Below are 57,671 nucleotides of genomic sequence, written 5' to 3'. Positions count from 1 at the left end.
CCGCAGACGTTCGGAATCCCAAGTGTTGGTTCGGAATTACATATCCGAACCACAAAGGGTAATTCGGAACTTTTAAGCAGATCGACCTCCCCAGATTTGCAGTCGAATTAAAAAAACAACTGCATCAAACCCTTAAAAATCAAACCATGAAACGTCTAACCTATTTATTCATTCTTGCCAGTAGCACAGTCTTCGCACAAACCGAAACCATTCGCGGGACCATTACGGATGTTGAAAGCAAAGTCCCATTGATCGGTGCTACCGTCATCCTCCTCGATTCAGACCCGATAGTCGGTGCTTCCACAGATCTTGATGGCAAGTTCAAACTTGAAAATGTGGCGGTTGGCCGCTGCGATATTAAAGTGACCTATCTCGGTTACAACCCAGCTGTTCTTTCTGGACTTGTCCTCACCAGCGGAAAAGAACTGGTGCTGAATATTGAACTGGAAGAACAGGTAATGCAGAAAGGCGAAGTGGTGGTGAGTGCCAGTCGCGAAAAGGAAAAACCGATGAATACAATGACCACCGTTTCGGCCCGTGTGTTCTCTACCGAAGAGGCCGACCGCTTTGCAGGTGCGCGTCAGGATGTGTCGCGAATGGCCAGCAATTTTGCAGGTATCCGAAGCGCGAATGACGCGCAGAACGATATTGTCATCCGAGGAAATTCCCCGTTGGGATTGCTGTGGCGATTAGACGGAGTGGATGTTCCCAACCCCAATCATTTTGGAAACATGGGAGCAACAGGTGGGCCTGTGAGTATGCTCAACGGCAATGTATTGGCCAATTCCGATTTCATGACCTCGGCCTTTCCTTCTGAATATGGCAACGCGGTTTCGGGTGTCTTTGACCTGAAACTCCGTTCGGGAAACAATGAAAAACATCAGTTTTTGGGGCAATTGGGATTTAACGGTCTGGAACTCGGTGCCGAAGGCCCATTCTCCAAAAAGCAGGGCTCTTCCTACCTCATCAACTACCGTTATTCAACCCTTGGTCTCTTAGGACTGATGGGAGTTGATTTCGGAACGGGTTCTGCTATTCCAGAGTATCAGGATTTGAGTTTTAAGGTGCGTTTCCCGACCAAGAAAGCGGGCATCTTTGAGTTGTTCGGAATGGGCGGCATCAGCAGCATCAACCTCTTGGCAAGCGAGGAAAAAGACACATCCAACTACAACCTTTACGGAAGAGGCGATAGCGATGTGCGCAACCGAAACATGCTGGGCGTGGTCGGCTTGACGCATACCTACATTCTCCCCAAAAACGCCTACACCAAGTTCACCTTGGCTGCCAGCTCCATCGTTAACCGAAACGTGGTCGATAGTTTGGATGCAGAGCGCGGTATCCACGATTGGTACCGAAGCGATTTCCAAAACCATCGCTTTCAGGGCGCCTTCTTCTACAAGAAGAAATTCAACGCCAAACACAGCGTGAAAGTGGGTGTGCGCGGAAGTGCTTTCTACACCATCATGAAGGATAGCGCCTACAACAATCAATGGGATAGGTACGTCACGCTCACCGATTTTGAAGGAGTAACGGGCCTCATCGAACCGTACATGCAATGGCAGTGGAAATGGAACGACAAATGGACGATGAATACGGGATTGCACGGACAATACCTCACCATCAATAATTCGTATGCGGTTGAGCCACGCTGGGGATTGGCCTGGAAAGTGGCCGAGAAGCACAGCCTCTCTATGGGTTACGGTCTGCACAGCCAGATGGCACCGATGGCTGTGTATTTCAACGTGGATGAAGATGCGCTCGGAAACAAGACAACACCAAACAAGAACGTGGATTTCGTCCGAAGTCAACACTTCGTTTTGGGCTACGATTGGTCGTTGCCGAACAACATGCGTTTTAAAGCCGAAACCTACTATCAGCATATCTACAACGCCATTGTGGATGCAGACAGCAGCTCCTATTCTGCCCTCAATTTTGGCGGGTTCAATACGGATGAACCCGAAAAGATGACCAACAAGGGAACAGGAAATAACTACGGACTGGAACTCACATTCGAGAAGTTTCTGACCAAAGGCTACTACTGGTTGCTGACTGGTTCGCTCTATGACTCGAAGTACAGAGCAAGCGATGGCATTACCCGCAACACGGCTTTCAACGGCAATTATGTGCTCAACGCGCTGGGCGGATACGAACTCCAACTATTTAAGAACAGAGAACACAAAACCAGCAATTACCTGCTGTTTGATGTCAAGTTTACCCTTGCTGGCGGTTCGCGCTACACTCCAATAGATGAGGATGCATCAGCTTTGGAGGGCAAAGCGGTTTATCGCAACGATCTTGCATTCTCTGAACAATTCAAGCCGTATTACAGATTGGATATCCGTGTTGGATACAAGCGCATTGGAAGGAAGGTCACGCAGGAATTGGCCTTTGATATTCAGAACGTGACGAACAAGAAAAACCCGTTGAATAAGGCCTACGATGCCAAGAAAAACACGCTGGTGGATGTGAACCAATTGGGGCTGTTTCCGATGCTGCTGTATCGCATCAATTTTTAGGATGGAAGACCATCAAGGTTCTCGAAACCTTGATGGTCTTTCCTAATTTACCCTCTAAGAAACTCCTTAGGTGTAAGACCTGTTTCCTTCTTGAAATACGTGTTGAACACCGTTTTGGAATTGAAACCACTATCATACGCCAGCGCCATCACGGTGAGATTGCTGTTCACAGGATCCGATGCCAATTTCTTGAATGCTTCAATACGATAATGATTGATGAATTCGTTGAAGTTCTTACCAACATGCTCATTGAGCAACCACGAAAGCTGGTTCGGATTGATGTCCACTTGAGTGGCCAAGGAGCGCAACGAAAGGTCTGGGTTGAGATACGGTTCTTCCTTCTCGATGAGTGCTAGCAACCGCGTCTTGCTCGAAGTCACCGCTCCTTCATCAAGCGGTGCTTTCTTTTTCGCAACCGTTTCATTACTCAGGTCAGACAAAAGATCAGAACCAGTTGGCTGTTCGTTTTTGGTCCCTTTGGTTTTAAATATCGTATCGAAGATCGGATATCTAGGATCTTCCGATAAAAGCTTGAACGCAGGGTTCTCTTTATAGAAATTCAGATAGTACTTGTTTGCCTTGATGTCTTTCTCAATTTCATTAAACGCAAGGTCAAAATTCCCTAAGTATATATTGATGATGACCACCGCATTCTCCTCGGATGCCAAATGAAAATTCTGAGGTTCATTTTCCACCTTCTCCAAGTACTCCCTGGCTTTTGAGAATTCTCCTTTGGTGGCATGGGCGATGCCAATTCCAGCGTTGTAGACTTCAGTTGTATCGGTGGCTACTGGCACGGCTTTATAATGCTCAATGGCCTCATCGTATTTCCCCAGACGGGTGAGGATGGTACCCTTCAAACAATAGCCGTTCGTATGATGAGGAATTGCTTCCAGCATGCCATTCGCCACCACCAACGCCTCTTTATATCTCCCAATCCGAAGCAACGCAGCGGCATGATAATATATGTTAGCGGGCGAAAGCGGGTCCAGTTCGATGGCTTTTTTTACTCGCGCAAGAGCCCTTTCTGGATTGTCGGTCAGAACATCAATGACCGAACGTCCCAATAGCGCATTGACGTAATTCGGACGATACTTTAATGCCAGATCACCATAGATCTGAGCGATGTCCAGATCTTTCTCGAAAAAATAACCGACCATTCCAATGGAGTAATTGGCCTCAGGGTCGGTTGGATCAAGTTGGATTGCCTTTTCCGCAGCAGCCTTCGAGACAGTAAAAGCCTCCTCGCTGGGAATGGCGTTTATCAGTCCTAAATACCCGTAATAGATGGCTTTAGATGCATGATAAAAAGGGCAGGAAGCGTCCTTTTCTATGGCCTCCTCAATTTGACCGATCGCCAAAAGGATGTCATCCTTCTGAAACTTGTAAAAGTTGAATTTGCTTTTCAGATACAACTCGTATGCGCTGACATTACCGCTTTTTACGTCTCGAATTTCTTCTATTTCAAAGTGTCCGAAGTGCTCGCGCAAGCGATCAGCGATCAACAGACTTATCTCGTCCTGCACCTCAAAGATGTTGTCCAGCTTCCTGTCCCAGGTCTCCGACCAGAAGTGGAAGTCTTCTTCAGCGTCAATCAACTGCGCGGTAATGCGCATGGCATTGCCCGACAGGCGAACGCTGCCTTCTAGGATTGTGGATACATTCAGTTGCTTCCCGATCTCTCGAACAGGAATATTCTTGCCTTTGAAGTGAAACGCAGACGTTCGGGAAGTGACCTTGAGCTCAGCGATCTTGGCCAAGGCATTGATGATCTCTTCCGTGATTCCATCGCTGAAGTATTCGTTCTCCTCACTCGCGCTCATATTCACAAACGGGAGAACGGCAATTGATTTTCGGGCGATATGTGAAAGGCTTTCCACGCGCTATCCTTTCAGAAACTCCTTCGGAGTGATACCCGTTTCCTTCTTAAAATAGGTATTGAACACCGTCTTCGAATTGAAACCACTGTCGTATGCAAGTGCCATCACCGTTATGTTCTCATTGGCAGGATCAAGCGCAAAACGTTTGAATGCCAACACGCGATACTGATTGATGAACTCATTGAAGTTCTTTCCAAAACCATCATTCAATAACCACGAAAGCTGGTTCGGATGAATGTCCACTTGCTTCGCCAAGGAGCGCAAGGAAAGGTCGGGATCAAGGTGCGGTTGTTTCGTTTCGATTAGCTCCAGCAATCGCGCTTTGTACATGGCCGCAGCTTCTGCATCAAGCAAGGCTTTCTTTTTCGTCACCGTTTCTGGCGCTTCTACAAACAGCTCCTCTGGGAACAATTGCTTGTGAAAGTGCTCGTAGCGCGGGTCGTCTTTTATCGGATTGATCAGCGGATCGGAATAGCGCAAAAGCAAAAGCGGAGAACCGCTCTTGATGGCTGTTGCAACCCAATCGAATGCCTTATCGGACTGATGGCTTGCGGCATAAAACTGAAAGAGGTAGGCGTCTGCCGTAAAGCCGTTCTCTCCTTTCGCCTGTTCGCTCAGCATATCAAAATACTCAGCCGCTTTCGCCTCATCTCCTTTCATGGCATACGCCAAGGCCATCGAACCTGTCTTCTCCGCCAAGATCACAATCGCGGAAGGCAGTGCATCGAAGTAGTTCAACACCTCATCGTATCTCCCCAATTTGAGCAAGCACTGGGTTTTAACCGCGTGAACGGGAATGTTCATCGGATTGACCTCCAAACACGCATCCAACTGCTTCAGCGAACTGGAATAATCCTCCAACATATAATCGATGTAGCCGCTGTAGAACTGCGTTTCCTGAGAGAGCGGATCGATGGTCAGCGCCATTTTCAGGTGCTTGACCGCTAGTTCTTTCTTCCCTGCCAAAATGTAGAGAAAGGCCATAAACTGCTGCGATTCCACATGGTTCGGGTTCAGTTCTATCGCCTTAGAAGCATGTTCAAATGCTTCGCGAAAGTTGCATCTCGCGAAAAACGCCAGATTGGCGAGTTGGTAATAGGCCGCTGGAAGCTCGCTATTGATGGCAAGCGCCTGATGCGTCAGCTGCGCGCATTTCCCCCAACCTTCTTCGTAAGAGATGACCGCAATGGTGGCCAAGAAGCTATACGCATCGGCCAAACCGACCATCGCTTCTGTGTGATTGGGATCTATGGCCAAAGCCTGCTCATAGAACGCCATCGATTGCTTTACATCCTCTGGATTCCACTTGTTGAAATGATGGCGTCCCTTCAGAAAGAGCGTGTACGCATCCAAACTTTCGGTCTTCTTTTCCACCAGATGTTCCTGAATTTCGAAGTGCCCGAAATGCTCGCGCAAGCGATCAGCGATCAGCAGACTTATCTCATCCTGAACCTCAAAGATGTTGTCAAGTTTCCTGTCCCAGGTCTCCGACCAAAAGTGGAAATCCTCGGCCGCATCAATCAACTGCGCGGTAATGCGCATGGAATTCCCCGCCAACCGAACGCTCCCCTCCAAAACCGTAGAAACATTCAGTTGCTTTCCTATTTCCGTAATGGGAATATTCTTGCCTTTGAAATAGAACGCAGACGTTCGAGATGTGACCTTGAGCCCACCGATCTTGGCCAAAGCATTGATAATTTCTTCCGTGATCCCATCGCTGAAGTACTCATTCTCCGCATCCGAACTCATGTTCACGAATGGGAGAACGGCAATGGTGTTCTCAGTAGTATGGGGTTTAACGGCCAAAGCAGGGACTGCTAAGGTTGGAATTAATGCCGTGATATAAATCAAAAACCGGATTATCGAAAATGGTTCGATAATCCGGTTGGCTTTGAACTTCGTGGAGCCAACCGGACAAATGTCGAACCATTTTGACGCGTTTTTAGCACTCGTTAGCACACTAAATACATAATTACCTAGTAGAGCCGACAGTAGAGATGTCAAACTTCCGGAGAGACTTCTCTGACTTAATAAGTGGCATTTATGAGTTCGACTAACGGTTGTTTAACGGCCGCTGGAGCCAAACAGAAGGAGTATTGATATTGACACGACACCTAAGAACTGAATGAATAGAGCTTTCAAGGGCAGCATCTCATCGACCACAAAAGTAGTATTCGGGTTTTTGTGTGCGTACGTTGAAATGCGTAAACGCTAAAGTGGAGGAGTTGTTTGTCGATTAGCTTGAAACTGGTAGTGTCAAACATACACGAGTAATCCAACGGGACATGCTCACAAGTACAGTGAGCAGTTGGCCTAACTATAATTTTGCGGCTTCTTCCTCTACTAACTTCGTAAACGGTTCTGTCCGTATGTTGTCGTTATGCAAATTCCCGTTTGCAACCCGGTATATGAGAGTTGCCGCTTCAAGAAATTTGGCTCGAACAGCCGCATCGTCCCACAGCACATCAGTCAAAGAACTACAGTAACGTGTCATTTCATTCGAATTTGGCCTAGGCGGTGTCGTACTGTTGGTGAGCAACCTGAATAAATATAGCAAATGATAACGCGCAGGCTTCAAGTCAGAATTAATTACACCACTTCGAAAGAAATATTCCAACTTGTAATGAGCGTATGCAGAGACATAATACATTTCAAGTTTATGGTCTTTGTGAAAAATGTCTGTATTTATTGACTTTAGCAGGGCTTTGTAGTTACGGGTTGTACGGTGAGGAAAGCCTAGAAACAGGGAAGCAAATGCCCTAACAAGAGTTGTCATGTTAACAACTCTAACCTTTTCGACTTCTTCTTCTGAGTTGTATTGTCGGGAACGCCTTTCGTAATACAGCTTTTTACTTCCTTCAAATGTTGGAAAATAAGTTTCCAACTTTTTTGGAAAGTCTGCGAGCGCAAACAATTGTTCTTCAGTCACCTCGGTTTGCCTGTTTGTCGCTTTAATTATGGAGTTTTTTATTTCAGAATTGTCGGTCGCTATAAGGCGAACCGGTATCAGGATTTCTTCATTAAGGTGTTGCCTGCTTTCGTACAGCACAAAACTCGTTTGACAGCCATTAACAATTTGATAATCCTCTATAACAAATTTATTTCCTGTAGGAATTATTCGCTTTGCAATTAGTGTAACGCCATTATTCAGCAGTGGGAAATAAAGCTTCGCGGACTCATTCTCAAGAGTCTCTTTTATTTCCCTATTCACGGAGTTCCATTCTTGCCAATGTCTCACATTGTCATAGAAAATTGAAGTTATTACCTCTTCATTGGTATTCTGAATAAGCTTTAAATATTCAGTTGAACTTAATAAGCCTAAGTATGCTTGTTCAATTCCAGCCAATTCCGGAAGCGTTATTCGTTCAGTGAAACTGATTTCGGTCGATATGGCGTTCTTTGTTTCCCTAAACAAAGATTGAATTTTCTCAGCGTCTATAAATTCAAATTCTACCTTTCGGAACAAGGAAAGGTCTTGCAAATCTTTGATAACTGCATTTTTTCTGACTACCAGATTTGCGTCTTCGGTCCATTTGCCCGTGGTGGTATAATAAATAAAACATTGAGGATTACCTTTTTTGAACCTGCTACTCCGATTAAAAATTTCATTGACAATTAGTGCCTTCTTCTTTATATGTTGATTTTGCGGTAAGGCTGAAGTAGTGGCAAAAAAATCATTGATTCCAAAACTGAACTGACCAACTTTGGCTGTCTCGAAACTACTTGACCTTTCTGCTTGATTAAAAATAAATGTGACATCTAGGTAACCATTTGTGTCGGCCAAATCTTCTATTTCCACAGGCTCCGTTACCAAACAACCGTTGACAATAATGGAAATGCTATCAATTCCGCAATCGTTGCCTGCTCCAACATGAATATCTTCCGAAGAAAAACTCTCTGTGAAATGTTTGGAGGTTACTATGTAACCCGTGAAATGTTCAAAAGCTTGGTCTTCTGCGATGTTCTCAAGACCGTTTTGCTTTACGAACTCTTCAAGTAAAGATTTGGTTATTCTGTCCATGTCAATTAATTCAATGCTTATTGTTTATAGTATGGAACAATACTTAGTTTACCGATTTTTCAACGTACAGAGGTTGACCTCCTCCGCCCCCTAAAGTAAGCCGTAATTGCTTATGTGAGCCGTTACTTGTTAGTTATCAGGTTCAGTCGATCTTCGGAAAGTCCCGTCCATCTGGGGCTTCCATCAGTCCAAAATTCACTCTTGGATGCTCATGCTTGTATAATAGCCGAAAACCCACCCTGTAATGGGTTTCTTTTTTTCAAGCACTTGGATTTTATACCAGTAGTCCGTCACCACCTTATCTCCAAAATCGTCCAAAGTGATTGCTTGCTTTGAGGCGCTTACATCAATGATGTCGTATTCCTTTCCATTGGTGGAAATCGTAGTTAACTTTTTACTGTTTTTGTTTGAGTCTTCTCTAAGCAAAATAGATTTTTCATCCTTTAAATCAATCCTTAAGACTGATGGCGAGTGTTTCTCAATGACGGAGGGGGTGATGACCTCACTTTTGGTGGGCTCGCTGACAGGGATGGGCGGCTCTTTGGGAAACTTATCTTGACCCGCATTTTCGGTCGCATTGCTGGGTGTGGTGGGGTTTACAGGGTTTCTAATGAGAGGTTCGGGTGTCGAGGGAGCCACATACGGCTTGGATTCGACTACTGCTTTTTTCACGCTGTCCAGATCTTTCTTGGCTTTATTGAGCTTAGAGTTGTCTGAAGCAAGTAGCTTGATTTCAAGAAACTTTGACCATTCCTTGGAAAGGCTGCGATGCTGCTGTTCATTGAACCTTCCTACGCTTTTATATTGAGATATACCGTCTAGCAAGGCTTCTATATCGTTAGCATACTTTGAAGAGTTGGATTGTCTTTCTTTGACGTCAGAATCTGTAATAGACGAAATGTTGATTCGGTGATTGGCAGTCGTTTCTTCTGGTTGCTTTTCCGATTCTTGCTTTTGTCTTTGCAAATCCAAAATCGCTCGTTCTAGCTCTCGAATCCGTAATGCATTGGTATCGATTGTTTGTCTGGACTTGCCATCGTCTCCTTCGGCAAGTATGCGTTCTTGAGGAATCATGCTCACCAATACCTTGAGGCTTACAACCGCAACTATACCGATGCCCGTGGTAAATATGAAGACCTTGACGACCATAGGTATCCCTGTCCGTGATTTGGATTTGGTTGGGGGCTGTTCACCCTCCTGCAAAAGAATTCGATCCCTTTCTGGATTACTACCATTTGAATTCTGTTCCATATGATATAAATCAGCTAAAAATTGTCAATATGAGTTTCACATCTTCCCATTCAATGCCTATGGCCTTTGTAAAGTAGAAAACTGCCACAACGCTTAAACCAATTGCGAGAGAATTCCCAATTCCGGAAAGAGTCGATCCAAAGAGCTTTTCTTTAACCCAAGAAAGGCCGAGCGGTGAAGAAGTGCCAGAGCTTGCGTTACCGCGATTTCGATATTCACGGTTGTCACGCACATCAATATCATATTCAAGCAGCAGCGAAACTTCATTTGTTAATTCGCGGAATGGCTTCTTAAGCTGATTCCAAGTTGCATTCCATTCCGTGATTAACTGTTGAACGAATGCCAATCTTAACGGGGTTGTAATCGAGTAGAATTGATGAACGATGGATTCGTGTTCGTCCGTTTGTCGTTCATACTCAAAGGTGTATCGTTTCACCCTTTCCTCTTCGAATTTTTCAAGTTGGTTAACAAAGGTTTTAAGGTAATGGGCTTCAATCAACTCATACTCTCCTTTCGAACTCAATACCTTGGAAAGAATAGGTGCAATTTCGACAATCAGAAAAATGAGAATCAAAAGCAAATAGCCATAGCTACTTCTTTTCCTCGTTTCGTATTCAGGATGGTCCGAACTTACATGGAGGTATTTATACAAGGCTTCAAGTTGGGTTATGATGTTTTCACTAAAAGCAATCCGGTGAATTGAGTCAGAAATCGCCTTTTGGCGATTCAGATCCTCTAGTGCAATTTCCTTTGAAATTGAATCCATTGAAAGTATGGGAGTAAAACCCGACTGAGTTGTTTTCGTGGCCTCCACTCTCTTAGTGGTTGCGGCAAGGAGTTTCGTGACAACTCCTTCACATGTCGTGCATGTTGAACTGACTATTTGATTTAGTCTACTATGTTCTGTTCGATTACTCTTCAATCGAGCGTTCACCGTACTTAATTCTCTCTGAAGATTTGGGTCATCGACATCCAGGTTGCTGATACGAGATTCAAGCCGCATGGCGGATTCTCGGTCATCCGCCATCCTTTTAGAAAGACTGGTCAGTTCTTGTTTGTGTAATTCCCGTAGATATTGGCATTGAGTATTACAGGCCCGCAACTGTGCTTCAAGTTCTTTCTCAAGACTGCTTTGTGTTGCACCATGCTTTAACGCGTCTTTTAGAACCGTCTGGTTTACTTGTAACTGATGGTCAGCCGAATCCACGGCATCCTTTTGCTGCTTTAGCACTCTGTCGGTGGCTTCGTCCGCAGATATCCCCATTTGCTCAGTTATCCGAGTGCTGAAAAAGAGCACTTCTAACGGTTGAGATACCGTAATGGAAATGAGACATGCTAAAGCCAACCTTATTGTCAAAGAAAGTAACTGTGAGTACCATGGCGAGTTCTTGCTAATAGTGGAAACGAGGAATCTGTCAAGAAGAAAAATGAACATGCCCCACACCATTCCTAAACCGACAGAAGCGGAAAACACCGATAGGGAAAACACTCTTTTGCCAGTCTCCATATCAACGGAAAGGAGGCTGTACATGGAGTATGTACCAGTGAGAAATGCAAATAGGCCAGTCATGAAGACGAGGCTGCCTATGGCCGAATGCTTGTTCACCTCCTTTTTTGGGCAGCGTTCAAGCCAATCAGTATCTGAGCCGGAACATAAAATGAAAAATGTCCTCATTCGGTCGTTTTAAGGCGTTGATGGTGTTCTTGCCTACTCTATCCAAGCTTTTCGGCTTCCGCTTGTAATCATCTTATACATTCCAACATAATTTCGTGTGCAACGGCAACCTCGGATCCGCGATCAGGGAACACCCGAGCGGCCTTTGCTACATTTCTTTAATCGCCAGGCTCGTGCTTATGTGGTTTCAATCCTGGATGTTTTGGTTTGGTTTCTGGATTTACCCGTCTTCTTTTGTCAGGTGTTCCGTCCTCTTTTTTTGGCTTTGGGCCTGGTTTTATACCTTGTGTCTTTTCCATGTTTCTCCTTTTTTCAGATTCATTTCTTTGATGGATCTACCTTCTTCTGCTCTGCGATCTGTCGGCTACGGTGGTCGCGGTCAATTTTGTGATCCTCATTGTTCGGGTTCTTCACCGTGCTGTGTTGGTCGTTGGGGCTCGGTTTCTTGGCTGTCATATTTCTGTTTTTCTGATTTTATTCTTCAATCTCAGGACAATGGACGAAGGCATGCCCCATGTGTAATCCGTGAGAATCGTCTTGATTACATCATCATTTATTACGCCTTTAGTTTTGAGCAATCTGCGGATTTCATCCACGTTATGGTAAGTAGGAGAAAGCTCGTAGGCCTCATCAAATGCCCTCACCGCCTCAGCGTGATTATCGGTAATGATGGCTTCAAACCCAGCCATTTCATAGGATTGAACCGAGTGCTTGACATCAACGGCCTTGTTCACCTCAGCTGCGCTGGCCGTGGCCTTGGCCTCAACCTCCTCCTTCGATAATTCGAATTGACTGAGCGCAGTGGTTATGAAAGTTTTGAGTTCCTCTTGACTTGCGCTATCGCCATGTTGTACTAAGAAACGCTTCCATTCCAATTCAAAGTCTGAGATGGCCTCGTAGGTACCTTGGGTCAGCTTGAAATCACCATACTCGATGTTACTATAACGCAGTCGGAAGCGTATCTCCTCATCGTAGAGCAACATGAATAGGGCAATGAGCAGTGGCCATGCCCAGGTGGTTGCCCGGTCTTTTAGGGTTGTAAGTAGGTTGCTTACGGTTTCTGTGAGTTTTTCCTTTTCGGCCATGGTTCAAGGTTTGTAAGCAATGACACGGTAAAACTGACGGGCATAGGCAGCAATGTCTTCGGCCCTATCGGTGCCGTTGATGATCCTTCGGGCGTTCTTCCAATCCTCTTTGGCGGCACTGAAATAATCGCTCAGTTTTTTTCCAGTGAATGTGCCTCGGAACATTCCTAAGAACAGGATGCGGGTGCTGATGGCAAGGTCCAAGGCCAGCTCGGGATTGTTCACCAGATCTACACCCAGCAGTTGGCTCATAGACGCGTAGTTGTACTTGTGTGTCAGTTGCACAAATCCGCGTCCGTAATAGGTTTTTCCCGTAACGGCATCGGGCACGCCATACGGTCTATTGCGGCCCTTTCCATATTCCTCTATGGGCTGCATTTTGCGGTCGGTTTCGTGATAGGTGGTGGCCAACATGTAGGCCAGGTGGCGGTCGTCTCCATTGGCATGTTCGGCCTGCCAAGTGTTCAGAATGGCATCCAGCCCTTGGCGCTGCCCGGCCGAAAGCGACCCACGGTATAGGCTCGCTTTCACCTCTTCCATGAAAAACGTGCGGTTGATGATCTGTGTGGCCGCCATCTGGCTGACTGCTGCGCCTGCCTGCTGTGTCAGTTGCTCAAAGGCAGCCAAGCTGCGCTGCCCCCAAATGCCGTCAAAAGGGCCTGGGTCCAGTCCGGCCTTCACGGCCTGAATCTGTATGAACCCGACCAGCTTCTTCTCCAACGACCAAGAGGCGGGCAGGCCGGCAATCATTTTCAAGGCGCCTTTGGTGCCGCTGCCTGCATCACCGTCAATGGGCCCGAGATAATGGCCGAGTCGCTTCAGCTCGGTCTGTACGTATTTTACGTGGGTTGATGTGATGGTCATGGCTGTGGAGGTGTTTCATCCAAAAGAGTTTCAATGATTCCCTTGATTACATCAGGATTGTCGGAAACGAATTTGATGCCTGCTTCCTTTAGTGCGGCAAGGTTTTCGGGCGATGCATCATCCATCTCCGATTTGGCATTGTGCAATTCGGGCTCTATGCGGATGTATCCGCTCGGATTGCCACCTGCATCAAATAGTTTCTCTAATTGATACGAAACGGTTTCAGAGTTGCCGCTCATCATGATGTCGATGACCGGTTGTACCCATTTCAACTTGCCGTAATCCTTTGCTTCAGCGTAGGGATACTCTCTCTTCACCGATCCTGTGCCGATACTAAGCATGAACATGTCCTTGGCCGTAGGTTTTTCAATGTCTGCCAAGGTCATTCCTCTGGCTTCGGCATAGGCGCACATGGCGGGGTTGTTGGCAAACACGCCTCCATCTATCAATGCGTGGTGCACCCCTGCTATGGAAGGCACATTTGCTGCTTCAAAATAGGTGGGAGCGGCCGATGTGCCACGTGCCACATGCCGCACCAGAAAATCGCGACCTGTGTTTCGGCCCTCATCGGTCTTGTGGCTGCCCAAGAAAACCGTCTTACGATATTGGATGTCGTATGCCGTCACGATGCACGGACGCAGCAGCTCGCTCAGTAGGGTGTTGCCGAATTTCTCAAGCAATGCCTTTTCCAGACCAGTGGCCTCGTATTTTTCATCGAATAAACCGTCAACGGTTAGAAACTTATGTAGAGCAGAACGGTCAAAAATATCTTTACCTCTTTCCATGTATATGTCGAGTACCTCGGCCATAGTATAACGTGGGCGCAGGTTGTCCACCTCATCCGGTATCAGCATACCACAAGCAATGATGCCGCCTGTGCTAGTGCCTGCCACAAGATGAACGTGGTCGGCCAAGCGGGCCTGCTCTCCCTTTCGGGCCCTTATTCCATCTTCGATGGCGCTGAGGATGACCGCAGGGATGATGCCGCGGATGCCGCCACCGTCTATCGAAAGTATCTTGACTTTGTTCATGGGGGTTGAGTTTGGGGTTTAGGTAATTATGTTAGGCGTCAATGGCTCAGCTATAAACAAGTGTGACATCTCCAGTAAAATCTATCTTTCTGTCAATCTCATAATTTCACTTTCAAGTTTCCGCCAAACTGGTCTCCAGTATTGAAGTTGGGAGCGCCAGAACCTTTTTCATATCCGAATTCGAAGGCGATATTCTTAAGGACCTGAATTCCCAATTTAGCTTCTACCCTATAGTAATGGGCTGAGTTGATTAGGTCGTACCAATAAATGGCTTGAAGCCTCAAATGAATATTGAAGTCTCCTTGGATCGGTTTTAAGAGAACGGGGTTAAGGTTTGCCATAAGCTTTAGCCGTGCAATTCCATTGCCAATGGATTCAGCTGTCTGAGATGCATCACCGGCCGTCTGGTTCGCAAGAGTATCGGCCGTTCCTAAGCCCCCCACCTTGTTTCCTCCTTGAAAGTAGATTCCGAAATTGGTCTGGTTACTGAGCTTAAGCAAAGTTTTATTAGTAACGCCTCTCGAACCCGCTATAGCCTTATAAAAGGGTATCAAACCAATTTCACCTATGAGGTTGTAGTTTCTAAAATCCTTATTGGTTTCCAGGCCAACCGAATAGGGAATGACCCACTGCATCTTAGTAGGATCTAAAGCACCGTTAACACCAAAGACCGTGGTGGTATCGAAAAACAAGAACATTCCTGTTGCTTTAGCAACAAAGCCATTAAACATATCATCATTACCATATCGAATCTCAGCCTGTGGCTTTACATACATATACCACTTATGGCCAGCAGCTATTTGGGGCTTGTTCAGTACTGATTCATAAGACTCAAATAACTTTAAACCCAAATCAATTGCCCCTTGTCTTGTGCTTGTGCTAACCCCACCAACGCTAAGCGAAATACTTTCTTGAGCAAAGATGCTCAAAGGCAAGAACATCAACCAGCTGAAGACTAATCTCCTCATGACGCAAGAAGTTTATCAGCTAAGTCGGCCACACTCAATTCCATCCAGTTGTCAGGCCATGATTTTTGTGGTTCACCTCCTTTGTGCAGGTACAGCTTGATGCTATGGAAGTACATGGTTTTGGAATTGATATTGCCGATGCCATCATTCTCACTTAGCACCGTATTGTGAACCGTACTGTCTGAAAGAACAACGCCTTCATCGTTGTAGCCTTTCAAGTAGTATTTCATGGCACCTTTCAATTGATTTACTGTCATAGCCCCGAATTTTAAATACTGCCTACTCTATATTCCGTTTTCGGCTTCCCGGCTTAATGATTAAGTTGGTTTTGTATTTCTGAAAGTTCATTTCTTCTTCACAGGAGCATTGCCTCTATCAGGCCCTGATGGCTGACCAGGTTTTTTGCTTGGCCAATTGGGGTTGGGAGGGGTTGAAGGTTTCTGTGGTTTTGGTTGTGTCGGTTTGTTTTTCATGATGTTTTACTTGGTTAATTTCTATACTGAGTCCCATACGCTCATAAAACTCATTGCCTCACCCTCCAGTAGACACAGGTAGTCATTGGGCGATTGTTTCAAGCTCATAAAACTCATTGCCTCACCCTCCAGTAGACCTATATGTTCCTTCCCTAGTTTAGTTTTGGCAAATAGCTTATTATTCGGCACATCCAAAACCGCAAATTGAACATCCTTATAGTCCCGTTTCTTCAATTGTTCGTTCATAAGCAGAAGAATCAGGTCGACTTTTGTCTGAGACATCTTTTCTGCTTTGAAATAGAGTTTGATGGCGTATGGTTGGTCATTTATGAATAGGCCGATCTCTGGATTAATTTTAACCTCCAGACCATTCGACTTCCATATTTTTGAAGGAGGCTCAAACCATTCAATTTTCTTGCGCCCTAAGAACTTTTGGTATTGCTTAATGAGCCCAGGATAGAGATTGAGTTTCTTTAAATCTGTGAGTGAGTTTGAGATTTTGCTCAATTCTTTCTTCTCGGCATCAGCCATGTGAAACTCGATAATACCTTCTCTTAAGGGTTTCCAAAAGTCTTTGGCAGGGTGATAGTCTTCACGACTTTTTATCTGCTTGACCTTGGTGAATTTGGTGCCCCCCACTTTGGTTACATACTCAATAAAATCAGTTAGGGAAATGTTGGCCATTTGTTCCTTCTTTAGAGCTTATTGTTACTCGGCCAACTCAACCGAGCTGGGTAAGAATACTCCCAATTCGAGCTTGTTTCCCGTAAACCACTGACATACCAGATCGCCATCTGAATATCCAGCCCGCTTATGCGCCACGTTTTCAATTTTACTAGTGTCTACTCCAATTACCTTATTAATGGTCATTGTCAGGGCCTCCTGACTTCAAAACAACCACTTCACCTTGCTTAAAACTCATTGCTTTTCGTTCTAAATTATTTATCATAGGATTCATACAGATGACTGACACATGTTCCACATACCTGACGGCCAATTTCAGCACAATTCTTCCGAGCAGCCGATTCTGTGTAACAGGCGAACTTGTTTTCTGCACTGTCTGACGTGTCCGTTTTTTGGCATATGGATAGCTTTTTCGGAGTACAGGTTTTGTTAGTGTTCAGCGTGGCCTCGAACAGATGAAGTTCTTCCGTGTCCTTCATTTTTTTCAATGTGTATACAATTGTCATCTCTTCTTTTTTCTGTTAGTATCATTTAGGGAATCCCTACCAAGAGCGCTCTAACCAAGCTGTGCCTTGACGGCATCAATCTTGACTTTCGAGATTCTTGCCAGTGATACATTTGTATTTCCGTCAAGCTCCATATCTTCCGAGTTTGATGTGTCCAAATTGGATTCTATTTGTTGAAAAACACTTTTATTCGGGTATGATCCTTTGACAAGGATTATTACCCGTGATGACAATCATTACAACATTTAATACATCCATCAGCGTTCGCATACCCCCTTCTTTTTGCTTCGGTAACAGCGCCATGACAAGTGCTGTGCATTCCTAATGACTCATAGGAAATCAGCTGACTGTAGTGAACACAGCTTTCAGAGTGAACCTCATTATTATTGTTCGGATTGGAGTAGGTGCTTTTATTGATTCTGTATGATTTCATTTATCATTCGGTTGAGTTACTATTTCTGGAGTTAATCATGACTTGCATTGAGCTTGGTATAGAGACCGCGGTTTTTACTAAATATTGAGTTCGATGAGGACATCACCCAACCCTGACACTCTCGGTTGGGTGTGTCATAGGAATTGCATAGCGTATTCAGTGAGAATCACAGGTTTCATTGAGTCGGATTATCCGTATGTGTAACAATTATTTCCGCAAGGGCCTGAGCTACTCTCACAAGGACACTCGATCTTTACCGTATTTCCGCTGCCATCAACAAGTCGTACAGGACATTTATTGATATTATACGTATTCTGTACCCCTGGATCTGTTTCATTATCAGACCCAACAAATCGATTGGAGTCCGTTTTCTTAATTAGCTTCAACACTGGGTCGACCCCATCAAAATCAATGACTTTTGTGAAAACGCCATTGTCAGATAATGTTCCGATACAGAAATTATCTTTCTGACACATAAACGCTACCCCAGTACCATAAGTCTTCGTGAAAACAGTCGTACCGGTAGATGAAAGTTTAACGGTTATCGTAGAATTTGTGAACGACACCGAATGGGTATTAAGAGCGTAGCTGGAGGATTTGGTGAATGTATAATTTGACATGTTCTTTTTTTGTCAAAGAAATTCTAATCGTTGCTGTAACACCAAACAACATTTTTTCATTTCTTGCAGTGAAACTCCAGGACCGTAACATGAGAATTGACACGCTATACCAGTTTATACATGCCCTCGACAAAGGAGAACTTAGATATTGTAAAGAGCATCTCTCGCGAGAAACCGGAGGGTCTGCACAAATACGACTAAAGCTTTTTGAAATAATTAGTCGAATGAAACGATTCGATAACGACCTGTTGAATCGTGAAATGGCTTCAATGACAGTTGTTAGCCAACTATCTGTGCACAAATCAAGGCTTTATAACGCTCTTGTAAATCACGTGCGCCTACTGCGCGAAACTCGGGAACCAGGAGGTAATCTTTGGAGTATATATCACGAAGGGAAGTTACTCGTATCGTTAGGGTTGATTGATGAAGCTTTCAATGTTGTAAAAGCAGGAATAGCATCTGCTGTGAACCTTGAGGAGCTTGACCTTGAGGTGCTTTTAAGGGAATTGCTCAGGGAAATCCTTAAAAATTCGGACGATGCCTTAAAGGGTGAACAAATTACAGAGAACGAGTATCTTTTGGAGACGGCAGCCAATAAGCTATTGACCTCAATCAAATACACGCTTATCAACGATCGGATGTTTGCACTGAATCAAAAATTCCGACACTCAAATGATCCGTCAATAATCCGTGGAAAAGAAGAGTTAATAAATTCGGAACATCTTCGGAACATACATCTGGCAGACTCTTTACCATCTCAGCTGCGTTTTTATCGAACGTTGGCTGGTTATTATAGCAGCGGCAACGACACACTTAGATCCCTAGAGAACTATCATAAGTGCTTGGAACTGTGGGAGGCTAACCCAGGACGAATCCAAATGTATCCTCACATGTATCTCAGCATTTTGACCAATGTACTTGGAAAATTGATCATGTTAGGTCGCGTGAATGAGTGCCCGAAATATCTTGAGAGACTCGCAAATGTTGTCGTCTCAACACGAAAAGACAAAGTGCTCAAGTTTATTTACCTAGAGACTCAATATCATTTATATCACTTGAACACTGGAGGGTTTCAGGAAGCGGTCGAACGAGAGGAACGAATAGAAGAGGGATTACGAAATTTTGGACTTCAAGTATCTGAAAGCTTTCGCATATCTATACGTTACAACATTGGAATAGTGGCTCTGCTTTCCGGTAATTCTAGAAAGGCGCTATCTTGGTTTAACCAAATAAGAGGGTTGGGAACGCTGGAATCTAGACAAGACCTCCAAGGGATGGCCCGTTTGTTTAGGCTTTTACTGCTTTGTGAGGATGATTCAGTGATGAATTTCAGCCATTTTCTGAGAAACAGCAAACGTTTTTTTGGTAAAAAACATCCATCTTATACTCTTGAGACCATCGTATATTCATGGCTAAAAAAGAATCACGATAAACTATTTGGTCTGGAGCGAAAACGGTTGTATCAGGATTTGGCCAGTGAAGTTCAGGGCTTGGCGAATTCAAAAGTTGTTGGGGCAGAAGAGGTGGTTTACTTGGCCCAATCAAGAGCCACAGGTTCGAGTATCTCCGATCTATATCGAGAAAGTCTGGCGAGGCGGACCAATGTTACCTGATTTCAACGGCACCTGAGTTTCGGTGCAAGAAATGGAAATATGTTGTTTGACAGTGTGTTGTGGTTGGGATTCCTTTGAAGGATTCTAACCTCAAAACAGGAGCACCATGAAAATGATAATTAACAACAAATTTATGACTCAATGTAAACAAGCATTCATACTATCACTGATTCCACTTCTTACCAGTATTTCGGAGTTGCCTGTGCCTCTGCCTGCACCATCAGGCAGTCACTCCATCGCCATTTGTACCTCCGGTAGCCTGATTGGATTCGGAAACAACAATTCCTGCCAGATGGGAAATGGTTCCACTAGTTTTAGCGTTGACCCGCCTGTGGCGGTTTCTTCTCTAACAAATGTGGTTGCAACTTCTACTGGGGCCGGGCACACTTTGGCTCTCAAAGATGATGGAAGTGTTTGGGTGTGGGGATTCAACAATCAGGGGCAGTCTGCACAATCAGGTACAGCAGATGTCTGCTCTCCAACTCAGGTCAGTTCCTTAGGCTGTGCAGTAGCCGTTTCGGCAGGAGGAGCGTTCTCCATGGCACTTATGGCAGATGGGACCATTTATACCTGGGGGAGCAATTCCAACGGCCAGTTGGGTTCAGGTAGCATGTCGCCAAGTACGCGTTACACGCCTGCACAAGTAACCGGTATAACTAACGCCATAGCCATATCTGCAGGCTATCAGCATGCCATGGCCTTGCTAGACGATGGAACCGTAAAGGTCTGGGGCTATGGCTATGATGGCCAGATGGGGAATGGTACCAGTGGACCTACAGCTTCAAACAACCCTACACCGATCAGCCCAACCCTTGCAGGGGTTGTTCGTATCGAGGCAGGAGGCAATCATAATCTGGCACTTCAGAACGCAGGAAAACTATACGTGTGGGGCGACAACCTGAAGGGCCAGTTGGGTCTTGGTGACTACACGGACAGGACAGTGCCAACCAGTAGCAGTATCTCATCTGGTACCATCATCGATATGGCCGCTGGTATTGACCATACCATCATCCTCAACTCCAACGGCACGCTTAGGGTCTGCGGAAACAGTGTAAAACGTCAACTGGGCATCTGTTCAGGCGGCACATACAACACCGGGCAAAACGGTCCATCCATCAGTGGTATTGTAGATGTGCAGACCTCATCGTCTTTCGACCATAATCTGGCTATAACGAGCTCAGGTGCGCTTTATACCTGGGGGAATAATGATGCGGGTCAATTAGGCGTAGGCACCGGGCCGGGTTATGAATGCAACCCTCAGCATGTAAACTATTCCGGTAGTGGTGTATGTTCCGTAAAGCCTTCTGTTGATGTACAGCCGCAACCATGCTGCGTAGCGATACAGGATGAGGGCAGGACCACCTTGGAAGGAAGTTATGCTGCTGGCAGTATGTCTTACTACAGTCAAAATCTAGCGCTTACTGGCCCGATCACCCTAACAAGCGGTAACCATTACCTTGTGGACTGTGATGTGGTTTGCGAATCGGATGCTTCCATTACAATCAACAGCGGAGCAAAACTTTTCATCCAGTCAGGGTCACACCTATACGCCTGTGGCGATATGTGGCAGGGCATTGATGCCAAGACCGGAAGCCGTATTTCCGTGCAGTCCAGTTCTCTGATAGAAGATGCGGAAGTGGCAGTTGATGTGGAGTATGGAGCGCTCTATAATATCAACACCGCCATCTTCAATAAGAATTACACGCATTTCTATAAGCACATGCCATCGGGTTCGGTAGGTGGATTGACGGGCGATTATGTCATAGCCAAATCCAAATTCCTTTGCCAGACAACTGCCAGCATAGGTGGCACACCGGTGCATACCACGCTACTGGCACCCCATGCCGGGCAAAGAACAGATGTGGCCCTGTTAGCCGTAGGCGTGCCCAAGTTGCTGGTAGGCAATACCAATGCGGCCAATGCCAACACGGTTGACAATGCCAACTGGGGCATATTCGATTGGACAGTGGGCCGTGTGCAGGTAATGCACAACATACTGCGCGATATTGGCAATGGTGGTGTTTATGCCGTTTATGGCCCTGGCGCAGGTGGCGAGACCATCGACATCATTGACAATGACTTCCTTCGGATGCCGTACCCCGTTTTTTGTTACGATAACGACCATACGGTCCGTTCTCACATCAACTATAACTTCATTAACTTTGATGGAATGGGCACCCCACCCCCAACAGGCATGACAGGAATAACCTACGAGGAGATAACTCCAGCAAGCGGAGGCAATCTCAACTACGTGGACATTTCCGGGAACACTATTTACAAGGCACCGACAGGCATCCGCCTGGCAAACCTGCTTGGCGACAACAACAATCAGAAAGCCTCGATTTACGTTTTCGATAATAACATTACCCACCAGCAGGCTCAAGGCGAACAAGGTGCTGGTATTCGATTGGAGAACGTGGTGCAAAGTTCTGTGGTTGACAACGACATAAGCCACCCCACCAGTGCCACCAACTGGTGGGAGACCGCCATCCGCTCCACATCGGGCAGCAACGGCAATGGGTTCTATTGCAACTACATACACCACATTGGCAACGGAATGCTCTTCGAAGGCTACCAGACCACCAACACCACCGTGGCCAACAACGACTTTGAGGTGAACCACCGCGCCTTTATGATAAACTGGGGCGATGTGGGCCCACAGCCCAACGGAACAGGCATACCGCATGATAATGAGTGGATAGACACAAGTTATTGGGACGTGACCAACTACAAGTACACCACGCAGGTGTTGGGTACACACACCCATACCACCTCGTTCGATGTGCGCACGGCAGCACCTTCGGTGTATTATCCGAATGATAATAACATATATGACCTAGGCGGTTATCCTATCCCTCTGAGTGTCATAGGTAACTCGTGGCAATACGGATGTGTGGTGAACGGACTGCATGCCAACTTCAAGACCGATGGCTCTGAGGAAGTGACAGAACAGCCCGACTATACCAGTATTACTGAACCCACTGCTGCACAGAGCGAAAGAGAGGCCAATCAACAATGGATAGCCCAATACGGTTTGTATGGTCATCTGAAGCGTAATAGCTCGGTTGCAGCGGAGAATGTGTCGTTGTCCAACTTTCTTTCGGAAAACATAGACGGCAACATTGGCAAGTTGCAACGTATATTAGGTGCTTTCAACCAATCGGAAGGTGGCACCCTACAACAGGAAGCCGCGAGCAATTTGGTCAACATACAACCCATGAACAGTGTAGAACAAACACTGAAGGACGTGCTCACTGTGCTGTACGATAATGCGGGGGATATGCACAACATGTCTGAGGAAACAACGGCCCAGTTACGCGAGATCGCCATACGTTGTCCCCTTGATGATGGCATGGGTGTTTATATGGCTAGGGCGGCACTGCTGAAGGTAGATACCTTACCTAAGAATTACACCAATGAGTGCGAGCAGATCCCGCATTCAGACGAAGCCAAGAACAAAACCAGCGAGGGCAATACAAGTGATTGGATGGTATACCCTAACCCCAATAATGGACAATTGGTAATTGAGCATAACATGGCTCTTGATGAAGTGGGTATTGTAGAGGTTTTCGACCTTTCAGGAAGAACGGTATATCAGGCCAAACTCCAACCAAGCTCTTCGAACCAAGTTCTCCAAATGGAAGGCCTTCAGCCTGGGCTGTACCTTCTACGAGCAGTTGCAAACGGTTCGGTGAAACTATCAGAACAGATTTCCGTCATCAAGTAATATGCGGTCTGTTCCAATGATAGCAAGTATTTTGCTGTGCCTGAATATTCAGGCACAGCAAAATCTTGTTCCTAATCCAAGCTTTGAAGAGTACACAGAGTGCCCTTCAATGATTTTTCAGTGGCAATTGGCAGTCAACTGGACATCCGCGAATGGATTGTCTGCAGATTATTTTCATCGCTGTGCTCCAGAATCTGTGAATTATAGTGCTCATGTACCAAATAACATTCTTGGTTGGCAGCCGCCATATGAGGGAGACGCTTACATGGGCATTATAGCCTTTAGTGACCCAACAAGCGAAACCCGAGAATTCATACAGACAGAACTGGTGGACAGCCTAACGGCCGGAATCCGTTACGCTATTGGTTTTCAGGCATGCGCAGCCGATAGATTTCAATACGCGATCAGCACGCTGGGTGCGGCATTAACAGAAACTCCTCCTCCAGTAATTACAGTGGTAGGGCCGAACGGCATGGTCGATGCCAATCCGCAAGTAATGCTGGATGATCGCATTCCAATTACGGACACCGCCAAGTGGGTTCTGATATGCGATACGGTATTGGCACAGGGAGGCGAACGCTATCTGACCATCGGCAATTTCCATTTAGATGGAGAAAGTGATACTCTTCGCTTCAACCCGAACCAACCTCCCATCTATGGCTCACCCACCACATACGCTTACTATTATATTGACGATGTCTCCGTCATTGCTTTAGATAGTGTACCAAGTGGCATTGAAGAACAGGAAGCCCTTGGTTTTGAGCTTTGGCCCAACCCCGCAAAAGAGTTTGTGCAGTTCAGGATATCAGATTCCTCCGCTCGTTCCTCGGTCGGAATGACCTTGCAGGTGATGGATGCCGTGGGGCGTGTCCTGCGATATACCACGCTAAGGAGTGGAACTCAGGACGATCACACCATTGATTTGAGTAGCTTGCCATCTGGCGTCTACTTCCTAGAGCTTAAAGACACGGAAGGAAAACGGTCGGTAAGTAAGTTTGTGAAGGAATAGGTTAGACTCAAGGCTAATTAATCAGCACAATAGGTATTTCTCAATCAGTTGAATGCACTGCGTGAAAGAATGAAGTTGTCAATTATCTTCTTGATGGACTGCATAATTTTAACGCAAGCAGAGCAATCCTGTTTCCAAAGGTAATCTTGAAGAACGGTCATCTTCCTTCTAACGATAAACAGCACCTTCTTGCTGAACGGCACAGTGAATGATTAGATATTGATTATAAGAACCAGAAAAGGGGCGGATACAATAATTGCTTACTAGTAAAGCGATGACCAAAAGGGAGTAAGATGGAAGAACATTACCGCATGATTTTGCAGCGAATTGACGGTTACGCGGAAGGCGTAAACACCAAAGGGACGGTAATCGTGGCATTTAATACGTTTCTATTCGGAACCGTGGTTGCTCAACAAAACGAATTAATGCAGCTTGCTGATGCCAGCAGCTATCCAAAACTGATACTTGGGCTGTTGGTGGTAATGTTTCTACTTGAAGTTGCTTCTACCTTTTTCGTTGGAATGGCTGTATTTCCTTACCTAAAGAGTGGAAACTCCCATCAGGCTGACTATCGGTCGCATATCTTCTTCAAGTCAATAGCAGAGTTCAAAACAGAGAAGGAATTTCTCATTTCTTGTGAGGAATACCAGCCTGTGAATTATCTGGAAGACCTGAAACATCAGATATATGTCCTTTCTAAAGGATTGACCAAAAAGTACGAGTGGATAGGTTATGCGATGTGGGCTTTTTTCTTAACACTAATTATCATCACCGTCATAGCTGCACTAATAACATTTTAGCATGGATCTATTTAAAAGTCGACTGGACGGCATTAACAATATTATTCAGGGGAACTATCCAAAATCTTATTCACAGTACGATATCAATCTTTCAAGGTCGGTTGTTTCTGAGGGGATCCAAAAAGGAATGACTGGGATTGCTGGTTCCTCGGACACAAAGGTTTCTACAAAGGTAAATTATGAAGAATTGGAAACATTGTATGGAACTCATAGGTTTTCGTTTTCTGAACCACATATTGGACCACATCCTGACTTTGCGCACTTGGGTCATAATGATTACCTCAACCATTATGCTGTGTCGATGTTCATCGACATTAAAGGATCAACTTTTCTTTCCAACAAATATGACCTACTTAGGGTGCGCCTTATTAAAGATACCATACTTACTCTGGCAATTGAGGTCTGCTCGTTTTTTGGCGGTCATATTCAACGATTGCAAGGTGATGGCGTGTTCGTCTATTTCGTAAGAAGTGAAATGGACTCAAGAGATGCGGTGATTAACGCCTTGAATGCGTCTTCCCTTCTCACGTACATGATGCGATTTAAGGTGGCGGAATTCTTTGAACGTGATGGTGTAAATGCTCCTGGAATTAGGGTTGGGATTGATTATGGCCCTGCAGAAATGACCTTATGGTCTTACTACGGCTTGGCTTATTGCAATGAGCTTACAACAACAGGACTTCATACAGACCTAGCTGCCAAGCTACAAGCAAAAGCAAGTCACAACGGAATCATGCTTGGTCAGAATGTAATTCAAGAATTAGACCTAACCGATGCACTGGTCAGCTTCGATAGTTCTGAACTTTATATTTTCAACAATTCCTACAGAATGTATGAATTTAAGTGGGCAGATTATCTGAAGTCGTTCGATTTCTTCAAAAACGACAGTAACGGAAGGCTTGTCATGGAACCACCTGTTTACAAGCTACGTTGCGAAATCGCTGAGAATGAAAATGCCCCGTTTGTTGAATACCATCAGAATCTATACTCAATTCCGAAAGACTATAAAGTCCGGTTCACGCTGCTGGAAAACGGTCATGAATACACCCTGAAAACGGCCCATGGAGAATCAATCAAGTGGGAAATCAATAACTCTGGGAAAGAAGCTAAGGATGACAATAAACCTATTGAGGTCATGAAGGATTCGGATAATCAAACTCAATGTGAAGCAAATGCCAAGTACCTAGGCCATCATTACATGAGGTGTCGTATTCTAAGAAGCGGTTCAATCACAAATGTCAACGTGAAATTTCCAGTGTTTGTAAGGTAAGAAAACGTTAAAGAACTTTGTATTGCATGTTCTCCATGACCCAATTTCTGCGATCAATTATCCGCAGGAACGGGCTTGGATACATAAGTACCATCTGTATCAGCTACTGGATGCCCGCCAAGAACTGCGCAGCAAGCACCCTGTCATCACGGCCTTTTACGTCAGTTGCCGCACGGCCAATGCCGGCCGTCTATGGCAGGCGCACGATGCACTTCATCCGGGTCAGGCAGGGCTGGCAACATCTCATGCACAGCAGGAACTTGCATCCATCAATACAGCGTTGAAACCAGAGATTGCCTTACGTGATGTATTGGAGATCATGATCGACAACGCAGCAGACCAGCAGTACGCTACCGATAGCATACTCTACCGAGCACAGCAATGGTTGCAGCAAGTTCAGGGCGTGGAATCGGTCCAAACAGCTACCCCCTCTGCCCTTGTCCGCACCCGCACGCTCAATGCCGAGCAATACGCTACCGTGGCCGAGCTGGCAGAGCAATGCCCCTATGAGTATGGCCCGGCCGTATACATGGCCCGTGCACTATTGTTGCGCAACGACCGTCTGCCACGCATGTACCGCAATGCCTGCGAGAACAATGAAAAACGCGATGAGGAAGGAGGCATCACAGATACTGTAGACGAACGCTCTTACAAGCTCTACCCGAACCCGAATACAGGAGAGTTCACACTATTGCTTAACCTGACGGATAATGACCTTTCGACAATGCAGGTTTGGAGCATCTCTGGTCAGCAGGTGTTAGACACCAGACTTCAGAACGGCAACAACACAATCAACCTGAATGTGGCCGAAGGGCTATATCTTTACAGGGTAACTGTAAATGGCACAACGCAATGGACAGGAAAGGTCTCCATTACTTCACCTTGATAGGGTTGACATTGATTCTGAGCCTGCATATGCAGGCTCAGAATCTTGTTCCGAACCCATCGTTTGAAGAGTACACCGAATGTCCAGAGCATACTGGAAGCATAGCAAATGCTCTTCCTTGGTATAATGTACGTTCATCATGCGACTACTACCACGAATGCGGTTCTAATGGAGCCGGTATACCTATAGGCTATGGAGGAGGAGGATATGCAAGTACCGGGCTAGCGTATGCAGGGTTTAAGGTGTGGTGTATCAATGACGTTTCAGGAATTAATCGAGAGATATTAGGAATAGAACTTATTGACACCCTTACGGTGGGAGAGACATACCGCGTTGAATTCTATTTGAGCATGTCTGACAGCATGTGGTATGCCAGTAAAAATGTGGGAGCATACTTTTCTGTAGTGCAGCCAAATGAAGCCATTGGTAGCGTAGAGAGTTATCAGCCACAAGTACAATATAATGGCGAGTTCATTACCGACAAGGAGGGGTGGACACTCGTATCAGGAACCTTCGTGGCTCAGGGCGGAGAACGTTTTTTGAGCATCGGCAACTTCGACAAGTATGAGGATACAGAAATCTTGTTTGTATCGGGTGGCGGGATCAACCCTTGGTATTCTGATATCTATTGGAGTTGTTCGGAATATTTCATAGATGATGTATCAGTAGTACCGAGCACTACCGCTGTGCACGAGGTGGCTGTTGCAGAACCTACATGTACACTCTATCCGAACCCGAATACGGGTGTTTTTACCATTGAACTGGATTTGAAGGAGAAAGAAAATGCCCAACTACAGGTTTGGAACCTTGCGGGGCAACAGGTACATGCTCAGTTGCTCAACCGTGGTATGAATGCGCTGCAAATGGATGCTGCCGAAGGGCTGTATCTTTATGGTATAACAGTAAACGGAGAAACACGATGGACTGGAAAAATAACGGTCACTTCGGAATAGCGATGGGCAGTCACCCAAAATAAGTTCAAGGACTAACTGGCATCCAAAATGTCTACAACTAAAGTCCATTCTATATGTCCAGAATGGATAAGGTCTTTCTCATCCATTGCTTTCAGCTCCTCCGCCTTTTTACGCTCTTCCTCATTCGGACTGTGCGGATAGATTTCCCGAAGGCCCTTTCCAGTATAATGAACCAAATGACGTCCGTCTTTAGTCACACGAATAACTCCGTAGTTCTTTGTCGTGTCGTCTCGCATGGTGAGAACACCTGCGTGACCTTCGTTTACTTGAAATTTCATAATCATCTCATTTTTTTTCCAGTGTGTGCATTTATTCGAGTGATAACCCGGTTTGAGTCAACCAACGCAATGACTGCTGTTGCACGGTTCTTTGTGCTTTTGCTTTTCAAACGGCCCAACTCCTTTGAAGTCGGCATCTTCGGCTTGCCCTTGGAAGAAGACTTCACTTGCACAAAATGCTTCCTGCCGTTAGCAAATTGAACCTTTAGGTCTTCTGCTCCTCTACTTCCTGGATTTTGTTTGACCTTGGCGGAAGTGGTCTTTTTTAAATGTGCCGCGACTCTCCTTTCGGCTGCGACTCCTTTACTGTAATTGTCTTTTTTTACTGGCATTGTATTGAGATTTGCTTTAACTATTTGATTGTTTCTGTACTTTGTTTAATGAGGGGATTGAATTCTCAATCCCCTCTTAATATTCATAAAACCTGCCGTATCACCAATTGAACCATCGCTTCCAGAAAGGAAGAGTTGTCTCTTCCGGAATTTCTTCTTCTGTCTCCATTGGCTCTTCTTTTGGAACATCCTTTCGATAGTATTCCTCCTTCGCGACACGATCTATCCTATTGCTTGCATCAACCCGCTTTCTTGACCATTGGCCGGACCACTCAACTTGATTATCCTTTATCCAATAATGCGATTGACAAGGCAAACTCCAATTGCCTATTGAAGGACTTAGGCTAATAGTCTCACCATCGAATGAAAGCTTCCAGTCAGTCGGTGTAATCGGTGTCACCACTTCGCTACCACATCCACAACAACAGAGGTGGATGGCGGTTCCGTAAGTAACGGATACGTAGACTACTCCCTGAGTCAAGTTCTCAGGAATGGACTCACAGAACTTATGCTTCAACTGTTGCATCGCAGATAACTGAATTTGCACCAATCAAATACACTGAATTCATCTCATGTTCAGCGTCCTCATAGAAGCCATATAGCTTCTTCCATCGAATCACGGCAAAGCTTGCGTTAAGTGCATTCAACTCTGCAATCTGGATGTTGGTGGAATATGCTTTGTCTTCATCGTTATCCGACATAGAAACTCTTGCTGCCACGTGGTCTTGATGCTCAACCGTGCTAGTCGTTGTACGGATCATTCCGGTCAACGCACCATCTTGTGGCACATTAACACCGATGCCAACATCAATGAACGGTTTTCCTAAACTTTGAAGTCTATCAACGATATACTTCTTAACACCCCCTTTATCCATGCAGATGAACACAAAATCCAATCCGTCAAAAACATGAAGATTTCCTTCATCAATGTAATCGGGGAAATCAACTATGCCCTTGTGCATCCGTGAATAAACCTGTTTCAGATACTCTGTCTTGGGTAGAGTCAAATTCAAAGTTTCCAAGTCAGGTGCGCCCGGTGCTCTAAAAGCATTGTGCGCAAGGAATTTATCTCCGTCAAATAGGTGAATTTCCTTAACTGGACACTTCGCAACGAAATCCAAAACGTAGCTGCCAGTTCCTCCAAGCCCAACAATACCTATTCTTAAATCAGACAGCCGTTGTGAAATCGCGCTAATGTTAGCGCGGCTTGAATTAGTGTCGGGATAATTAAATACAGAGTTTGATTCTTCTGTTTCAATTACACGAAATGTCCGAGCATCTATCTCTGGATTCATTGACCGAACAGGGGCAGAAATGACATTGATATAAGACGTCATCTTTGCATGAAAGTCAGCGAATCCACCTTGCGGCTTGTTGGAGAATGAGCGATTTACAGTCAATCCCTCTGCAAGCACTTGGGCATTCATCCCATGTTTAAGTGCTTCTATCTCGCTACCATCCTTATTGCAAGGCTGATCACCGATAAAGAAAACTACGTGATTATTTGGTTGCGCAGCGCGGTTCCCAGACACGGTTAGCGGTGAGACCAAGGTTCCATACCCGATACTCCTTGCGGAGTTCAGGTATGGAACACTATGGATCAGAAGATGCGCTCCACGCACCTCTACTTCATACCCTTCATCCCGAAGGGTTTTGAGATCAGGACTTGTTTGTATGAGCGACATGGAATTCCATTTTATCGGTTACACAAACAATATCACCCTTCACCATCACGCCTTGAGGATTTTCTCTCGGTCCTTTTCGGTACGTAACCGTGTAGATATCCCTCGGATTGGTAGAGATTGTACCAAAAGCAAGTATCACAACCTCATCGAAAGTGATTTTAGGTTTGCTCCACTCCTTTGGTCTGGAGTTCACAAGAATGATCATTGAACCATCCTCCTTACAGGCGAGAAACTTCATCCCGTTCCGAATACGGATTTTCACATCAGGATCATTCTCATAGCTAATCTCCTTTCCACCACGTAGTTCCTTTAAGAAGAACTCCGAAACCGAGAAGCCAGCTTTCGTCAAAATCTCACTTACGGTAAGTTCACTTTCTAGGGTTTCCTGCGCAACGTCATTAACCTCGTAGTGGACAGCCTTCAAGCGTTTGGCCTGAAAGTGCTCAATTTCTGGTTGACTAAGGTCAACCGATTCATCAGGCCTGATATACTCGAAGTCCTTCTTCTGTATTTTCAGTAAGAGCTCAAACTCTTCGACTGGTGTCAGATCAGCAATTTCAAGGATTTCCTTACCTGTCAGTACGGTTTTTGTGGTCTCGTACTTACGACCGTTCAAAATGTAAATAGACGTCATTTTATAGTTTTTATGACTGCCTCAACTCTTAAAGACCTTAAGAGGCGTTAATCCGGCCCAGACTTGGGCATTACGTTTGAGTAACGATAGAATCATTACATTTGTAATACCGAAAAGGGGGTATAATGAGGTTGATAAGCCTCATGCGCTGTCCAAAGCAAATTCCCTTAAATTTTTTACCCAGTTGGTAGTGTCACCTACCTTCTGGGTTTTTTGTTTCTCTATCGGCTATTGGGTTTATGCTGGTTTCTTATTATTACAATTCACTGGATGTAAAAGTAACGACAATTTTTGGGTCGGTTGCTTCTTTATTTGCATTTTCTATTTAAAAAGTTAATTCGAACTTAAAGCATTTACACACAAAATAGGTTATGTGTAAAGTTTAACCTTACATGATAAGATTGAGTATAATTACATTACATGTGTTGTACGTTACAAATCAGTTATTATCATTGCCTATCTTTAAGCAAATGACAGAGACGGAAAAGAATCAGATTTATGTGCAATTGGGATACAGGATTAGAGATGCTAGAGAAAAAGCTGGCTTAACTCAAGCCCTGCTAGGGGAAATTCTAGGCCTGTCGCGTGTTTCAATTGTCAATATTGAAAAAGGCAAACAACGACCTCCATTGGATACGCTGTATCGAGTTGCAGTTGCAACCAATGCTCGGTTGATTGATTTATTGCCAATTGCAAGTATAACCCTGGATGAGGAACCTCAGTATAATGAGATGTCGACTTTTGAAAATCAACTAGCTGATTTTAACGGAACAATAAAGGATAATATTAAGCAGTTTATCTTAGACACCCGAAACACAACCACATCACATGTATCTAGCTTCAATAGAATCAAAAGCATCAAAAATTCTTGATGTTGAGCCTGTTGTTAAGTTGCCTATTCCAATTATCAAGATTGCTACAAGGCTTGGTCTCACAGTAAGCCCTTATGACCTTGTCGAGGGAGTGTCAGGCGTTCTGGTTCTGGAAAATGGTAAGGGGACGATAGGTTATAACCCAAGAGAGTCTAGTGTTCGTCAACGATTTACAGTGGCCCACGAGCTTGGTCACTATCTACTTCATGCTAACGGAAATGAAGTGTTTGTAGATCACAAGTACAAAGTAATGTTTAGAGATGAAAAATCGTCAACAGGCGAGGATAAGAGAGAGCAAGAAGCAAATGCTTTTGCGGCTTGCATACTAATGCCAAAGGACCTTGTAGAAAAAGAAATAAGCAAAAACGAATTTGATTTAGCAGATAATGATTCTTTGAAAAAACTTGCAAAGAAATTTGATGTTAGTTCTATTGCAATGTCGATTAGACTTGCTAACCTCGGTCTTTTTGGCTCGAAGCATTTCTGAATCATATATGAATAAGTGTTCCGAAGGATTACTTGTTCATGATACCAACCAAATAGTTTTCTGCTCAATTCAGAGAGACGGCTTTGCTAAGTGACGATGACCTCCAATGTCTCAATCCCGCGTTCCGTATAGTTGAAGGTGCCAAAACCAATTCGCTTTCGGGATAATTGAGAAATCAATATGGCTTGTCCATCGAAAGAAAATAGAACTTGAGGGATGGATGATTAAGGAAGAAGGCCTTCCAAAGACACCACCGAGTGTATGAAAATCCAAAGAGGCTGCCTCATAACCGAGGCAGCCTCTTCAGCCTTTGCCTGAATTATGTTCTATAATGCGCTCTTCTGGTCTCTTTCTGCTCGCGTAGAGTAGATGTATAAACTAGATAGTATTAGAATAACGAATATCAAAATGGCGATATGCGAATTAGTTCCCTCCCTTGGAATGGTATCGCCAGCATGAAAGGGTACGTAAGCAAATTTTATGACGTTCATAGCTGTTGTTCTAGTGCGTTAAGGATGATTTCAAGTCCATCGATATGGTCTTCAACCGTTTTATGGGTCTCCCTTCAGAGGCAGCATTTTGAGGAACACGCTCATTCCTTCCTGATGCGAGCATCCGACAATAAGTCTAGGAGCCAGCGTATATCCCCCTCCATGCATTCGGTCTATCGAAACCCAGAAGCAACTGCTTCTGAACATGAACTCATACGTATCGCCTATTTTTATTTCCAACTTCTCAGACATCCTTAATCACAGTAAGCTCCATGTAAGTCGGTACACTGCGTTGTGGTTGAGCCTATGACCAACGAGTCGGGGTCGATCAGCGTATTTACCTCTTTGCTCGACACACTTTTGCGAGAGGAATGATCAAGAATGAGAACGAGTAATAGTCCCACATTCAGGGCGAGCCCGACCAACCCTACCTTTTTCATCACGTCCCTTGTCAACTCAGTTGGGCTTGTATAGACCCTTCACCTGATATTCTTTCCCCCCGAGGTCGTTGGCCAACTCTTTGTAGTACACCCCTTCTGAATACCAGTAGACGGCTCCATCGATCACTACGCGATGAGAATTAGGAGGAAGTTCTGTAACCAGTGTGCCCATGGGAAAAGAAACGACCTCGAACTCCCCGATAAGCGTGGTCTGATAGAAGACCCCCTGATAGAGGTAATAAACCTCTTCACCGAGTTTGATGATCCTATAGCCAATAGGAAGGCACAGGATCCGAATGCCAATTGGTGGGTCAACCTTCTTGAACGTGCTGTCCCCATCCCTTACGTGATATTGCCCGTCTCCAAAGAAATATCCCTGTCCCTTATACGGCACCCATGACCAATCTCTCGGAAGTCCCTCAAGTGAAGAGCTATTTACGCTGGCGGCACTACGTTGAGGTAAGTATTCCAACGGATCGCGTTCCTTTTGTTTCTTCTTTGACTGACCGATACTCTGGGAATTCAATAGGAATGCCCCTATCAGTATCGTAATGACCGCCAAGGTTCTAAAACTCTGATGTCTATCCATGCCTTACAATGGTTGGTTCTTGGGACATTTAAGTTAACCTGCGGGTATTGGCTTTTTGAAATGAAATAGATGAACAGACTAATGGCATAGACGTTTGGGAGCTTTCCATAGATTTCCCATAATGCTGCCCATGTGTTCAGAAGGTCAAGGCATCAGGTCGGCATTCTCAGCGTTTCAAGCCTCAGTCAGTCTTTTTCTTCTTGGGCCGTTTCCACTCGTATGCATACTTGAAACCGACCACATTCTGAAACTCCGGAATCCTGTCAGAATGATCGGTCTGCAACATGTAGAAGATCTCAAATTCCTGTCGTTTCGGCAGATCAACTTCTAAGAATGCCCGATAACGGAATTTGTTCGCGCCAGCCTGTGTCGGGTCTTCCACCCTTATGAAGGTTTCGAACTCTATTCCAGGTGTGAGTTTTTTCAGCTTCCGATATTCCATGCTCAGTTTCAACCGGACGAACACCGGGCTTCCTTCCGGCTCCAACCGTTCGTTGATAAGGTACTGTGAAGGGGAATGCTGAAAGCGGGCTCTCAATGCCGTTTTCAACTTCCAGATGCTTAGGCTGTATCCAATGTCAACATTATAGCGGTGGTCTGGGCTGAACCTGTGATCCTGCTGCTGAACCCATGACAGTCGATATGCTGCTCCCACATCAAGTCCTTTTGGCAGATCATAGCCAAGGCCCAGTTCCGTGAATGTCTCTTCCACGTGGCTGGAGCTGTTGTTCAAACGGACCTGCTGTTGAAGGGAGGCTTTCAGGTTCTTCGTAAGCTCTCCCTTCATCTCCAACCTGTGCCACGTTACGAGATCCCATTGCTGTGCCTTGCTGACCAACGCGCCTATAACAAACAGGGGGATGAGACCCCACTTACACATCCTTGTCCTCAAACGAACCGGCCTGGTTCTCATCTTCAAAGAAGAATATCTTCACAATTGCGGTGTCTCTCAAAAAGTCAATCCGACCGACCTGTACCCGTGTGATCTTCAACCCTGTCCGATGCTCAAGGTCTTGGGTCAGCAGTTCCCTTTTTTCGGGTTTGATCAATTCAATATTCTCGTAAAGGATCGTTTTGGTGATCTCATGGCGTAAGAGCCATTTCTTTTCCAAGAGGAATGTAACGCCCATAATGACCAGATTGGTGAACATCAGTTCAGTGTAGCTGATTTTTTTGTTGGCCAATGCGTTGATAACGGCCACGGCAATGACCACAAAGAGATAGGTCATTTCCTTGATGGCCAATGCCTCGGTCCTGTACCTTAGTATGCCAAAAATGGCGAAAAGACCGAATGCAAAGCCCAGCTGCAGCTTCACCCCGCTCAGTAGATAGCTCAGAAAGAAGATGAGCAGGTTGAAGATGAAATAGGTGAACAGGTAATCCTTGCGGTTATGGACAGGATAGTAGATCTGTCTGATAATGACATAGGCCACCACCACGTTGATCAACAGTCTGATCAACAGTTCCAAGAAGTCCTGATGATAGAGCGGACTACCAAATATTTCCATCTGCTGAGATCTTATTGAGTTTTCTAAGTTTCGGCTTATAGTTATTGTACCTGTCCGTCTTGTTTGTCAGTATCATTCCCAAACAGTATTTGCTGAGTGACGAAGCGTAAATGCGCTCTCGTTTCAGAGCAACCAATGCGGGGGTTCGTCCGTGCACATGGGCAGACCTTTTGTGTTCGATTATGACAAACTCATCCGTCTCACTGACTCCTTGGTCTGAGCGGAAGGATAGCTGGAGATCGAAGGTGATACGCTCATTGTGTTCCAGTCCGACAAGGGTGATCCGATGAAAATCAACCTCAATGTGCGCTTTCAGTTCGCCTGAGGCAATGGATGTGTTCTCGGTCAGAAAATGGGCCTGTCTCTCTCCGATAATGTTCAACTGTCGGCCTGAGGGAATCCGCGACTTGATGGTATTTCCCTTATTGGTCTTCTTCTTTATCTCGAAGAACTGCGTATCACTTCCAACATACTGGCGCGCCCTGACCTTCAATCTGTTGGGCTTACCCCGCAAGTGTTGGTATAGGAAATCTTGCTCTTCGGTATCGAAATACACGGTACGGTACTGGAATATGCGTTGATCATCGATCTGCATCACCTGATATGACGCGCTCAATTCCTTCAGAACGGACCATACAGCGCTCTTGGGAGCAAGGAATTTGGTGTCAACCCTGTTCATGAGGGCCACTGCATCCATATCATTCAGAGAGACCTGGGTGTACGTTGATAATATTTCGGCCACCGAGTTCATTTTCTCACTTCAAGGTCTTCCAACACGATGTCTTGATTATTGTCCGTTATCTGCACCGTTCGGGAAATGGCCTCAACGCCAGATGGACAGGTTTCGCAATCAGAATAGACGAAAACGGTGTAAGTGCCTTTGGTGAGATACTGAAACCTGAATGAGCCGTCAAAACTGGTCTTGTGATCGTCATCGTAATAGCTGTCACCATCACCATAGATGATGTAAACGTCCTCATCGGGCAAGTAGTACTCTCCAACAAGTGTACCCGCGTTGTTGTAGTCATACGCGTAAACCTTCCCGTAGATGACGGAAGTCCCACCTTCACCTTCCGGTTTGGAACACCCACTCGCCATAAAAGCAAGCGTGGCAAGTAATATCAATGTGCAATTACGCATAGGTTTCGGTCACTAGGTTTCAGTTGATCACCAGTTTGCTGACGGAGGTTCCCAGCGTGACAAAATAAATCCCCCCCTGAAGATCGTTCGTTTGAACCTGAACAGTTCCAGCACGCTGGTTGATGGTTTCTGTCTTGACCAAGCGAAGCGAGGTATCGAAAAACTCCAACATTCGGCTTTCGTTGTTTACTGGAAGTTCCACTGTGAGAACGTCTGAAGTCGGATTGGGGTAGATGCTCAGTGACGAGAAAGGTTCAAAATCGAAGATGCTGTTTCCGCTGTTAAGATCAACATCCGAGACCTTCGAAACGCCCGTGCTTGTGGCCACCCAAATGTTGTCCTGAGAATCCACTGCCAATTGACGTACAACAGGCCCGATCAGGCCATCGCTGACATCGAACTGGATCCAGTCTGTTCCGTTGTAGGCGGAGATCCCTCCTTCTGTAACGAGATAATCGACATAGATCCCTGCCCAAACGTTTCCTTGACCATCGATGACCAGATCCTCTATCGGGTTCAACGTGTCCGGGGCAGGGAGTTCAAACAGACGGGTATGCTGAGCAACAAGTTGACCATTGTCGTCAAAGACCGAGATGCCATCAGAAGTGCCTACCCATGCGTTGTCCATCGCATCGAACACAACAGCTCTGACCTTGTCATTCAGCAGCCCCTCGTTTTCAGTTATTTCGGTAAAAACACCATTGCTGGAAATGGTCACGCCTCCGAGTGCTGTTCCCAGATATACCACATCGTTTGAGAGTTCCGCAACGCTTGTAACGCCTCCGAACGGAAGGTCTTCCCCTGTCCCATAGTTGGTGAAGGTTGAGCCGTTGAACATGCTCACACCGTCATTGGTTCCAATGGCTATCAGGCCGTTTGAAAGTTCCTGTATGGTCTTCACTCTGTCATCTCCCAGCCCGTCCGTCTCGGTGAATGTTGTCCAGTTGGAGCCATCGTAAACCGAGATGCCGAAGTCAGAACCGATCATCACATGTCCTGTTGAAAGTACCCTGATAGCAGTTACCACATCATCTACAAACCCTGCATCGGTACTTGTGCTGTGGCTGACCCAATCTGTTCCGTCAAACACGGAAACGCCCGCCTGCGTCCCGAACCACATGACATCGCTGGCCGTTACATCGAGGCAGTTGACGCTGTTGTTCGCAAGCCCGTCCACATCCGTATAATTGGTGAAGGTCTGTGCCATGGAAATCCCCGAAAGGAGTACCATGGTAATTGTTGAGTTGATAGATTTCATCTTGATCATATTAGTTGATTATCAGTCGCTTTGTTGTTGTTGATTTCTCAGACAGAACGGACACGAGATACATTCCGCCATTCAAGAATGACACGTCCATCCGAACTGTGGCTGTGGATGAAAAACCCTGCTCGATGATCCGTTTGCCATCAATGGAGTACAACGTGACCGTGCCTGAGACGGGTTCTTCAAATCGTATGTTCATTTGGTCTGTCGCGGGGTTTGGGTACAATGATGCTTCCAGTTTCCCGGTGGCTTCTTCAACCCCGGTAAAGTTGTTGTTGAGATTGAAAGTCGGTTCCATGAACACCCAAGGGCCTGACCCGTTTGGCAATCTGCCATACGAAACATCGGTTTCCTGCTCATCAAAGGTCACCTCATCTATCAAGGTCCCATCACCGTAGTACATTCCGACATATTCTCCGCTTGATGACAGTTTGAAATTGGCGTGATCGTTTCCCTGCTCGGAGTCCTCATCTGCCCAAACGACCATGTAGCCGTCTGCTGGAACAATTGCGTTTAGCATGGCCCATTTGTCCTGGTTGGCCATGTCATCCGTGAGATACAGCCCTGATGTGGAAATATCGAACTGTGTGGTGTTGTGGATCTCGATCCAATCGTCATTTTCACCCGATTGATCGAATGCTGTATGCTCGTTGGAGGCCATCACTTCATTCAACACAAGGTCACCGGGGTTGATCTGAGACTGTAATTCATAATATTCATAAGCGGCCCTTACCGGAGAGAATGTTCCGGCCGTGTCGTTCTGCGCATAGATGTAATACTGAATGGTATTGCCGATGCTAGAGAGTATGCGCCCGTATGTGCCGTCTCCAGCGGTCCCATCATTCTGCGAACCGTCATCCGCCATGGTCACGGTTGTAAAGACCTCATTGGCCCCGTACCGATAGGCCAGAAACACTTCCTCTTCATCAACGACCTCTGCGATGATGGTGACGCTGCCTCCGAGCGTTATGGACTGTGGTGTGGAGCTAACATTGCTGATAATCGGCTCCCCTGTGAAACCGGTGTAACTGCTCAGATAGGCGTTTCTGGCGTTCATCAGGTCGGTAAGGCCCGGATAGTCGATCAGGTCGCTTACGGTAGAGGTCAAGTTGTTCTGAAAATCATCATATCCGTAAAACTTGTTGGTATCCTCCTGTACCGATGCATCAATGAGGTCATGGAGGAACTGCGCCCGCGTGACGTAAGACTGATCGGCAAAATTCTCGTCCATGATGGTGCGCATGTGCGCCAGATACATGCGCCTATTAGTACCGTTCTCAAACAGGTTTCTCATCAACGGGCGCTCATACACGGAAACGCTGTTCAGGTGCATAAGCGGATCCATCGCTTTGGCTTCGGCTATGGTGAAACCGTCCCAATGTTCTGACGCATCGGCCAATCGGAAGCTTGCGAATGACATGTTCAGATCCCACAGGATGGGATTGAACTGTCCGTTGTTCTGCCTGTACAGATAGTAGTTCTGCGCATAGCCCACGTAGCTATCGAAATTGATCAGACAGTAGTTGAACGCATGCATCCACAGAGCCCGGTCCACATTCAGCACGGTTTCAATGTCGTTAGGGTCTTCATTCAATACATCGATCAGCTCGTAGAGGTCTTCCCAACCGTGGTCTGATTGCATCTCGTAGAATGGATAGTAATCGGTGATGTCGGTTCCATAGTTGTTGGACAAGTTGGAATTGTCACCTTCAAAATCGAGGTCTTCCGGATTGCACTTGACAAACGTTCCAGCACTTTCGCCAAAGCGGCCCACGAGAAACTCTCCATTCACCGACTCAACATTGGTGTATAGGCCCCAATAGGCATTATTGATGTAAACGCGTGCAAAATTGGCCTTGGAGGCGGGCATGTACTTTCTGCCGATCTCGTAGCTCAACACTTCTCTCAAGAAGGACGGGTCCTGAATCACATTGCTGAGTTTGACCTTGTCGTAGGCTTCGTAGTTCTGATCATCGATCACATGGTCAAGATCTATGTTGAACGGGTTCTTGGTCCGGTCTGTGCTCACCGAACTGAAGCCTTTGTAACGTATTCCGACACTGTCTAATGCTACCCCGTTTATCTCCAGATCGCATGTAAGGCGTTCTTCATCACCGGCCACGTACATGGCATCCAGCAATTCGTCCCAATTCTGCTCATAGAATGTAATGCGTATCTCCTGAATGGTATCGGCATGATAGAAATAGGATTGCCCGAGCACTCTGCCCAAACATCCTATTACTAAGAAAAGTGTCAGCCCGTAACGCATCAATTGATCACTGATACCTTTTTGTTAATTCTCTCACCATTTTCAAGATCGATAGTGATGAAATAAAACCCATCCTGCTCGGCAGTAAGGTCAATGTGACTCATGTCGGTGGTGTTGAGCACTTTGCTTCCGAGCACATCGTAAACGGACATGCCCGTAACGCTTTCATTGGCGGGAATACCCTGAATGCTGAACATGCCGGTTGATGGGTTCGGATAGACGGAAATAGCCTCGGTCTGCTCTTCGTCAACACCCAGTTGGCTGCAAGAGGGACCCAAGCCCACGAGTTCGATGATCCCCGCATGGTCACACTCATAGCGAAAGCCCTTCTGAGCGTTCATGGCATATTGCCAGATCACATCACCCTGTTCATCCACCTCGTACATGTATTCACTGGAAAGGCATACGAACAGGTTGCCATTCGTCATCCTATCCGAAGCCGATTGACCCCAGGCATTGTCCAAGCAAGTGTGCCGAAGCACGTAGCTTGAAGGAGCATAGGCCTGACCGGGTGTGAGGTCATAGACATGTCCATTTACGGGTGGGTTGATGGCATCAACGACTGAAGCACCACCGCTTCCTCCTTCGTTATTGAAAACCTGAATGTAACCCGCATACGGCCGACCGGGCTTTATCCAACGCGCATCATGAACAGCTGCCGGTATGACCTGCGTACCCGGTGCATCGTAATTTGAAGGATGTCCCCAACGATAGAGGAAATCGCCTCCCTTGCCTGAATTTCCACCTGTGTGGCCCGCAGCCTCCGCAGTGGTGGTGCTGTGGTCGATCACGAATATCTCGCTCAGGTAGCGCGAGCTGAAAACGATCTGGTCCAACTCAGGATTATAGTCAATGCCATTGACATGAAACCAATCTCCACCACCAGGGCCGCCTCCAGGACCACCTCCTGGGCCACCCATTCCGCTCACAGCCACGTTTACGTCCAAAAGTTCGGGATGCTCGGCCACAACACCATAATTATCCTTTGTCGCATCGTGATCCTGAACCATGTGATCCCATAAATGCCATTCCCATACGATTTCTCCCCCACTACCGTTCTGTTGAACTTCAACAATATGGGTAGGCCATTTGTCCGAGGTCGGGTTATCGTACCCGTGCTGCTCCAACTCGCTTGAGGACTTCACCTCCCATGCTATCAACAACACGTTTCCATCAGGCATCAGGCAGATGTCGTGGTGAGAAACGTGATCGGAATTGGAATACGTGAACTGCCAATTGATGTTATTGTTGGCATCTATCGAAACCACCTTGCCTCCGACCGCAGCACCGCTCAACTGGTTACCATTGTTGACCGCTCCGAAAATCAAGCTACCATCGTCATGCAACGCACAGGCATAGTTTGCCGAACTTGGAAGGTTCCAGCTTTTCGCAATGTCCCCGTCCTCGTCAATCAGATACGCACCGTTCTGGAACGCGTATAGCGCGTAACCATTAAAGTCCTGAGCGATGACATTGCTCAGTAAAAGGGTAAGGGCAAAAAAGGATAGAAAATGTTTCATGGTTGAATTTTAGCTGAGGTTAATTGAATATTCGGTTTACTTCAACTTAACAGCACAGAAATGAACGTGCTTTAACTAAGAAGAAACCAAACGTTATGAAGTGTGAATACTGACCGATAAAATGCATGCCAAGATGATTTTCAGTTAACCTTTTGTTAACACTCGCAAGCTTATGCAAGGGAACACACTTGGCCTAATGAAATAGATGAAACGGTGAAATGCGTGGAAGTTTGGCTACTTGGCGTCTACGAGATCCATGGTAATTCGCTTGACCGTCCAGCCCCGCATTTCTGCAATTTGAATTGCAGTATCCAAAACGAAAAACGTGCCTGCAAATGGCCCATTCATTGGTAGCAAAGAGAGTAATGTTCTTATTCCCTCTTTCGGAACGCTTTCGGTAAGGTTCAGAGGAATTGAAAGAATGTAATCAGAACCTTCGCCCAGGCCCCATTCTACCTGAAGAATTCCTCCTTGGTAAGTAAATTCATAGGTATTACAAGGGGCAATTAGCATTTCTTCGTATGTAGGTTGGGGCATCACTTGACTTCAGTATTGTTCAAGGAAGCTGAAAACCAAATGGTAATGGCCTCGCCCATATTGTCCATTCCATTCATGGCGCCTGGGGGGCCACCTCCACCCGGAGGCCCACCCCCCATGCCGCCACCCGGCATGCCTCCTCCTCCAGACATGCCGCCACCAACCATACCGCCATTCATTCCGACACCGCCCATTCCACCACCGGGCATACCACCGCCACCACCAGGTGGTCCACCTCCATTGGGCATACCTCCTTCTAGGCGGCTTGGCATTTCCAAGGCTCCGCTTATCAATCCGATTGACAATTCTCCGTTATCGGGATTTTCTGCGTTGAAAACAAGCTTTCTGGGTAAAGTGAGATAATAATGCAGGGTGTTTAGCGTATCCATTTCAAGATGTACATCTATCCCCATGGCTTCCAATTGGCTGCGGTGAAGGGGCATTTTACCTTCTACTCCGATGCCTATGACTGCAGTGTTATTAGAGTTGGTCTTCTGAAACTGATGGAACATGCGCAGAGACATTTCCTGCTGCTTTGGATATGCATCGAGGCTTGACCTTTCATCACGGGGCATAGTAGAGTTGTCCATTTGTTGCCCGTCACGCTTTAAAGGGTACTCGATTCCAATTGTCTCATTCTTCTTTCCATTTGGGTCGAGCCAGATGGTTAAACCTGCGTTCATCAGTTTCATTTGTGTCAGCTGCTCTGAGGTGTATGCGTGCAGATAGATGTTCTGAGCATCATGTTCAAGGGAGTAAACCAATTTACTCTTGGAATCGTAAAAACCGTGCCGTTCCGATTCTGCAGCTTCGGTTTTCGGTCTGCTGTTGTAAACAAGCAACTTGGCACAACTAGTTGCCAAAAGGGAAATGCCAAGAAGAAGGCTGGTCAATCTGATTGTTCGGTTCATTCTATGAGTGTACTTGAAGCCAAAGGGTGTCCGTGTTTATGGCGGTAAAAATTCCCAGACCATTGTTCACATTGGTGTATGGTTCTGTAATTGTGATCGAACTGCTACCGCCTGATTCGATCAGCTTGACGTACTCTTCGCTGAGGTGGTAGATGATAATGCGGTGAGATCCTGAGAATGTGAATCTTCGAATGTCATAGCTGCTGGTGGCCAGCGGTTGACTTGATGTCTTACGCATTGCTTCCAGTTCTTCATCCGTGAATTCCACTTCTTCGGGAAATTCATTCAGCATTTCATAACTGGTTCCCATATATTCAGAAATAACCAGATAGTAAGACCCGACCGGATTGTCCCAATAGACCGAGAGCGGGTCTGTGTCAATTGCTCCAAATCCGGTTGCCACGGTGTAGGATGTGGTGGAGAGGTAAGCATTTGCAGGTTTGGCGGGAACAGTTGACGAAGCTGTAATTTCCAATCCGTTGTACGTAAAGAGGAGTTTAAGTTCGTCACCCTCTGCAACAGCGATGCCTGTGTCTGAAAGTTCATATTGACCCGAACTGTCGGCCACGGCAGTAAGTTGGTGGGTAACTCCATTTATGAATAGGAAGACATCCACAGAGTCGAGGGTATAAATGGTGTCCTCGGTTTCTTCAACAAATGGAATGAGCCGCGAAAGCTTGACCGCAAACTCGTTTCCCGGATATATGAAGGCGTTGACAACCGCCTTGTCAGCTGTTTTTGCATCGGCCAGTTCCAACTTGGTGCATCCCGAACTTGAAAGCAGCAGAAACATGACGCAAATGGGAAACAAATGGAATATCTGTTTCATCGAAGTTGAAATGAAAGGGTTAGGTTCGGGAGAATTCCCAATGAGTTTACATCGGTCTCTATGACAGTACCGTCAACTACCGAATATTCCTTGTACCATACGTTCGAGCGGTTATACACGTTGAAAAGCGAGAATCCGATCGTGCCTTTTCCAATATCGCCCAGTTTGTACGCCCAGTTGATGGCGATGTCGAGCCGATGGTAGTCAGGGAGACGTTGGGAGTTCTTGTTCCCGACATCAATGTAGTCTGATGTTGTTCCATTCAGAAGTTCAAGCGAGTAACCACCAAGAGCAGGTGTGTACGGTTTGCCCGTTCCATAGACCCATGTGGCCGAGAATGTCCACTTACGCCATTTATAGCTGTTGACCAACTTCAGTTCGTTGGTGACATCGTGAGATGCGTAAAAGCTCTGTTCACCATAAATGTCAAAGTTGTAGAGTGTGCGGCTGATGGAATAACCGATCCAGCCAGTGTATTTGCCATATTTCTTTTGGATCAGAAAATCGATTCCGGCCGCTTTGCCCGTACCTGTGTAGAAATATTCATCGAAATTGACATTGGTGAACGAGGGTGTGAACTGAAGGGTGTATTCTGAAAGTCCCTTCATCGTCTTGTAGTAGGCTTCAACATCGAACAGGAAACCCTTGGTCTCATAACTTGCACCCAAAATGTAGTGATAGGATGAGGCCACGGGAATGTTCACATCATTGGCAAGCACCCAGAAATCGCGACTTCCGCTGGAAAGGTCACTTCTGATGATGCGATTCGCGTATTGATAGTAAAGGCCCCAAGCTCCCTTGAGTGCCAGTTTAGGAGTTATGTTGTATAAGAACGAAGCGCGCGGTTGAGGATAAAGATTGTCGGTGCCGCTGTAGTAATCCACCCGCGCCCCGGCAACAACCGTTACCCTGTTCTTGAAGAATTTGATGCGGTCCTGAATGTAGAGTCCTGCAACTCCTTCCTTGTCGTTTCTGTCCTGAACGGTGATGGTGTCATTGATCGCATAGTCATACAGCACGTTGAGGTATGTGCCCTGAACACCCATTTCAAACTGGTGATGATTTGTCACCTTCCATTCCCAATCAGACTTGAAGGTTATATCATGCAGGTCGTTGTCTTCAATGGATCCCCTCTTGTTGGTGGTCTCTTCTCCGGACGTGTCGGTCCTTGTGAATTCGCTCAGTTGGTCCTTTAGGCTATAATATTGAGAATAGGAAGCCATGTTGTTGCTGTATAGCTTCTCACTCCATTTTCTGCTCCAGTTGAGGCTTGAACCCCAGTTGCCCCACGTGGTCTTGTCGGTGGTACCTCCACCGATGCTACTTCCTCCAAACGAAAAGTTGTTTTCTCGCGAGTTGTCGAGATCATCTGACCCGTTAAAGAAGCTTAGCGTGATGATGTCCTTTTCGCTCGGTTTGTAGCTCAATTTGGCATTCACGTCATAGAAGTAGGATTTGGGTTCTGCGTCCTGCTGAACTCTTCCACCAGGACCGCCACCTGGCGGACCCCCTGCGGGCAGGCCGCTCGGCTGGGTCGTCTGTTGGTCATCCTCCGCCTCATTGAACTGATTGAAAATGGCATTATAGATGGGGCTTCGCCACGATTTACGTGCTGCGGCCAGGAAATTGATCTTCTTTCCTAATGGGAATTCGATGAACGCGTTGAAGCTCATGAGGCTTAGGGATCCTCCGACATTGAACTTTTTATCGTTGCCGTCTTTTCCCACGATCTCCATGACGCTGGATATACGTCCACCGAACTGAGTGTCGAAGCCCCCTTTGTAGAGTTTCACATCCTTGATCGCATTGGCGTTGAAAGCACTGAACATGCCAAAAAGGTGGTCAACGTGATAGACCGTGAAACCGTCATAGAGAATAAGGTTCTGATCTGGTGTTCCTCCACGAACATAAAGTCCCGAAGAACTTTCGTTAGTGCCACTCACCCCAGGAAGCAGTTGAAACGAACGCAGCACATCATTCTCACCGATATTCGGAAGGACGGCTGTTATCCGAGGTGACATTTTCATCACGCTTATCTCCTCACGGTCCACTTCGAGCATGTCTTCGCGCTCCTCAATGATCTGTACTTCCTGTAGTTCGTTGGCAGCCGGTTCCATTTCTATGGAAATCCTGTCCAACGGCATTTTGGGCCTAAGGAAGAAAATGGTGTTCTCATAGCCCATGTAATTGGCAATGAGGGCAGATGTGTCCGTTGGCACCTTGAATATGGTGAAGTAGCCATCCTGATTGGTGGTCGTTCCGATGGTCGTGCCACGGATTATGACGGTTGCGAACGGCAGGGATTCGCCTGTGTTCTTGTCCTTTACAATGCCCGAAACGTTCATATTGGTCTTTTCTGCTGCGCCTTTGAACCGGATGTTCTGATGACCAGCACCTTCGGGCTTTTCCGTACTCTTTCTGAACACGTGGTAAACGGCATCTTCGTCTTTGATAAAGTCGAGTTCTGGATTTTCACGAACGATGATGGCGAAAACCAAATCCGGACTAGTACCTCCGAAGTCATAGTTCAGCTTAACGCTGGCAACTTCAGCCGAGTCGTATTCAACCTTTAGGTGGTATTTGTTTATTAGGTCTGAAAAGACCTTGGTAAGTGGCGTTACCCAATAGTATTCCTTGACCTTGACGGGCTCAGTTTCCTGAGCTACTGAAGTGCCAGCAGCAAATAGCAGTAAAGCAATGGTAAGCACATGAAAAAGCTTTTGCCGCATTCAGCCCGAATTTTAGGGAGTGCGAAAGTGGTTGTCCCATGCTCAGATAAGAACTGAAATAGACGATCTGGGCTTTTCTATAGAAGAATGGAGCTATTCTCCATATTGCAATTCTGTCGTTTTCTATATGTGCAGAAAGCAAGCGCCAGTTACTCTAACGAATTGCCTGATATGTGTTTCAGAAATTCATCCTTGTATTGGTCGGAAACTGTAATTCGGGTCTTCCCAATGATGACCTGGCTGCGTTCAATCTCATCAATCTTATCAAGAGAAATCATGAACGAACGGTGCACGCGCATGAACCGACTTGAAGGTAGTTCCTGTTGAAGCGATTTAAAACTCATCAAAGTCAGAACTGGTTTTGGATTGTCCTTCAACCATATTTTGATGTAATCCTTCAGGCCTTCAAAATAGAGTACGTCATTCAGATTGATCTTTACCTGTTTGTATTCAGAGCGGACAAACAGGAATTCTTTCCCGTTGCCTGAGCCGGTGCTTGCATTTGATTGAACGAGCGAAAACCAGTCTTTGGCCTTGTTTGCCGCCATGAGAAACTCAGGATAATCGAATGGCTTCAGTAGGTAATCGATCGCGTCCACTTTAAATCCTTCGATGGCATACTTGTCGAATGCGGTGGTGAAAATGACGCGTGTTTTTCTGTCCTTAAGCGTTTGGGACAGCTCGATACCTGTGAGATCAGGCATTTGAATGTCAAGAAAAAGCAGGTCAACTTGTTCCTTGTTTAAATAATCCAGAACCTCTAACGCGCTGCTGCATTTGCCTTTCAATTCAAGAAATGGCGTTTTGCTTACATAGCTCTCCACTAGGCTAAGCGCCATTGGCTCGTCATCAACAATAAGGCACGAAACGGTTGTGGCTGACATTATACTAGATTGATCTTAAGTGTGGCCATGAAGGTATCTTGCTCCTGTTTTGTGTTGAGTTCGTTCCTATTTGGATAAAGGAGTTGAAGTCGTTGTCTCAGGTTATGAAGCCCAATTCCCGAACCGCTCTTATCGCTGGTTTCTTTTGGAAAATTACTATTGATAGAAGTGAAAACAAGTTGATCATTGTCCACTTTCATCACGAACGAAATGAGCGATGGCTGATTGGCCGAAACTCCATGTTTGAAGGCATTTTCAACAAGAGAAATGAACAGTAGTGGCGCAATTTGAACATCATGATGCCCCGTTGGAAAAGTGTACTGAATGGTGGTCTTTTCTGATGACCGCAGTTTCATCAGTTCCACATATTTGGTCAAAAAATCAATTTCCTGATTGAGTCCAACGGTTTCCGTGTCTGTATCATATAAGAGGTACCGCATCAATTTACCCAAGGTGTGAATGGTTTTTTTTGCGTCTTCCGGAGATATATCCACCAGCGAATAGATGTTATTGAGCGAGTTGAAGAAAAAGTGGGGTTGTATCTGATAGCGTAGGTTCTGCAGGTCCGATTGCAGTTTGGAGTTTTCCGTGTCCATCCGTTCTGTTTCCAGCTTCATCCAACGGGAGGTGGTTTTGGCGGCAACGGACACGAGAACAGGAACACCGAACCGTATGACATCCAAAAGTATGAACATTCGAAAGGGCGGTCTTGGGCCATCTCCATCGCCCATGGGCCGCATCGGCATTTCGTTGCTGAAGGAATAGGGTTTCAGTTGTTCATCCAAGAAGATCGCCAGTAGGATGAGCCCTGCATTGATAAGAATATACAGGTATGTCTTTTTCCGAAACAGGAATTCGTCCAGCAAATACAGGTAGTTGGAGTAGAACAGGACGGCATAGAAAACCAATGGGGTCCAAGAACGTTTCAAGAAACTGTCCATCATCCTATCATTACCAATCGCTATGAAATAAGGAAGGGCAAACAGCACGCCCCATACCATGAGGTGAAGCAGAATTGTGCCGTATTGTTTTTTGGAGATCACATGTTTACTCATATCGTAAAGCTACTATAGGATCCAGTGAAGATGCTTTTCTAGCGGGGTACCAACCGAAAAAAATACCTGTGATGGCGCAAACTGTAAACGAAATGATGATGGAATTCGCAGTTACAACTATGGGCCAATTCAAGATGTTCTCAATCGCGAATGTTGCGCCAAGACCTATAATGACACCTAAAACCCCGCCTGTTATACTTATCATCACGGCCTCGATAAGAAACTGCATCAGAATGTCCGTTTCTTTTCCACCAACGGCCAATCTCAGACCGATCTCCCGCGTACGTTCTTTGACCGAAACGTACATGATATTCATAATTCCGATTCCACCAATGAGAAGTGAAATACCCGCAATGGCCACCAACAGAACGGTCAGCATTTCAGTGGTTGAACTGAATGTGGCAATGAGTTCTTCCATTGACATGACGTTGAAGTCATCTGCATCATAATCTGACAGTTTGTGAGATTTCCGAAGAATCTCGCTCACTTCTTCAACTGCTGCGGGTGCATCTTCTTCGCTTTTGGCCGATGCCAAAATGGAGTGTAGATAATCGATTGCAAGAATGCGTTTTTGAACTGCGGTGTAAGGCGCAAGAATCACATCGTCTTGATCCTGTCCGAATGTGTTCTCGCCCTTTGGGCTCAATACGCCAATAATCCTAAATGGAATGTTGCCGTAACGGATGGTCTGCCCAACCGGATCTTCTCCATCCGAAAACAGGTTTTCCCTCACCGTTTGTCCAATGACGGCCACTTTGGCGGCAGATTGCACTTCTTTGTCTGTGAACATATTTCCATCTGTCATTTCCAAGGTCTTGATGGTCACGTATTCAGTCGAGACGCCATAGATGGATGTTGGCCAGTTGTTTGCCCCTCTGATGGCCTGTCCGTTTCCCGAAACCTGCGGAGAGATGGAGCTAATCAAGGTGGCCTCCTCTTCAATGAGTTTTAGGTCTGATAAGGTCAACGATTGCATATCACTGCCACTCATTCGTACACCACCGCGCATATCTGCTCCTGCTCTGATGGTTATCATGTTTGAACCCATGCTCGAAATCTGCGAACGGATGCTGGCCTTGGAGCCTTCTCCGATAGCCAACATGGCAATGACAGATGCCACACCAATGATAATGCCCAGCATGGTGAGCAATGATCGGACCTTATTCAGCAGGATGGCCTTGAAAGCTATTTTCAGCAGGTTGAGTACACGCATATCAGTCTTCGTCTATAGGCATTGATGCCAAGGATTCTGCCGCCACGAGGATTTTCGGATTGAGCTCATCTTTAATGATGTGGCCATCTTTGAGCACGATGGTGCGCTTGCTAAATGCGGCAATATCAGGTTCGTGAGTGACAAAAATGATGGTCTTCCCACGTTTATTAAGATCTTGGAATAGTGCCATGATCTCGTACGAAGTGCGCGTGTCAAGATTCCCCGTTGCTTCATCGGCAAATATGACCACTGGGTCATTTACCAATGAACGGGCAATTGCCACACGCTGTTGCTGTCCGCCCGAAAGTTGGGCTGGCGTGTGGTCCAATCTATCCGAAAGTCCAACACTTTCCAATGCATCGATGGCTCTTTTTCTTCGCTCTGAACTGCTTATAGAACTGTTGTAGAACAACGGAAGTTCAACATTTTCTATAGCCGTGGTGCGCGGAAGTAGGTTGTAAGACTGAAAGATGAAACCCAGTTTTTTGTTCCTGATCTCGGCCAATTGATTCTTGCTCTGCTCGTTCATTGGCATGCCATCAATCAGGTAACTCCCTGATGTCGGCTTGTCCAGGCATCCAAGAATATTGAGCAATGTGCTTTTTCCAGAACCGCTCGAACCCATTATGGTAACGAATTCCCCTTCTTCAATGCGGAGGGAAACTCCTTTCAACGCATGAACGGTCTCATTGCCCATGACAAATGACCTTCGTAGGTCTTCTATTTGAACGATGGTCTTTACCATGCTATTTGCGTTTTCCACCTGGCATCTTCGGCACGAACGGACTGCTGGCGGCATCAGGGCCTGCTGGTCCTGAGGCTTCGTTGCTGATGGATTTCATGCTGAAAATAACCGTATCTCCTTCCAGTAAACCCGAAAGAATTTCTACGTTTATGCCATCGCTTGCCCCAAGCGTGACAGGGCTTGGCCTAATGTCTCCATTCTCAAGCTTCCACACCATCTTACTACCGTTTGGCAAGGGAGGGAACCCTTCGGGCATTTTCCCGTCTGGCCTTTTGCTCGTTTTTCCCATCGGGAAAAATCCTTCAGGCATTCCCTCCGGTTTCTTGCCATCTTTTCCCAGTGGGGGAATCTTATCAGGCATCTCGGATACAATTCCGTGTTGATTGCGGTACTGCACAATCAAGTCTATATCGGGCTGAAAATTGACCACCTTGGATTGAATGGTCAAAATGTCGTTCAGTTCAAGGGTGTAGATGGAAACGACAGCCGTAAGTCCCGGTTTTAATTTCAATTCTGGATTTTCAGCCCGTATCACCACCGTGTAGGTGACCACGTTCGAAGTGGTGGTCGGATTCAATCTCACCTGAGTCACCTTTCCAGTAAATTCTTCTCCTTGGTAGGCATCAACCGTAAAACTCACACGTTGACCCTCAATCACCTGGCCTATGTCGGCCTCATCCACATCTGCCTCTACCTGCATCTGTTTGAGGTCTTGCGCAATGGTGAACAAGGTAGGAGTGCTGTAACTTGCCGCAACGGTTTGTCCCTCATCCACATTCTTGGAGAGCACAACGCCTGAAATGGGCGAATATATCTTTGCATATCCCAAGTTTGTTTTTGCCCTTTGAAGATCAGACTCGCGCTGTATGACTGAGCTTTTGGCATTGTTCAGATTATATAGCGCTTGGTCGTAGTCGGACTGACTGAGCAATTGGCGGTCGTAGAGTGTTTTCTGGCGGTCGTGGATGCCTTGCAGATAGTTGCGTTCGTTCACGATATTGTCATAGCTGGCCTGAGACTGAAGAAGTGCAGCCTCCAAGTTCACCTTATCTAATTCTGCCAATAGTTGCCCGGCCTTTACTTGGCTGTTGAAGTCAACATAAATCTTCTCCACAACTCCTGATACCTGCGTTCCTACTTCCACTTGTGTGATCGGCTGCACGGTTCCCGTTGCGGTAACAACCTTGGCCACACTTCCTTTTTCCACCACAAGAGTTTCCACTTGAACTTCGTTTGCCGCACTGTCCGAGAAATAGAAGTAGCAGAAAATGACAGCTGCGATAATCGCGATGCTGCCGATTACAATTCTAAGTATCCTGTAGTTCATTGTGAGAATGGTCTATTGTTGATTCTGATAGAAATCGAGTAGTTGCGTGTATAGAATGGTCAGGTATTTGGCCTGTACCACATTTTGTTCGGCATTGGTGTACGTATTCTGCGCAACGCCAAGATCGAAGGTGCTGAGTGAACCCAGTTCCTGCTGTTTTTTTGAGAGGTCGTAAGCAGCCTTGGCAGCTACAAGGGCTGCTTTTGCAGCGATCAGTTTTTCTTGTGATGCTGTGGCATTCTGCCAAGCAGTCTCTACGTTTCTGAAAAGGGCTTTCTCGGCCGTTGCCTTTTTCAGTTTGGCCCGTTCAATGTTGACTTTTGCGGTTTGCACCTGATATTTTGTGTTGTGACGATTATAGATCGGAACGCTGAGAGAAACTGTTGCCCGTTGATTGAAATTGAAATCGAACTGATCGATGAAACTCAGATTCTGTGTGCTGGTATAGCCAGTTCCCAAACTTCCCGAAAGCGCGAGGGTTGGCAGATACGATCCCTTTGCGATTGCCAATCCTTTTTCGTTGACTGCAATATTCACCTCAGACGATCGGATCTCTGGCCTGCTTCCCAACGCCTTCTGATAAACGTCTATCACTTTAGGTATAAGTGCCACTTCGGTGTTTTCAAGATCAGCATCTGCAATTTCAAATGGCGTTCCGGGCTCCAACTCCAACAATTGCTTGAGGGTCAGTATTTGCATTTCGTAATTGTTCCTGGCGTTTATCAGGTTGTATTTTGAAGTTGCCAGTTGCGATTGTGCATCAACAAAATCCTTTGAAGCCGTTGCGCCTGCCTCATATCGGATTCTAGCGCTCTCAAGCTGCTTTTCCGAAATAGCAAGAGCATCTTGGGCAATTCCAATGCTTTCCCAATTGTACATAGCCTGCACAAAGGCTTCCGTTATGCTAAGTATAATGCTGTTCTTGGCCTCTTGAACGTAGAATGAGTTCTGTTCAAGTAGCAACTTATTCTGTTTGATCTGGTTAGCAAGCTTGCTCCCTTGATAGAGCGTTAATTGAGAACTAAGTCCGACACTTGTTGAGTGAATCTGTTTGGTCACGTAATCGCTCGTTATCGGGTCAATGCTATTTCCGTTAGTAAGGCTTTGAGAGGCACTACCTGATAAGTTCGGCATCCGCTGCCATTTGGATTGTTTCAGGTCGATTTCGGAAGCATCTTGCGCCAGTTCGGCATCCTTTACGCTGATGTTGTGCTGAAGGGCATGGGTGATGCAATCCTTCAACGACCACGTTTGTCGTTCTTGACCCATTGCGCAACTTGTCGCTATGGAAAGCAATACAGCAATACAAATGGCCCTAGATATTTGTTCCGATTTCCACATATCGGCTCAAAAATCCAGTTCAAAACCAGTACTGCCTCATCAAATAGACGTACTGCCAAAATGAATGGACAAACTGTTTTCTTCTGAAGAGCCGAAATTACTATGTAGGAGGATCTTTAGGTCTAAATGCCAATTTCAGCAGTCTCTGAAACATTTGACAACTGTGAAAAGGGTTTTAGCGGTTTTTTCTCAAAGTACTGAATTGAACAAATAAATCGGAATGCATGCTCGCCTGAAAGAACTTGCTTGAGATAAATTGCTTCATAGCAGGGTTTCGCAAATATCCCAAAGGCCGGTCCCAGACCAGCCTAGTGTGTGGTGGAACCAAGCGGACAAATTTCTAGGCTTTAGATAGATTTGACATCCTCACTTCGAACTATGCATTAGTGCTTTACCTATTTCAAACTTAGAAGTCATCAAACTAGAATCACAATTTTATTGGGATTGACAAGAATCATAAGTACTGTGATTGAATTAGCGAGGATTTATCGACAGTCGGTGTAAGATATGATGGAGGTCGGCTCTAGGATTTACAGCTCAAATGGAAACCTTCAGATGATGAATAGGATTAGACGCATCCTTTGCAGATTCAACCTGAAAGCTACTAGACCCACTATTGGATTGAACATGAACGTTGGCTTTTACATCATCCGTGTCGGAACCGAAAAAGGGACTGCGCACACCGCGTACTTATTTAACTAGCCACGGTAGGTGCATGCCGCATCACGCACCACTTGCAGCCTACACCTTGAAATTCATCGATATGAAAATGGAAACAACATACTTCAAACCCCAGATCAAAAAAGTGGCAATGAGATCAGCATGGTGATAATGAACTTCGGACCAGCTGGTAATCTTGAAGCAACCGTAATCAAAAAGCTGAACCCTCTAAAGTAGTGGAAGTAGGAGCGTGTTAAAATTCGTAAATAAACTTGGCCAGATCGTGATTCAGTGCAAGGCCAAGTTTTTTCTTCAGCCGATAACGACTTTGCTTTACGCTGTTCGGCTCAACGTGAATAATGTTGGAAATTTCTTTATTGGTCAATCGTAATCGAATCAAAGCGATCAGTCGGATCTCACTATTGGTCAAATCGGGGAATTCTTTTCCTAAACGGTCAAAAAAACTAGGGTCAACTTCTTTCAAAGTCTTTGAGAAAGTACTCCAGTCATCTTCAAATTTGATGCTTGTTTCCAGCAACCTGATGATGTTGAAAAACTGTGATTTGCTTGCTTTTGTACCAGCAGATTTCAATTGTTCCATTTTCTGCTTCAGCTCTTCTAAAAGTTCAGACTTAAGCAAGATCTGATTGGCCAAAACACTTGCGTTTGCTTCCAGCACGCGGTTGTTGGCATTTTGAATTTTGAGTCTGCTCCTGAACAAAAGCACGGTCAGCCCAGAAAGAAGCAAAACTAAGACCAACGAAACCCAAAGCACATTTGACCTCAGATCGGCTTGTTCAGATTTAAGTTGCAGCTGCTCTATTTCTTTTTCTTTCAGGTTCAGTCCGTAGAGGGTCTGAAGCTCAATAAGCTGATTCAATTTGTGCTCATTGAGCACACTATCTTTTAGAGCAGTGTACTCCTTGAAGTATTCGAGTGCTTTTTTAGAATTGCCTTTGGCGTCATAGATCTCGTGGATGGAGTACAGTATATATTCTTTGGTCGATGGTGGAATACCAACATCTGCGAATTCTAGACTCTTTTCAGAGTAGTACGTGGCCTTGTCAAAATCGTTAAGGTCCTTATAGGTCAACGCAAGATGGATAGTGGTTAGACATTTGCCCTCCCTGCTTTTCGTTTTTTCACTTGATATGAAAGCCTGCGTAAGATATTCGATCGCCTTGTCGTAGTTCCCTAACTCCCGATGGTAGTATCCAATGTTGAGCAGTGGTGTCCAGAGGTCCTGATCAGATTTTATTTCCTGTAGAATGTCGAGCGACTTATGAAAATGTTCAAACCCCTCTTCCGCTCTGTTCTCACTGAAAAACAGCTGTCCAAGATTATTGTGCGTTTTATTAGCGCTGAGTTTGAACCCCATCTTTTCCTGATAGGCCAACGCAAGTTCAAAGCTCGCCTCAGCCTTATCATACTCAAGCATTTTCTGATATAAGATGCCGAGGTTAGAATGTACCTGAATGATATTGAAACTGTCTTTTAAGGCTGAAAATGTATTTAGAGCTGTCAGATATAGATTCAGAGACGCTGGGAAGTTACCAAGTTGCATTTGCACGATGCCCAAATTCATAAAACTCGATGTGGTGTCAGCATTCCCGATCTTCCTTCTCAGTGCCAACGCTCTTTCCAAATACTGGAGCGCCAGCTTGTTCTGACCCTTGAACATATAGGTATTTCCAAGATTATTGCATGCACTGGCAATTCCTTGTTGTTCTCGAATAGACGTGTATAGGTCCAATGCCTTATTGAAATAGGATACAGCACTGTCATACACGCCATTGTGCTGAAACGTAAGCCCCATTTGGTTATCAACCTTTGCTATGCGTTCAGTCATGCGAAGTTTGGCAAATTGCTGTTGCGCAGCACGCAGAAAGTAGAACGCGGTATCATATCGATCTGCATTGGTATGCGCGTTTCCTAAGTTGAGGTTGGCATTCGCAATTCCTTCCGCATAGTCAATTTGACGGGCCAGAATTTTAGCGCTATCTCCGAATATCATGGCGTTTTCAGGAGAGGTTTTGGCAAGCTCAACTGCCAGTTCATTCAATCTATCTACTCGCTCCTTTAAAGTCAGACCACTTTTATGCTGAGCATTGATCCGTATTGAGCAGAGAATGAACAGACCTGCTAGCGTCACATATTTACCAATAGAATTGTTCATCGGGTTTTGAAAAGCATGTTGTACACGGCATGAATAGACCATCGGTCTACGCCCCCAAATTACCCAATCTGACCATTTACAAGCGTCTACAGTTGGTATACATTAAACAGAATCATAGATAGAATTCGGAAGTCTATGTTCAATTTTGTATCATATCATAGACAGCAAAATCCTGTATAAACCAATCCCAAAATCATGATGTCAAAATCTAACCGTCTTGCCTTTGCTATCGCTGCTATAGTGGCTCTAACGACTAACAGCGCAATTGCTCAGGTTTCCAAAACCAATTCTACACCCTTAACGGTTAGCTCGGGACCTTCGAGCGGATCAAGAACCGTCACATTCACAAGTGGAGACTTTGGTGGATGCACTTCATTGACGGAAGTTGAAATCTCAATCACCCTTGACATGGGAAGTGGTACACTTGATTGCAACGCTGCTGGAGATCCTTATGCAACGCAAGAAGACCTTGCTTTGCGCATCACATCTCCGTCTGGAACCAATGTAGATCTGATTTTTGATAAGTGGGATTACTTTGAACCGAGTTTAGGAAATACGCTGTCGTCTTTTACCACAGTTCCTACACACACCGTGTTATTTGATGATGATGCAGCAAGCATTATTTCAGGGGATTGGAGTTCATGGACCACGGCCAAACCTGTTGAGCCGTTAAGTGGTTTTGATGGTGAAAATGCGGCAGGCGTATGGACCATATCAATGGCTGATGGACACTCACAATTTTCTCCGAACGATTTTTTCTGTATGTCTACAGTCACACTGACCATAACGTGTGGAGCCTCTGTTGGAACATGGGACGGCTCATCATCGACAGACTGGAACACAGCATCAAATTGGAGTGCCGACCAAATACCGACAGCAAGTGATAATATCACAATTCCATCAGCTCCGAGCAACCAACCCCACGTAACGTTGGGACCAGGGTCGCCAGCCATGTGCAACAACATCAGCATAGAAACCGGAGCAACATTGACCGTTGATGCAGGGAAAGCACTCACGGTGGGTGGCACAACTGCCAACGCAGGAACCATCATCGTAAAAGCGGACGCAACGGGCATCGGCTCACTGATCACCACAGGCGCCATTTCTGGGGCAGGTTCGTTTCAGATGGAGCAATACCTGACTGGTTCTGGAGGAGGCACCCCAAATGGCGTATTCTACTACGTGAGCAGTCCAATCCCTAATGCAACGGCAGCCACTTACAACATTGCAGGCGGCAACAAGCTCTGGATTGACGATGAGTCCTCGCAGACCTATCCTCAACTCACTTTCGGAGCCATTCCATTGGAAGCAGGTCAGGGCTACATTGCACGGATGGGAAGTACAGGAACTACTACATTCAATGGTTCTTCGTTCAACACGGGAAACCAAAGCGAAACTGGTCTTACCAGAACAGGCACAACAGAACTCAACCGAGGCTATAATCTTGTCGGAAATCCATATCCAAGTAC

At 45.8% G+C, this 57,671-nt stretch carries 52 protein-coding genes; 11 read left to right on the top strand and 41 right to left on the bottom strand.

Features of this window, described 5'->3' with window-relative positions; all coding sequences use genetic code 11:
- Positions 1-146: 146 nt before the first annotated feature.
- Complete coding sequence (locus K9J17_09820; protein MCF8277022.1) at positions 147-2,516, top strand: TonB-dependent receptor; 2,370 nt, start codon at positions 147-149, stop codon at positions 2,514-2,516.
- Between the two features lie 47 nt (positions 2,517-2,563).
- Here K9J17_09820 and K9J17_09815 read toward each other — a convergent pair whose 3' ends face one another.
- The 16 genes from K9J17_09815 to K9J17_09740 form a co-directional block, all read right to left on the bottom strand.
- Positions 2,564-4,396, bottom strand: coding sequence for a helix-turn-helix domain-containing protein (locus K9J17_09815; protein MCF8277021.1), 1,833 nt, complete (start codon positions 4,394-4,396; stop codon positions 2,564-2,566).
- A 3-nt stretch (positions 4,397-4,399) separates the two neighbouring features.
- Complete coding sequence (locus K9J17_09810) at positions 4,400-6,145, bottom strand: helix-turn-helix domain-containing protein (protein ID MCF8277020.1); 1,746 nt, start codon at positions 6,143-6,145, stop codon at positions 4,400-4,402.
- A 568-nt stretch (positions 6,146-6,713) separates the two neighbouring features.
- Positions 6,714-8,417 (bottom strand): AIPR family protein, encoded by a 1,704-nt coding sequence (locus tag K9J17_09805; protein MCF8277019.1) that lies wholly within the window; start codon positions 8,415-8,417, stop codon positions 6,714-6,716.
- A gap of 195 nt (positions 8,418-8,612) precedes the next feature.
- Positions 8,613-9,668 (bottom strand): hypothetical protein, encoded by a 1,056-nt coding sequence (locus K9J17_09800; protein ID MCF8277018.1) that lies wholly within the window; start codon positions 9,666-9,668, stop codon positions 8,613-8,615.
- A 10-nt stretch (positions 9,669-9,678) separates the two neighbouring features.
- A complete protein-coding gene (locus tag K9J17_09795; GenBank protein MCF8277017.1) occupies positions 9,679-11,343 on the bottom strand; it encodes a DUF4407 domain-containing protein in 1,665 nt (554 codons plus the stop codon).
- Positions 11,344-11,501: 158 nt separating this feature from the next.
- On the bottom strand, positions 11,502-11,642 hold the full coding sequence (locus K9J17_09790; protein MCF8277016.1) for a hypothetical protein: 141 nt from the start codon (positions 11,640-11,642) through the stop codon (positions 11,502-11,504).
- 19 nt (positions 11,643-11,661) lie between these two features.
- Positions 11,662-11,799 (bottom strand): hypothetical protein, encoded by a 138-nt coding sequence (locus K9J17_09785; GenBank protein ID MCF8277015.1) that lies wholly within the window; start codon positions 11,797-11,799, stop codon positions 11,662-11,664.
- On the bottom strand, positions 11,796-12,428 hold the full coding sequence (locus tag K9J17_09780; GenBank protein ID MCF8277014.1) for a hypothetical protein: 633 nt from the start codon (positions 12,426-12,428) through the stop codon (positions 11,796-11,798). The genes K9J17_09785 and K9J17_09780 overlap by 4 nt, the downstream gene beginning before the upstream one ends.
- A gap of 3 nt (positions 12,429-12,431) precedes the next feature.
- Complete coding sequence (locus K9J17_09775; protein MCF8277013.1) at positions 12,432-13,292, bottom strand: hypothetical protein; 861 nt, start codon at positions 13,290-13,292, stop codon at positions 12,432-12,434.
- Positions 13,289-14,323, bottom strand: coding sequence for a patatin-like phospholipase family protein (locus K9J17_09770; GenBank protein ID MCF8277012.1), 1,035 nt, complete (start codon positions 14,321-14,323; stop codon positions 13,289-13,291). Before K9J17_09770 ends, K9J17_09775 begins: the two co-directional genes overlap by 4 nt.
- A gap of 98 nt (positions 14,324-14,421) precedes the next feature.
- Positions 14,422-15,291 (bottom strand): hypothetical protein, encoded by an 870-nt coding sequence (locus K9J17_09765; GenBank protein ID MCF8277011.1) that lies wholly within the window; start codon positions 15,289-15,291, stop codon positions 14,422-14,424.
- Positions 15,288-15,548 carry a hypothetical protein gene (locus K9J17_09760; GenBank protein MCF8277010.1) on the bottom strand — a complete coding sequence of 87 codons (261 nt, stop codon included), beginning with the start codon at positions 15,546-15,548 and terminating at the stop codon, positions 15,288-15,290. Before K9J17_09760 ends, K9J17_09765 begins: the two co-directional genes overlap by 4 nt.
- Before the next feature lie 237 nt (positions 15,549-15,785).
- Entirely contained in the window at positions 15,786-16,448 is a 663-nt protein-coding gene (locus K9J17_09755; GenBank protein MCF8277009.1) for a hypothetical protein, read from the bottom strand.
- Between the two features lie 24 nt (positions 16,449-16,472).
- Complete coding sequence (locus K9J17_09750) at positions 16,473-16,634, bottom strand: hypothetical protein (GenBank protein ID MCF8277008.1); 162 nt, start codon at positions 16,632-16,634, stop codon at positions 16,473-16,475.
- 68 nt (positions 16,635-16,702) lie between these two features.
- Positions 16,703-16,927 (bottom strand): hypothetical protein, encoded by a 225-nt coding sequence (locus tag K9J17_09745; GenBank protein MCF8277007.1) that lies wholly within the window; start codon positions 16,925-16,927, stop codon positions 16,703-16,705.
- 648 nt (positions 16,928-17,575) lie between these two features.
- Positions 17,576-18,007 carry a hypothetical protein gene (locus K9J17_09740; protein ID MCF8277006.1) on the bottom strand — a complete coding sequence of 144 codons (432 nt, stop codon included), beginning with the start codon at positions 18,005-18,007 and terminating at the stop codon, positions 17,576-17,578.
- A 224-nt stretch (positions 18,008-18,231) separates the two neighbouring features.
- Between K9J17_09740 and K9J17_09735 the strand changes: the two genes are divergently transcribed.
- From K9J17_09735 to K9J17_09705, 7 genes are all read left to right on the top strand, one after another.
- Positions 18,232-19,620 carry a hypothetical protein gene (locus tag K9J17_09735; GenBank protein MCF8277005.1) on the top strand — a complete coding sequence of 463 codons (1,389 nt, stop codon included), beginning with the start codon at positions 18,232-18,234 and terminating at the stop codon, positions 19,618-19,620.
- A 106-nt stretch (positions 19,621-19,726) separates the two neighbouring features.
- Entirely contained in the window at positions 19,727-23,347 is a 3,621-nt protein-coding gene (locus K9J17_09730) for a T9SS type A sorting domain-containing protein (protein ID MCF8277004.1), read from the top strand.
- 16 nt (positions 23,348-23,363) lie between these two features.
- Positions 23,364-24,356, top strand: a complete 993-nt coding sequence (locus K9J17_09725) for a T9SS type A sorting domain-containing protein (GenBank protein MCF8277003.1) — start codon at positions 23,364-23,366, stop codon at positions 24,354-24,356.
- A 293-nt stretch (positions 24,357-24,649) separates the two neighbouring features.
- Positions 24,650-25,156: a DUF5706 domain-containing protein gene (locus tag K9J17_09720; GenBank protein ID MCF8277002.1), complete on the top strand. Its 507-nt coding sequence runs from the start codon at positions 24,650-24,652 to the stop codon at positions 25,154-25,156.
- 1 nt (position 25,157) lies between these two features.
- A complete protein-coding gene (locus tag K9J17_09715) occupies positions 25,158-26,426 on the top strand; it encodes a hypothetical protein (GenBank protein ID MCF8277001.1) in 1,269 nt (422 codons plus the stop codon).
- Between the two features lie 22 nt (positions 26,427-26,448).
- On the top strand, positions 26,449-27,312 hold the full coding sequence (locus tag K9J17_09710) for a T9SS type A sorting domain-containing protein (GenBank protein MCF8277000.1): 864 nt from the start codon (positions 26,449-26,451) through the stop codon (positions 27,310-27,312).
- Entirely contained in the window at positions 27,279-28,265 is a 987-nt protein-coding gene (locus K9J17_09705) for a T9SS type A sorting domain-containing protein (GenBank protein ID MCF8276999.1), read from the top strand. The genes K9J17_09710 and K9J17_09705 overlap by 34 nt, the downstream gene beginning before the upstream one ends.
- Before the next feature lie 32 nt (positions 28,266-28,297).
- Here K9J17_09705 and K9J17_09700 read toward each other — a convergent pair whose 3' ends face one another.
- The 5 genes from K9J17_09700 to K9J17_09680 form a co-directional block, all read right to left on the bottom strand.
- Positions 28,298-28,564: a hypothetical protein gene (locus K9J17_09700; protein MCF8276998.1), complete on the bottom strand. Its 267-nt coding sequence runs from the start codon at positions 28,562-28,564 to the stop codon at positions 28,298-28,300.
- A gap of 2 nt (positions 28,565-28,566) precedes the next feature.
- Positions 28,567-28,896 (bottom strand): hypothetical protein, encoded by a 330-nt coding sequence (locus K9J17_09695; GenBank protein MCF8276997.1) that lies wholly within the window; start codon positions 28,894-28,896, stop codon positions 28,567-28,569.
- 100 nt (positions 28,897-28,996) lie between these two features.
- On the bottom strand, positions 28,997-29,422 hold the full coding sequence (locus tag K9J17_09690) for a hypothetical protein (GenBank protein ID MCF8276996.1): 426 nt from the start codon (positions 29,420-29,422) through the stop codon (positions 28,997-28,999).
- Entirely contained in the window at positions 29,403-30,581 is a 1,179-nt protein-coding gene (locus K9J17_09685) for a ThiF family adenylyltransferase (protein ID MCF8276995.1), read from the bottom strand. The genes K9J17_09690 and K9J17_09685 overlap by 20 nt, the downstream gene beginning before the upstream one ends.
- On the bottom strand, positions 30,556-31,215 hold the full coding sequence (locus K9J17_09680) for a multiubiquitin domain-containing protein (protein MCF8276994.1): 660 nt from the start codon (positions 31,213-31,215) through the stop codon (positions 30,556-30,558). The genes K9J17_09685 and K9J17_09680 overlap by 26 nt, the downstream gene beginning before the upstream one ends.
- Positions 31,216-31,685: 470 nt before the next feature.
- Between K9J17_09680 and K9J17_09675 the strand changes: the two genes are divergently transcribed.
- Entirely contained in the window at positions 31,686-32,087 is a 402-nt protein-coding gene (locus K9J17_09675; GenBank protein MCF8276993.1) for a helix-turn-helix domain-containing protein, read from the top strand.
- On the top strand, positions 32,044-32,574 hold the full coding sequence (locus tag K9J17_09670) for an ImmA/IrrE family metallo-endopeptidase (GenBank protein MCF8276992.1): 531 nt from the start codon (positions 32,044-32,046) through the stop codon (positions 32,572-32,574). The genes K9J17_09675 and K9J17_09670 overlap by 44 nt, the downstream gene beginning before the upstream one ends.
- 551 nt (positions 32,575-33,125) lie before the next feature.
- Here the strand turns inward: K9J17_09670 and K9J17_09665 are convergent.
- The 20 genes from K9J17_09665 to K9J17_09570 form a co-directional block, all read right to left on the bottom strand.
- The gene (locus tag K9J17_09665; protein ID MCF8276991.1) at positions 33,126-33,317 is read right to left on the bottom strand and encodes a hypothetical protein; all 192 of its coding nucleotides are present in this window, start codon (positions 33,315-33,317) and stop codon (positions 33,126-33,128) included.
- 204 nt (positions 33,318-33,521) lie between these two features.
- Complete coding sequence (locus K9J17_09660) at positions 33,522-34,094, bottom strand: hypothetical protein (GenBank protein MCF8276990.1); 573 nt, start codon at positions 34,092-34,094, stop codon at positions 33,522-33,524.
- Between the two features lie 181 nt (positions 34,095-34,275).
- Positions 34,276-34,881, bottom strand: a complete 606-nt coding sequence (locus K9J17_09655) for a DUF2490 domain-containing protein (protein MCF8276989.1) — start codon at positions 34,879-34,881, stop codon at positions 34,276-34,278.
- Positions 34,882-34,966: 85 nt separating this feature from the next.
- Positions 34,967-35,602, bottom strand: a complete 636-nt coding sequence (locus K9J17_09650) for a DUF4956 domain-containing protein (protein ID MCF8276988.1) — start codon at positions 35,600-35,602, stop codon at positions 34,967-34,969.
- Positions 35,586-36,344 carry a polyphosphate polymerase domain-containing protein gene (locus K9J17_09645; GenBank protein ID MCF8276987.1) on the bottom strand — a complete coding sequence of 253 codons (759 nt, stop codon included), beginning with the start codon at positions 36,342-36,344 and terminating at the stop codon, positions 35,586-35,588. The genes K9J17_09650 and K9J17_09645 overlap by 17 nt, the downstream gene beginning before the upstream one ends.
- Positions 36,345-36,349: 5 nt before the next feature.
- Positions 36,350-36,742 (bottom strand): hypothetical protein, encoded by a 393-nt coding sequence (locus K9J17_09640; GenBank protein ID MCF8276986.1) that lies wholly within the window; start codon positions 36,740-36,742, stop codon positions 36,350-36,352.
- Positions 36,743-36,761: 19 nt separating this feature from the next.
- A complete protein-coding gene (locus K9J17_09635; GenBank protein ID MCF8276985.1) occupies positions 36,762-38,000 on the bottom strand; it encodes a T9SS type A sorting domain-containing protein in 1,239 nt (412 codons plus the stop codon).
- A 10-nt stretch (positions 38,001-38,010) separates the two neighbouring features.
- On the bottom strand, positions 38,011-40,275 hold the full coding sequence (locus tag K9J17_09630; protein MCF8276984.1) for a CotH kinase family protein: 2,265 nt from the start codon (positions 40,273-40,275) through the stop codon (positions 38,011-38,013).
- Positions 40,275-41,795: an aryl-sulfate sulfotransferase gene (locus K9J17_09625; protein ID MCF8276983.1), complete on the bottom strand. Its 1,521-nt coding sequence runs from the start codon at positions 41,793-41,795 to the stop codon at positions 40,275-40,277. Before K9J17_09625 ends, K9J17_09630 begins: the two co-directional genes overlap by 1 nt.
- A gap of 234 nt (positions 41,796-42,029) precedes the next feature.
- Positions 42,030-42,332, bottom strand: a complete 303-nt coding sequence (locus tag K9J17_09620) for a hypothetical protein (GenBank protein MCF8276982.1) — start codon at positions 42,330-42,332, stop codon at positions 42,030-42,032.
- Positions 42,332-43,243 carry a hypothetical protein gene (locus K9J17_09615; protein MCF8276981.1) on the bottom strand — a complete coding sequence of 304 codons (912 nt, stop codon included), beginning with the start codon at positions 43,241-43,243 and terminating at the stop codon, positions 42,332-42,334. The genes K9J17_09620 and K9J17_09615 overlap by 1 nt, the downstream gene beginning before the upstream one ends.
- Before the next feature lies 1 nt (position 43,244).
- Complete coding sequence (locus tag K9J17_09610; protein ID MCF8276980.1) at positions 43,245-44,072, bottom strand: DUF4249 domain-containing protein; 828 nt, start codon at positions 44,070-44,072, stop codon at positions 43,245-43,247.
- Positions 44,069-46,801, bottom strand: coding sequence for a TonB-dependent receptor (locus K9J17_09605; GenBank protein ID MCF8276979.1), 2,733 nt, complete (start codon positions 46,799-46,801; stop codon positions 44,069-44,071). Before K9J17_09605 ends, K9J17_09610 begins: the two co-directional genes overlap by 4 nt.
- A 149-nt stretch (positions 46,802-46,950) precedes the next feature.
- Positions 46,951-47,685, bottom strand: coding sequence for a LytTR family DNA-binding domain-containing protein (locus tag K9J17_09600; GenBank protein MCF8276978.1), 735 nt, complete (start codon positions 47,683-47,685; stop codon positions 46,951-46,953).
- A complete protein-coding gene (locus K9J17_09595; GenBank protein ID MCF8276977.1) occupies positions 47,685-48,686 on the bottom strand; it encodes a histidine kinase in 1,002 nt (333 codons plus the stop codon). The genes K9J17_09600 and K9J17_09595 overlap by 1 nt, the downstream gene beginning before the upstream one ends.
- A 46-nt stretch (positions 48,687-48,732) precedes the next feature.
- Positions 48,733-49,953 (bottom strand): ABC transporter permease, encoded by a 1,221-nt coding sequence (locus K9J17_09590; protein ID MCF8276976.1) that lies wholly within the window; start codon positions 49,951-49,953, stop codon positions 48,733-48,735.
- A gap of 1 nt (position 49,954) precedes the next feature.
- Entirely contained in the window at positions 49,955-50,698 is a 744-nt protein-coding gene (locus K9J17_09585; protein MCF8276975.1) for an ABC transporter ATP-binding protein, read from the bottom strand.
- Position 50,699: 1 nt separating this feature from the next.
- Positions 50,700-52,025 carry an efflux RND transporter periplasmic adaptor subunit gene (locus K9J17_09580; protein MCF8276974.1) on the bottom strand — a complete coding sequence of 442 codons (1,326 nt, stop codon included), beginning with the start codon at positions 52,023-52,025 and terminating at the stop codon, positions 50,700-50,702.
- Positions 52,026-52,037: 12 nt separating this feature from the next.
- Positions 52,038-53,366, bottom strand: a complete 1,329-nt coding sequence (locus K9J17_09575; GenBank protein ID MCF8276973.1) for a TolC family protein — start codon at positions 53,364-53,366, stop codon at positions 52,038-52,040.
- A 913-nt stretch (positions 53,367-54,279) separates the two neighbouring features.
- Positions 54,280-56,202, bottom strand: a complete 1,923-nt coding sequence (locus K9J17_09570; protein MCF8276972.1) for a tetratricopeptide repeat protein — start codon at positions 56,200-56,202, stop codon at positions 54,280-54,282.
- A gap of 195 nt (positions 56,203-56,397) precedes the next feature.
- On the opposite strand from K9J17_09570, the gene K9J17_09565 reads away from it, so the two are divergent.
- The coding region (locus K9J17_09565) for a hypothetical protein (protein ID MCF8276971.1) at positions 56,398-57,671 on the top strand (1,274 nt) is incomplete at its 3' end.

This window comes from Flavobacteriales bacterium (assembly GCA_021739695.1).
GTDB lineage: Bacteria > Bacteroidota > Bacteroidia > UBA10329 > UBA10329 > UBA10329.
This window is presented reverse-complemented; position numbering and strand designations above follow the sequence as displayed.

Bases quoted from the DNA above. Each gene is read 5' to 3' on its own strand.
- K9J17_09765 (MCF8277011.1), bottom strand. From the start codon at position 15,291: ATGAGGAGATTAGTCTTCAGCTGGTTGATGTTCTTGCCTTTGAGCATC.
- K9J17_09790 (MCF8277016.1), bottom strand. From the start codon at position 11,642: ATGGAAAAGACACAAGGTATAAAACCAGGCCCAAAGCCAAAAAAAGAG.
- K9J17_09655 (MCF8276989.1), bottom strand. From the start codon at position 34,881: ATGAAGGGAGAGCTTACGAAGAACCTGAAAGCCTCCCTTCAACAGCAG.
- K9J17_09685 (MCF8276995.1), bottom strand. From the start codon at position 30,581: ATGTCGCTCATACAAACAAGTCCTGATCTCAAAACCCTTCGGGATGAA.
- K9J17_09630 (MCF8276984.1), bottom strand. From the start codon at position 40,275: ATGCGTTACGGGCTGACACTTTTCTTAGTAATAGGATGTTTGGGCAGA.
- K9J17_09780 (MCF8277014.1), bottom strand. From the start codon at position 12,428: ATGGCCGAAAAGGAAAAACTCACAGAAACCGTAAGCAACCTACTTACA.
- K9J17_09785 (MCF8277015.1), bottom strand. From the start codon at position 11,799: ATGACAGCCAAGAAACCGAGCCCCAACGACCAACACAGCACGGTGAAG.
- K9J17_09805 (MCF8277019.1), bottom strand. From the start codon at position 8,417: ATGGACAGAATAACCAAATCTTTACTTGAAGAGTTCGTAAAGCAAAAC.
- K9J17_09640 (MCF8276986.1), bottom strand. From the start codon at position 36,742: ATGCGTAATTGCACATTGATATTACTTGCCACGCTTGCTTTTATGGCG.
- K9J17_09575 (MCF8276973.1), bottom strand. From the start codon at position 53,366: ATGTGGAAATCGGAACAAATATCTAGGGCCATTTGTATTGCTGTATTG.
- K9J17_09740 (MCF8277006.1), bottom strand. From the start codon at position 18,007: ATGTCAAATTATACATTCACCAAATCCTCCAGCTACGCTCTTAATACC.
- K9J17_09675 (MCF8276993.1), top strand. From the start codon at position 31,686: ATGACAGAGACGGAAAAGAATCAGATTTATGTGCAATTGGGATACAGG.
- K9J17_09705 (MCF8276999.1), top strand. From the start codon at position 27,279: ATGGACAGGAAAGGTCTCCATTACTTCACCTTGATAGGGTTGACATTG.
- K9J17_09810 (MCF8277020.1), bottom strand. From the start codon at position 6,145: ATGAGTTCGGATGCGGAGAATGAGTACTTCAGCGATGGGATCACGGAA.
- K9J17_09580 (MCF8276974.1), bottom strand. From the start codon at position 52,025: ATGAACTACAGGATACTTAGAATTGTAATCGGCAGCATCGCGATTATC.
- K9J17_09730 (MCF8277004.1), top strand. From the start codon at position 19,727: ATGAAAATGATAATTAACAACAAATTTATGACTCAATGTAAACAAGCA.
- K9J17_09775 (MCF8277013.1), bottom strand. From the start codon at position 13,292: ATGACCATCACATCAACCCACGTAAAATACGTACAGACCGAGCTGAAG.
- K9J17_09745 (MCF8277007.1), bottom strand. From the start codon at position 16,927: ATGAAGGACACGGAAGAACTTCATCTGTTCGAGGCCACGCTGAACACT.
- K9J17_09680 (MCF8276994.1), bottom strand. From the start codon at position 31,215: ATGACGTCTATTTACATTTTGAACGGTCGTAAGTACGAGACCACAAAA.
- K9J17_09800 (MCF8277018.1), bottom strand. From the start codon at position 9,668: ATGGAACAGAATTCAAATGGTAGTAATCCAGAAAGGGATCGAATTCTT.
- K9J17_09590 (MCF8276976.1), bottom strand. From the start codon at position 49,953: ATGCGTGTACTCAACCTGCTGAAAATAGCTTTCAAGGCCATCCTGCTG.
- K9J17_09715 (MCF8277001.1), top strand. From the start codon at position 25,158: ATGGATCTATTTAAAAGTCGACTGGACGGCATTAACAATATTATTCAG.
- K9J17_09690 (MCF8276996.1), bottom strand. From the start codon at position 29,422: ATGCAACAGTTGAAGCATAAGTTCTGTGAGTCCATTCCTGAGAACTTG.
- K9J17_09670 (MCF8276992.1), top strand. From the start codon at position 32,044: ATGTATCTAGCTTCAATAGAATCAAAAGCATCAAAAATTCTTGATGTT.
- K9J17_09650 (MCF8276988.1), bottom strand. From the start codon at position 35,602: ATGGAAATATTTGGTAGTCCGCTCTATCATCAGGACTTCTTGGAACTG.
- K9J17_09585 (MCF8276975.1), bottom strand. From the start codon at position 50,698: ATGGTAAAGACCATCGTTCAAATAGAAGACCTACGAAGGTCATTTGTC.
- K9J17_09595 (MCF8276977.1), bottom strand. From the start codon at position 48,686: ATGGTATGGGGCGTGCTGTTTGCCCTTCCTTATTTCATAGCGATTGGT.
- K9J17_09820 (MCF8277022.1), top strand. From the start codon at position 147: ATGAAACGTCTAACCTATTTATTCATTCTTGCCAGTAGCACAGTCTTC.
- K9J17_09700 (MCF8276998.1), bottom strand. From the start codon at position 28,564: ATGAAATTTCAAGTAAACGAAGGTCACGCAGGTGTTCTCACCATGCGA.
- K9J17_09625 (MCF8276983.1), bottom strand. From the start codon at position 41,795: ATGAAACATTTTCTATCCTTTTTTGCCCTTACCCTTTTACTGAGCAAT.
- K9J17_09620 (MCF8276982.1), bottom strand. From the start codon at position 42,332: ATGCCCCAACCTACATACGAAGAAATGCTAATTGCCCCTTGTAATACC.
- K9J17_09610 (MCF8276980.1), bottom strand. From the start codon at position 44,072: ATGAAACAGATATTCCATTTGTTTCCCATTTGCGTCATGTTTCTGCTG.
- K9J17_09695 (MCF8276997.1), bottom strand. From the start codon at position 28,896: ATGCCAGTAAAAAAAGACAATTACAGTAAAGGAGTCGCAGCCGAAAGG.
- K9J17_09600 (MCF8276978.1), bottom strand. From the start codon at position 47,685: ATGTCAGCCACAACCGTTTCGTGCCTTATTGTTGATGACGAGCCAATG.
- K9J17_09735 (MCF8277005.1), top strand. From the start codon at position 18,232: ATGAAACGATTCGATAACGACCTGTTGAATCGTGAAATGGCTTCAATG.
- K9J17_09660 (MCF8276990.1), bottom strand. From the start codon at position 34,094: ATGGATAGACATCAGAGTTTTAGAACCTTGGCGGTCATTACGATACTG.
- K9J17_09570 (MCF8276972.1), bottom strand. From the start codon at position 56,202: ATGAACAATTCTATTGGTAAATATGTGACGCTAGCAGGTCTGTTCATT.
- K9J17_09755 (MCF8277009.1), bottom strand. From the start codon at position 16,448: ATGGCCAACATTTCCCTAACTGATTTTATTGAGTATGTAACCAAAGTG.
- K9J17_09615 (MCF8276981.1), bottom strand. From the start codon at position 43,243: ATGAACCGAACAATCAGATTGACCAGCCTTCTTCTTGGCATTTCCCTT.
- K9J17_09635 (MCF8276985.1), bottom strand. From the start codon at position 38,000: ATGAAATCTATCAACTCAACAATTACCATGGTACTCCTTTCGGGGATT.
- K9J17_09760 (MCF8277010.1), bottom strand. From the start codon at position 15,548: ATGACAGTAAATCAATTGAAAGGTGCCATGAAATACTACTTGAAAGGC.
- K9J17_09665 (MCF8276991.1), bottom strand. From the start codon at position 33,317: ATGTCTGAGAAGTTGGAAATAAAAATAGGCGATACGTATGAGTTCATG.
- K9J17_09720 (MCF8277002.1), top strand. From the start codon at position 24,650: ATGGAAGAACATTACCGCATGATTTTGCAGCGAATTGACGGTTACGCG.
- K9J17_09605 (MCF8276979.1), bottom strand. From the start codon at position 46,801: ATGCGGCAAAAGCTTTTTCATGTGCTTACCATTGCTTTACTGCTATTT.
- K9J17_09725 (MCF8277003.1), top strand. From the start codon at position 23,364: ATGATAGCAAGTATTTTGCTGTGCCTGAATATTCAGGCACAGCAAAAT.
- K9J17_09750 (MCF8277008.1), bottom strand. From the start codon at position 16,634: ATGACCATTAATAAGGTAATTGGAGTAGACACTAGTAAAATTGAAAAC.
- K9J17_09770 (MCF8277012.1), bottom strand. From the start codon at position 14,323: ATGAACAAAGTCAAGATACTTTCGATAGACGGTGGCGGCATCCGCGGC.
- K9J17_09795 (MCF8277017.1), bottom strand. From the start codon at position 11,343: ATGAGGACATTTTTCATTTTATGTTCCGGCTCAGATACTGATTGGCTT.